Below are 57,671 nucleotides of genomic sequence, written 5' to 3'. Positions count from 1 at the left end.
TGGGTTATATTTTTCCGTCAGCAGCCGCAAATTACGCAAGATTTCTGCCAGTGACTGAATCAGAACCAGGCCATAGCCAATTGGTAGTAATGCCTTGAATGCAAAGCGGTAGGGTAGCCCGCCCGGATCGCTGGATGTCTCCTGTAACTGGTAGGAATAACTGACGAAGTCCCAGGAGCTGTAGAGAATCAGCGTACACATGGGGATGACAAAAATAAGATAACCACAGATATCGATGATTGCTTTGCGGCGCGGTTTCAGATGGGCATAAATGATATCTACCCGTACATTAGCATCTTCACGCACGACGTAAGCGGCACCCAGCAGGAATATTGCTGCAAACAGGTGCCATTCCAGTTCCTGCATGGCGATTGAGCCGCCGTGAAAAAAGTAGCGTGTGATGACATCAGTGAACACCACGCCGATCATCAGTACGCACAACCAGCCTGCCAACCAGCCTGTTGCGCCGGAAATCCTGTTAATCAGGCGCTCCAGTTTGCATAAGATTTCCACTTTGAATCCTTTCAAGGGGATGGGACAGTTCGTTGATCTTTCAGTGGTTCCAGCGATATTTTATATTCTGGTAGCTCAATGTCCGGCGATGGTCATGCGTTCAATCAGCAGCGAACCGCAGTGGCGCGAGCCGCGTACGATGATATCGTCACCCACGGCAACAATACCTGACAACATTTCCTTCAGGTTGCCAGCAATGGTGATTTCCTCAACAGGGTAGCTGATCTCACCGTTTTCCACCCAAAATCCAGCTGCGCCCTGGGAAAAATCGCCAGTGACGAGATTGACGCCATGACCGAGCAATTCGGTAACCAGCAACCCTTTGTTCATTTTTTTCAGCAGAGCATCGAACGGCAGTGATACATCATTTTTCAGGATCAGATTATGACTGCCACCGGCGTTGCCGGTGGAACGCATGCCAAGTTTACGTGCTGTGTAGCTGCCCAGAAAATACCCTTGCACGATACCGTTTTCCACTACCTTGCGCGGATGAGTCGCCACCCCTTCATCATCAAATGCACAGCTTGCCAGACCTTTTGGCAGGTGCGGCAACTCACTGATCTGAATGGTTGCAGGAAATACCTGTTTGCCGATGCTATCCAGCAGAAAGGAGGATTTTCGATAAAGGCTGCTGCCACTGATTGCCTTGACAAAATACCCCAGCAGACCGGAAGAAATGGTTGATTCAAACAGCACTGGCACTTCGCAGGTGGCAATTTTTCTGGCGCCGAGGCGTGCCAGGGTGCGCATACCGGCTTTTTTACCTATTTCCTCAATGGCTTCGAGATCGCTGGCTGCACGCGCAACGCTGTACCAGTAATCGCGCTGCATGTTGCTTTGTTCCCCGGCAATAACTGCGCAGCTGATGCTGTGGCGCGACAGCGGATAACCTGCATTGAAGCCGTGACTGTTGGCGTATACAAACCGGGAAGCACCTACCGATACACTGGCGCCTTCCGAGTTGGTGATACGTTTATCTGTTGCCAGCGCCACGGCTTCACACCGGTGTGCCAGCTCAATGGCTGCTTCAACAGACAGTGACCACGGGTGATAGAGATCAAGATCCGGGAAAGAAACTGCTAGCTGATCTTTGTCAGCGAGCCCCGCATAAATATCGTCAGCCGTGTATCGGGCAATTGACAGCGCGGCAGAGACAGTTTCATGAATGGCCTGTGGGGAAAAATCTGAACTGCTGGCATTGCCCCGCTTATGTCCGATATGAACAGTGACAGACAACCCTTTGTCGCGTGTATATTCGATAGTTTCTACTTCCCCCTGGCGCACGGTGACATTCTGGCCGGAGCCATCGGAAACATGCATCTCGCATGCGTCAGCACCTCCTTTTTTAGCAAGTGTCAGCACATCGTTTGCAATTTGCTGCAAGGTCTCGTAGGGGTAGGTGAACGGCTGCAGCAGTTCAGGATGATGATTAGAATTATTCATGTAATTGGGTTGGAGACGGTTTATCAGAGTATTGAAATCAGATCCATTTTCAGATCAGGGCTGATCCGGCCGAAAACGGAATAAAAGAAGAATGGTCGTTACAGATACTGGCTGCTTAGTGACCGAAGGTAGTTTTGAATCTATCCATGTGGTACGGGCATACTCTTCAGTGCGCCATGTTTACTAAGGTTCCCTAAAGCGGGTTATGATAACAGTTTCTTGACTGTTCCCGATACGTGTGACCGTGCCTAATCATCAGCAGGATATTTCCGACCTCGATCTTGAATCCCGGCCGAGCAAGACCCGTCTTAAACAGGAAATGCATGCTTTGCAGGCACTGGGTGAGCGGCTGGTTGAGCTTGAACCGGCCAGAATAACCGAGCTGGATCTGCCAGAAAAACTGACAGACGCACTGCTTGAGGCCCGCAAAATAACCAGTCATGGTGCGCGTCGCCGCCAGATGCAATTTATTGGCAAGCTGATGCGTGCAGTTGATCCTGTGCCTGTTCAGGAAAAACTGGATGCGTGGCAGCATTCCAGCCCGCATCATACTGCGTGGCTGCATCAGCTGGAGAGATGGCGTGATCGCCTGATCAGCGATGAGGCAGCTGTGACAGAATTCGTGCAAAGCTATCCACAAGCTGATGTCCGGCAGTTGCGTACCTTATTGCGTAACATTGAAAAGGAAAAACTGGCCAGCAAACCTCCCAGGAGTTTTCGTGCTTTGTTTCAGCTATTGCGGCAGATTATTCCGGGGATACCCGCATAGCTATTTTTTAGCTGGATTACCTGCCATGACCCAAACACCGTCTTTGTGAACACCGCAGGCGTGAAGCAATCCAGCAGAGTTTGAAAAGTTTTTTACCATTACTGAAACCGGGTGGAAAATTCGAGTTTATCTATTGTTTAGAAGGAGATTAGCAGATGTGGTTGAGAGGGATTGTATGTTCAATATTTTTGATGTTGATGGCTTTGCCCATGACATCATCGAGTACCCAGCCAGCTGGCACCAATGCAGCAGCGGCGAAGTGCAAAGGCTGTTTGTGCCCGGGTAATCCCTGTCAACTTTGTCGATTGCCACCGCATAGCGATGACCCGATTCCTGAGAATGAGCCAGCAACCTGTCGTGCTATCCGGGAAGCGGTACCACCAGCGTCATTTCAACCAGGAGAAAATGAATATTTTTCTAATCTGGATAAATCGACCATGATGTGTATTCGTAGTGGTGGTGATGTCATTCCGAATACGCGCCGTGTACCAGGCTATCCGGCACGGGTTTATTGCAAGCCAGATCTCTCTCGGCGTTGAGAATTTATCTACCACTATCGTTGCATGAGAATCATCACTTTGAACCTGAATGGTTTGCGCTCTGCTGCCAAAAAGGGCTTGTTTGACTGGCTACCGCAACAAGAAGCGGATGTAATTTGTGTGCAGGAACTCAAGGCGCAGCAGAATGATATTAACGGTGTGATGCGCACACCGGATGGCTATAGTAGTTATTTCCACTGTGCCGAGAAAAAGGGTTACAGCGGAGTCGGTATTTATACCCGTCATGTACCTGATCAAATTGTGGAAGGAGTCGGCATTCCAGAAATCGACGCAGAAGGACGATTTTTGAGAGTGGATTTCGGCAATCTGACTATTATTTCAATTTATCTTCCTTCTGGCTCCAGCGGAGATCATCGCCAGGCGGTAAAATTTTTCTTTATGGAGCATTTTTTTCCTTTGTTGCAATCATTGGCGGAAGGCGGTCGCGAAGTGCTGTTGTGCGGGGACTGGAATATCGCGCATAAGGAAATTGACCTCAAAAACTGGCGCTCCAACCAGAAAAATTCTGGATTTTTGCCGGAAGAACGCGCCTGGCTGTCCACTGTATTTAATGAATTGAAGCTGGTGGATGTATTTCGCAAAATTAACCCGGAGCCGGATCAATATACCTGGTGGTCCAATCGTGGCCAGGCATGGACTAACAACGTTGGTTGGCGGATAGATTACCAAATTGCCACACCGCAACTGGCGAGTACCGCAATTGGTGCGTCAATTTATAAAGAAGAACGTTTTTCCGATCACGCCCCGCTAATTATCGATTATAGCTTTAAACTATGAAATCAGCTGCATGCGGCTGGCTGCATGCGCTGCGTATCTATACTCACCCGAGAGTACTGGGCATGCTGATGCTCGGATTTTCTGCGGGCCTGCCGCTGCTGCTGGTATTGGGAACGTTATCGTTCTGGCTGCGTGAAGCGGGTATTGATCGGACAACCATCGGCCATTTGAGTTGGGTGGGCCTCGCCTATGGTTTTAAATGGGCCTGGGCGCCGTTGGTGGACCGAATGCCGCTGCCGTTACTTACCCGCTGGCTGGGACGCCGTCGCGCCTGGCTATTTTTGTCACAACTTTTGATTGGCGGTGCATTGATCGGCATGGCCAATACTGATCCGGCCGGAGATTTATCGCGTGTGGTGATTTTTGCACTGACCGTGGCTTTTGCTTCGGCTACCCAGGATATTGCGCTGGATGCTTACCGGATCGAGGCAGTTGCTTTGCGATTGCAAGGTGCGATGGCGGCAACCTATCAGGCGGGTTACCGTCTGGCGATGATTCTGGCTTCAGCGGGAGTGCTGTGGATTGCCGCAGCATTTGATGCTTCACCGGGCGAATACAGCGCCTCATCCTGGCAAATAGCATATTTGTTCATGGCAGGTTGCATGCTGATCGGGGTCATCACCACACTGATCATCCGTGAACCGGATGTGCCGGTTGGTCAGTCAGCCATTGAGGATGAAATACAGGTAAAGGTAGCGCTTGCCGGTTTGCACCCGGATGGATTACCAGCCCGGCTGCTTGCTTGGCTGTATGGTGCAATGATTGCGCCATTTCGTGATTTTATCGTGCGCTATAGCTACCACGCGCTGCTGATTCTGGCGTTGATTGCCGTGTACCGGATTTCAGATGTGGTGATGGGCATCATGAGTAACCCGTTTTATGTGGACATGGGCTATACCAAGGACGAAGTGGCCACGATTTCCAAAGTTTATGGTGTGCTGATGACCATTCTAGGTGCCGGGATCGGTGGTGTGCTGATTGCAAAAACCGGTGTGATTCGTACCCTGTTTTTGGGGGCGGTACTATCCGCAGCTACCAACCTGCTGTTCGTGTGGCTGGCAGGCAGAGGTCATGATGTCAGCGGACTGATATTCACCATTTCAGCAGACAATCTTTCAGCAGGCATAGCCTCCGCCGCTTTTGTCACTTATCTCTCAGGGCTGACACACACCGCCTATTCCGCCACCCAGTATGCATTGTTCAGTTCAATTATGCTGCTACTGCCAAAATTTATCGCCGGTTTCAGCGGCGAATTTGTTGATGCTTACGGCTATGCAGCATTTTTCACCGGTACCGCTTTGCTGGGCGTGCCGGTACTGGTGCTGGTATGGAAAGTGGGGCGAATTGACCTGGCTGGATCAGATACAAATAGTTTGACATGACAGCCGACTGCTATATGGGTGTGATGCGCGCAGCAAGATTGGCCATGATCCAGATGGTGCCGGTCACCATGATGATCAGCAACGAAGTAGAAAACAAGACCGATAGCAGATCTTCACGCTTGCGCTTGAGACCAAGGTGCAGGAAGAAGCGAAAGTGCACCACGGTCTGCACCACTTGCCAGCACTGCGATGATTATTAACAACGGGCCACCACCGTGCCATGCTTGGCACTGCACCGGCGCAAAAGGCACTAGCGTGAGAATAAGCATCAGGCCAAACCACTCACAAAGTGGAATTAAATACGCAGCCTGTTTCAAGGGCAGGTCGTGTGAAATAGTCAGAACTTTTTCAGTGTACCAGGGTCGCAGGTAAGCTATATCATCAACGAACGCACCATCGAGTAGAAACAAAAAAAGGATTCCTATGAAATGTCCACATTGTGTTGATACCACGCTGACCATGACAGAGCGCAGCGGTATCGAAATTGACTACTGCCCACAATGCCGTGGGGTATGGCTTGATCGAGGCGAGCTGGATAAAATTATCGAGCGCACCAGCCAAGACAACTCCCCTGCAGTCCACCCGGCATCCCGCCCGACAACACCGCCCAGCGAGCGCTACGAAAGTCAGGGGGACTACAAGAAGAAAAAACGCGAAAGCTTTTTAAGTGATTTGTTTGACTTTGACTGAATCGCTCGACGCATGTTGATGCTCAGTGTTTGAGCTTGTAGAAATCTGAAAATGACGATAAATCGGAGCTGACCAGTTCCGAAAATACATACTTCCCTTTCACACAGGACTTTCCTATGGCTGGAGCCAGCCTGCTAACCTTGCTCGACGACATTGCAGCCATTCTGGACGATGTAGCCGTTATGACCAAAGTGGCTGCGAAAAAGAGCGCAGTCATTGCCGATGATGTTACCACCATGACCAAGGTGGCGACGCAAAAGACTGCAGGTGTGCTGGGCGATGACCTGGCGCTAAATGCTCAGCAGGTGGCAGGCGTGCGTGCCGATCGCGAGTTGCCCGTGGTCTGGGCCGTGGCTAAAGGTTCCATGATCAATAAAGCCATCCTGGTGCCTGCCGCCTTGCTCATCAGCGCGTTCTTGCCCGGTTTAATCACACCGCTGCTGATGCTGGGTGGTGCTTTTTTGTGCTTTGAAGGCGTAGAGAAGCTGGCGCACAAGCTGCTGCACGGCAAGGCTGAGGTCAAGCTGGCACACGCGCAGCACGCCCAGGCCAATGCGTCAGAAGACGTGGATTTGGTCGTCCTGGAAAAAGAGAAAATCAAAGGCGCGGTGCGCACCGATTTCATTTTGTCGGCCGAGATCATCGTTATTGCCCTGGGCACGGTGGCTGCTGCGGCTTTTGTTCAACAAGTGGCCGTGCTGGTCGGTATTGCTGTGCTCATGACCGTGGGTGTGTACGGTTTGGTGGGTGGCATTGTCAAGATCGACGACCTGGGTCTATGGCTAGGCCGCAAGCCCTATCCTGCTGCCCAAGCACTGGGGCGGTTCTTGTTAGCCCTGGCACCCTGGTTGATGAAGTTTCTTGCCGTAGCGGGCACGGCCGCCATGTTCCTGGTGGGCGGCGGCATTGTGGTGCATGGCATTGCACCCCTGCATCACGCAGTAGAAGGTACAGCTCAAGCCTTGGCACAGGGCAGCCTGGACTGGCTGTGGCAGGCGCTGGCCAGCAATGGCCTTAACGCTCTCGCCGGTGTTCTGGTGGGTGCAATCGTACTGGGCGCGGTGCAACTGGTGCAGCGCTTACGCAAGTCTTGAGCCGATCTGCAGCGTTTACTTGACTGAATGCATCGCCCGTTTTAGAGATGGGTCACCTGGGTGAATACGGGTGAGGAATACCCTCACGGGCGTGGGGAGGATAGATGTAGAAGTGATGCTAACATCCGGGATGTGGCAGTTTGGCAGTACCAAAGCATCGTTGTTTAGCTTTCTTTTTACGATTGATCACACACCGGTTTAACTGTCATGGCTCATTCTTTTGATGTGATCATCATCGGTGCTGGTGCAGCCGGGTTGATGTGTGCGATCAAGGCTGGCAAGCGTGGGCGCAGGGTATGGTTGATTGATCATAGTGCCAAGATCGCTGAGAAGATTCGCATCTCCGGCGGCGGGCGCTGCAATTTCACCAATCTGTACACCCAACCTCAGTGTTACCTCTCCCAGAATCCACATTTCTGCAAATCGGCACTCAGGCGCTATACACCACAGGATTTCATTGCGCTGGTGCGCAGGCACGGCATTGCTTTTCACGAAAAGAAACTGGGGCAGTTATTTTGTGATGACTCCGCTAAGCAAATCATCGCCATGCTGTTGGCGGAAGCGCGTGAGGTGGGTGTGAAGCTGGAAACTTCGGTACAAGTGCGTGCCATCGAAGCAGTTGCAGGTGGCTATCGACTCACAACCAGCCAGGGAGAGCAGACCTGTGCTTCGTTGGTGATCGCGACAGGGGGGCTTTCGGTTCCCAAGATTGGCGCCACGCCTTTTGGCTATGAAGTTGCCAAACAATTCGGATTGCGCGTGATTCGGCCACGTGCGGCACTGGTGCCGCTGGTTTTCGATGGAGCATTGCTGGCGCGTTGTCAGGCGTTGAGCGGGCTTTCGGTTGAGGCGGATGTGCGTTTCGGGAAACAGGTTTTTGCTGAAGGATTGCTTTTCACCCATCGGGGATTGAGCGGCCCTTCCATTTTGCAAATCTCATCGTATTGGGAGGAAGGGGAGCCGATCATGATCAATCTTGCACCAAGTACGGATATGTTTGCATTTCTAAAAGCACAAAAACAAAGTCAGCCCAGGCTGCATATCAATAATGTATTGGCGGAAATCCTACCCAGGCGGCTTGCTCAAAGCATTTGTGATGAGCGGAATGACAGCGGGCCATTGGCCAACTTATCCGATACCCGGCTCTTGGCGCTGGCCAGTGCTGTCAATGATTGGCATGTCAAACCGGTTGGTACGGAAGGCTATCGGACGGCTGAAGTGACTCGGGGTGGGGTAGATACCCACGAGTTGTCTTCGCAGACAATGGAGGCAAGTAAACAATCCGGTCTGTTCTTTATCGGTGAAGTGGTGGATGTTACCGGTCACCTGGGCGGTTTCAATTTCCAGTGGGCCTGGTCCTCGGGTTACGTGGCAGGGCAGTATGTATAGATTTGTCTTGTTACCGGCTTACCGGTTACGCTGCGTGGCCGAAGCGATAAAACGCAAGAATACCGAAGAAGTTGGGAAAGAACGCGACCTTTTTGTCATGATTCATCACCCGCCTTTCCAGGATGTTCACTTGGTGTTGTTGGCATAGTTGCTCGAAATCGTGCAGGGTGCAAAGGTGGATATTCGGGGTGTCGTACCATTGGTAAGGCAGATTGGATGAAACCGGCATGTGTCCGGCAGCAACCTGCAAGCGGTTTTTCCAGTAACCAAAGTTGGGAAAAGAGACGATACCTTCCTTGCCAACGCGCAATATCTCCTGAATGATATTTTCCGTGTTTTTCATCGCTTGTAATGTCTGCGACAGGATGACATAGTCGAACGATGCATTCTCAAACCCGGATAGGCCGGATTCAAGGTCGCTGTGTATGACATTAATTCCTTTTTGCATGCACGCGAGGATGTTGTGAGCGCTGATCTCCACGCCATAGCCGCGTACATCGAGCTTGTTGCCGAGATAATGCAATAGTGTTCCATCGCCGCAACCCAGATCAAGCACGCTGGATCCTGGTTTGATCCAGGCTGCGATAGTGGCGAAATCCGGTCGCAATGTCAGAACCGATCTGCTGATTTCAGTTGTTGTCATGTCCAAATAAGAAACCGTTAACCGGTTCTGTTAGATAGAGATGTTATCCATGTAGGCGCGCACCAGCTGGTGGTAGTAGTTATCCTGCATGAGAAAAGAGTCGTGCCCGTATGTGGAAGGTATTTCCGCGTAGCTGACATTCAGTTTATTGTCGAGCAGTGCTTTGACAATCTCGCGTGAGCGTTCCGGAGAAAAGCGCCAGTCAGAGGTAAACGAGAGTACCAGGAAATCCGCTTGTGCACGCGCAAACGCTGCGCTCAGGTTGCCATCATAATCCTGTGCCGGATCGAAATAATCCAGCGCTTTCGTCATCAGCAAATAAGTGTTGGCATCGAACAGCTCAGCAAATTTATCCCCTTGGTAATGCAAGTAGGATTCGATCTGGAACTCCACGTCGTAATTGAATGCAAGCGAGCCGTTGCGCAGTTCGCGGCCGAATTTGGTAGCCATGGAATCATCCGACAGATAGGTGATATGGCCAAGCATGCGGGCCAGGCGCAGCCCTCTGCGTGGGTGGGTGCCATGAGAATAATAGTCCCCGCCATGAAAATCCGGATCGGTCAGAATCGCTTGTCGTGCCACATCATTGAAAGCAATGTTCTGTGCCGTCAATCTGGCAGAAGCAGCAATCACCGCGACATGGCGCACTCTTTCCGGGGCATCAAGCGCCAGTTGCATGGCCGACATGCCCCCCAGGCTGCCTCCAATGATGGCAGCAAAACAATCAATACCGAACTGGTCAGCAAAACGCACATAGGTTTTTGCCCAGTCACTTGTTGTGACCAGTGGGAAATCCGGTCCGTAGCGTTTTCCGGTTCTGTCATTGATACTGATAGGCCCGGTAGAACCATGGCAGCCACCTAGATTGTTAATGCCGATGACAAAGAATTTCCGGGTGTCGATCGGTTTTCCCGGACCGATCATGTTGTTCCACCATCCGGTATTATTGGGATTGTCTGCGTAAACACCAGCCACATGGTGGTTACCGGATAACGCATGGCAGACCAGAATTGCATTGGATCGCTCCGGGTTCAACTCCCCGTAGGTTTCATAGACCAGCTCATAATTGTCCAGTACAGCCCCGCTTTTCAGGCTGAGTGGAGTGTCAAAATGTATGCGTCGTGCCGAGACGATACCGATAGAATCAGAATCTTGCATGAACATCTGAAAATAATAAAACCGACTGTAGATGTGAAAAATGAATGCTCATTGTATCTAATTGTGTTACTAAAAATTCAGTATTCCTCAGGCTCATCAGGAAGATGGATGCATCAGCTATTGAGTTTTTGCAGCAGCTCATGAATTTTCTCCGGCTCATCTGCCTTGAGTATCTTTTGTATCAGGCGCGAAATATCGGGCAAATAACTATCCAGTATCTCCCGTTTCACAGTCAGCAGTTGTGTTGGATACATGGAAAACTGCCGTAACCCCATCCCGAGTAACAGGCGGGTATATTTTGCATCGCCTGCCATTTCTCCGCAGATAGAAACCGGTATACCGGTTTTTGTTGCGCTTTGGATGATCCGAGCCAGTAACCGGAGAATGGCCGGGTGCAGCGGATCAAACAGATGCGCAACGGTTTCGTCAGTCCGGTCAATTGCCAGCGTGTATTGAATGAGATCGTTGGTCCCAATGGATAAAAAATCCAGTTTGCGCATGAACAGCTCAAGGCTCAGCGCAGTTGCCGGAATTTCCACCATGCAGCCAATCCTGATAGTTTCATCAAAAGGTTTGTTTTCATCCCGTAAACTTTGCTTGGCAAATTCGATCATTTGCAGTGTCTGGTCAACTTCCCGGCTGCTGGAAAGCATCGGAATCAGAATCTGGGTATGACCCAGGCTTGAAGCGCGCAAAATGGCGCGCAATTGCACCAGAAACATGCCTGGTTCAGCCAGGCTCATCCGAATTGCACGCAGGCCAAGTGCTGGATTGGGAGCCATACGATAGGCACTTCTGAGATTCTTGTCCGCACCCAGATCAAACGTACGAATGATGACAGGTGATCCGCGCATACCCCTGATAACCGTGGAATAGGCTTCGAACTGTTCTTCTTCACCCGGCAGATCATCCCGGTTCAGAAACAGAAATTCACTGCGAAACAGACCGATTCCGGTTGCGCCATATTCTTTCGCCCGTTCGACTTCTTGTGGCAACTCGATATTGGCGAGCAAATCTACCGGAGTGCCATCCCGTGTAACTGCCGCTACAGAACGGAGACGCCAGAGCTTGCGCTTCTCCAGTTCAAGCTGGTTTTGCTTCAGACGATATTCGGCGAGGATATATTTGTCCGGGTTGATGATGACGATACCCTGGTTGCCATCCACAATCAGATTGTCATTTTCACGGATAAGCTGCTGGGCATGCTGCATGGCCACGATTGAAGGAATATTGAGGCTGCGTGCAACAATGGCGGTATGCGAGGTTGGCCCGCCCATATCTGTCAGAAAAGCAGAAAATTGATACTGCTTGTATTGCATGACATCAGCCGGACTCAAATCATGTGCTACCAGAATGCCGGCGCCATCCTGTTTCACTGGCGGAGGCGTATACCCCGGATGTCCGAGCAACACCTTCAAAACCCGTTCGGCTATCTGGGCAACATCAGTTTTGCGTTCACGCAAATAGGCATCTTCTATTTCCTCGAAGCGTGCAACCAAGGACTCCATTTGTTGTGTAATTGCCCATTCGGCGTTGCATTGCACTTGCTTCACAATGTCCAGTGCAGCCTGGGAGAACATCGGATCATCCAGAATCATCTGGTGCAATTCCAGAAATGCATTGAATTCAGCTGGTCCTGCTCCTTGTACAGCAGAATTTTTTAGTGTTTCCAGCTCCAGCCGCACGGTGGAAAATGCGTTGTGTAACCGGGCCAATTCAGCATCAATTTGATCCTTTGGCAGCTGGTAATGGGGAATGTTCAACGCTGCTGACGAGGCCAGATGGGCACGTCCGATCGCAATCCCGTCGGACACACCGACACCATGCAGGATGAAACTCATTCACCTTCCCCGAAGTAATCATTGATCAACGCTTTTAATGCTTCCATAGCCTGAATTGCATCGGGGCCGATCGTTTCCAGTTCGACCACTGTACCCTTGCTGGCGGCAAGCGTCATGACGCCCATGATGCTTTTGGCATTTACCCGGCGACCGCTGCGTGTCAACCAAACTTCACTCTCGAACTTCTCTGCCAGCTGTGTCAGTTTGGCTGATGCACGCGCGTGCAAACCCAGTTTATTGAGGATAGTTAACGTCTCAGTTGGCATTACCGGTTTCCTGCGATATTTGAAGGATACTTTCCCGCCCGCCAGTCAGAACTTTGTCAATCAATTGTAGTAGGGGAATATGCTGGTACTGTACAGCACGCAACAACATGGGCAGATTTAGCCCGGCTAGACATTCAACCTGTTCGCTTTGGATCAGCTTATAGGCAATATTGGCTGGCGTGGCGCCTAAAACATCCGTCAGGATCAGAACCCCATCACCTTGATCCATCTGCTTGAGTACAGCCTGCAACTTTATCGCTTCAGTATCCGGATCTGCAGCTGGGGACACAATATAATTAAGCAGCAGCGGGGGGCGTTCGCCCAGAATATGTATAACGCAGTCAATCAGACTAGCCCCCAACTGCTCATGAGCGATGATCAGGATTCCGATCATTTTGTGATTTATCTACCTGTTTGCTGGAAATGAATTACTGGATTTTATCATCAGAGAGTTTCTAGACAATTGCTCATGTAACTTGTATTCGTATTAAAAATGCATACGGCGGTATCTTTTTCATGAGTTCGGCGATAATTTCGAGTTGTAGCCGTCAAGTACGGCGCATCAACATCAGTTTGTGTTTGGCGTAATGAATCCTGTTGCGTGTACTGCTATTTTGCGTCTCATAGTGAAACTTGTCGAAAATTCGTTACATACAGCATATCTGGAAGCTGGATTTTTCCACTTCCCGGAGTATATGCTGGAAAAATTTAATCCTACTGCCAGTTTTCGGTGATGGAACAATTCTTTACAACTGTTCTGCTTTCAATCGAGCATTTTCATGTGCTTGGTTACTGGGTAGCTTTCTTGGCAGCGTTGCTGGTCATATTGATCGCCTGGATCATGCTGTGGTTTGTCCAGTATTACCTGCCTCGCTATGGCAACAGGCTATGGCAGGCAACGGTATTGTTTGGTCGCACGCTTAGGAGCAGATTTGCTGACAATCCATACGTGTGCCGGTGGATGCGCGAACATCCCGGTAGCATTCAGTTTTTGGCGAAACGTGCTGATTACACCCATTTTTTCGGCCTTCCGCTGACGCTTCTTGTCTTATCACTTGCCGTTACGCTGGTTTTGCTTGCAGAAGTTGCTGAAGATGTCGCCACTGCCGATTCGATCGTTGTGGTTGACCATATTGCGGCCCGGTTGATCTCCACATTTCGTGCACCAGAACTTATTCCAATTGCCATCTGGATTACAAATTGGTGTGCGCCGCCGATAATCGGCGTATTGCTGGTGGTAGCATGTTTACTGCTGTGGCTGGTAAATCGCCGATTTGCTGCCGTAGGCTTGGTAATTTCATTACTGGGAGCCTCTCTGTTCAGTGTATTGAACAAGCTGGTCTTTCAGCGGCTCCGACCGGATGGTGCAGTGCTGCTTGAACCATCCTATTCCTTCCCAAGCAGCCATGCCACCCTGTCAGTAGCATTTTATGGATTTCTGGGGTATTTGCTGATCAGATCCGCGAAGAAGTGGGACACACGAATCAAATTATGCTTTGTCATGATGGGGTTTATTTTTCTGATCGGACTCAGCCGCATCGTGCTTGGCGTACACTACCTGAGCGATGTCTGGGCGGGCTATTTGGTGGGGTTACTGTGGCTGATCGTGGGCATCAGCGTGAATGAATGGCTTGCTGCAACCGGGCGAATTGACTGGAATTTACCGGTTGGTCGATACCGGAAAATAATGGTGTTCTCCCTCATGCTTGTCGCAGCAATTGGTGTTGCCGGTTATTTATTTACCCAGGTACTAATTTTCCGCGATCTTCAGTAAAAGCATCACTCAGTTTGGTTAAGAAGGTTTAACGTTTAAAATTACAACGGGTTGTACCGAAGGAATCGGTATGGCATGTGGTTCCATCATTGCATCGAGTTGTACCGAATGAATCTTTCCGGCAACTCAGGTCAGCGGCTGTTACCGAACCGGTAACGCTGAGTGTGAGAATTATCAAAGTGAACTCTTTGATATTCATATTCATCACTTTCCTTCAGTTGGTTTGATCGATTTTAAGCACATAACGCATGAAATAAGCTGTGTCGCGAAATGATGTCGGCTTGAATGATTGGTAGGCGCTGTTTGTGACACCTATTTCCCGCCCAATTTGGCGGAAGAAGCTTGAGTGTTTTGGAACGCTTGCACCTTGGGCAGCCGCCAGTCTTTGCGACGAGCTTTTCGCCCCAGATACCCAATAGCTGCTTCGAAGTTGCCATAGCGGCCTAACGCCCGAGGTAACCGGCGCAAAGACCGCGTAGCGGAATTTGCGTCCGGTTGACCGAGTTGTTAGCAGTACAGCTATGAAAGCCTGTACGCCACCTTGTTGCCTGAAATTTCGACATGCCCCTGTTGCTCCAAGGTTCTAACCAGCCCAGACAGCTCGCTCTCCGTGAGGCTCTTTTGGAAAATAGAATTGACCGTGCTGGCGAGCGTTTTTGGTGTGCGTGGGCGCGAGTTACCTCGCTGCTTCAAGTTTGCCACAACCACAGACACGCGCTCAGGCAAGCTTGTGGAACTGGCTGCCTTGACGATTGGCATGTCGTGGATGCTCTTGGAGCGACAGGCGTAGATCTTGCTGGCTTTGAGGTACGTAATGAGCGGATCGAAGCCTGTGTCTTTCGAGATGATATGAAAGAACGGTGATTCATCCTGAGCTGCGATCTTGCCGATGAAGTAGGCAATGTGGAAGTCGAGGGCGTTGGGGCCATTGCCTGAGATTTTGATGTACTTACCATTGGAACCGAAACGCTGCAAAGCCTCGACGACATCAAAGTTGATCTTGGCCTGATTGGCACCAACAAACACGTAGACCTTGAAGTACTCCTTGTCCAGCGATGAGAGTGCGGGTGGCTGGACGTTCTCGTAGTCGATGAGTACATAGTTGGTTCGCACGTGATACTTCCCCTGTACTGCTAACGTGATATATAAGACATTGTGTCCAATAATTCTGTATGTGACGTCGTATAACTTTGAAATCAGCCTGTTATCGTGTTGTATTTCAATATAAATCTTGAAAAAGCTGGTCAATTTTCATAAACAGATACGACAACAGAATTGGTTTAAAAATTATTTAACCCAGTGCAGGTGAGAATAAGGTAAGGGTTCGATGGTGAAAATTTGGAATAGCGCTGATATTGCAGGGTTTATTCAGTACATCATTTTGCAATTAAGGTAATTTTTTATTGCGCAGATTCAAATTAAACATTGCTTTAATACGATGCCGGTAAACGAAAAAATGCTATCCAATGAATCGCATCACCGGCACTCTCGTAATTACTGCGATTCTGGATGAATCAGTACGAGTTTTTGTGCCTAACCCATTACCGCGCTTTACCGCCGAACATGTATGCCAGCAGCTGAATATCAATTTCCAGACGACTACCGCTGCCGTATTCTGAAGCATTCCAGGGTTGTGCAAAGGTATCCAGAGATTCAAAATGCATACAGTAGTATCTTTTTCAATCAATCTGCCATGAGGATAAATTGTGAAAAAACTGATAATGGGTGTGCTTTCCCTGACCTTCATGCTGTCCGGAGCTGTCTGGGCAACGCCGTTTACCAGCCTGTATGCGTTTGGCGATAGTCTCTCGGATGGCGGTAACAGCCCGACTGCGGTAACGAGTATTTACAAGCTGCTGGGAAATAATTGTGATCCCGACCATCCCTGCCCACCTTATGTGGGTGGACATTACTCCAATGGGCCGGTAGCGGTTGAATATCTGGCAAATTCAATCCTGCCTGGTGGCGCTAATTCAGGGAATTTTTTTAATTTCTCCGTCGCCGGAGCAACCAGTGGTATCGGTAACTATGGTGATAGAGGATCTGCAACCTCACCCGGTGCTTTCGGATTGCCCGGTATCAGTCTGGAAATTGGAGGTTATCTGCTTTCTTCGGGAGGAGTGGCTGATCCGGATGCGTTGTATTTTGTTTGGGGTGGAGCGAATGATTTTCTGACATTAGATTCGCCCACTACTGCGGCGCAGAATATCGCAGCTAATGTAGGCACACTCATGGCGGCTGGAGCCACTCATTTTTTTGTGCCCAACCTGCCTGATCTGGGCCTGACACCGCTGGCTGCAGGAGGAAATGTACAAGGGCTGGCCACATTATTCTCCACTATGTTTAATACGGCGCTGTCTTCTCAGTTGGCGGCGTTGGGTACGCAGTTTCCTGTTGCTGAAATTCTCCAGTTTGATACCTATTCCTTTTTCAATCAGATTGTTGGTGATCCGGCTGCGTATGGTTTTACCAATGCACAGGCAAGCTGTCTGTCTTTTCAGGGTGAATGCAGTAACCCGGATCAATACATATTCTGGGATGGTCTGCACCCTACCACGCAGGCGCATGCCCTGTTTGGCTCTGTTTTTGCCCGGGCCATCCCTCTACCGGGAACGCTTGCCTTGCTGATGCTGGGCTGGCTGGTACTTGTTTTTGCACGCAGAAATAGGATCTGAAAAAACCTGACCGGTTGATTATCGGGTTGCTTCGAGTGCTTCCCGGTAACCCTGCCAGTCAAAGTGAGGGCCGGGATCAGTTTTTCTTTGTGGCGCAATATTGGCGTGCCCAACGATGTCATTGATAGGGTAGGCTGCCTGTAGTGCCTGGGTGAGTTCGATCAGTTGGGTATATTGAATCGGCTCAAATGGCTGGTTGTCACTGCCTTCCAGCTCAATACCAATAGAGAAATCGTTGCAACGAGTGCGATCTTGCCAGCAGGAGACTCCAGCATGCCAGGCACGCAGTATGCAGGGGACAAACTGGATGATTTCGCCATCACGCCGAATAAAAAAATGGCTGGAGACTTTTAATCCCGCCAGCTCTTGATAATACGGGTGTACTTGTGGGTTGATCTGGTTGGTAAACAGTTCAATCACACCTTCACCGCCAAATTCTTCCGGCGGCAGGCTGATGGCGTGGATGACCAGCAGGCTGATGTCATTCCGATCCGGCCGTTCATCGCAATTAGGGGAGGGAATGTATCTGGCATGAACGAGATGGCCGTCCGCGTCGATTAGCATGGATAATTGAAAGTATTGATTCGGAAATTTCATTTTAATTGAGTGACTATCTTGCGACGCGGAAAATTTATTACTTTTGAAGGAATAGACGGAGCGGGAAAAAGCACGCATCTGGCCTGGCTGGAGCATTTTCTGCAGGATAAAGGCGTGGAAGTGGTGGTTACCCGTGAACCGGGCGGCACAGCGCTGGGTGAAGCATTGCGCAAGCTGCTGCTGGATCATCAACAGGTGATGCACGCTGAAACTGAAGCACTGCTGATGTTTGCTGCACGGCGGGAACATCTGGACAAAGTGATATTGCCAGCATTGGAGCGTGGTGCCTGGGTAATTTCAGATCGTTTTACCGATGCCAGCTTTGCCTACCAGGGCGGCGGCAGGGGAGTGCCAGCAGCCAGGCTGGAAATTCTGGAACAATGGGTTCAGGGTAATTTTTCATCGGACTTGACCCTGTACTTCGACGTGCCGGTGACAATCAGCCGCCAGCGGGTGCAATCTGCCAGAGTAGCCGATCGCTTTGAGCTGGAACCAGATCTGTTTTTTGAGCGGGTGCGGCAAGCCTATCTGCAACGCGCCAGCCAGTTTCCTGAACGGATCAAGGTAGTGGATGGCAGCCTGCCGCTGGCAGAAGTCAAGATGGCCATGGTGGAAGCTGTGGAGGAATTCTGGTTAAGCCACGCCCCATCCCGCTGACAGCGCCTCAGCCTGCTGCAGCACCGTCTGCACCGCCGTGTCCTGCAAGTCAGGCGGATAGCCGTACTTGCGCAGAATATGTTTTACCAGCACTCGCATCCGCGCCCGTGCGGAATCGCGGTGTGCCCAGTCGACCGTCACATTCTCACGCAAGCTCATCAGCAATAGATATTTTACTTTTTCAAGCTGGTTATGGCAGGCAGAAGTAGCGTTTGTGTTAACTCTCCACAGGGTGTTTGGGGCGCAGCAGGCCGATTCCCAGCATGGCCATGATGATTGAAACCAGAGGATTCAGCACGTTGAGCAGAGCATACGCGGCGTAGTCCAGTGTTGGTACACCCAGTGTTGCAGCGTAAAAAACACCTGCTGTTGTCCATGGGATCAGGCCGGTGGTCAGTGTGGAGCCTTCCTCAATGGAGCGCGATAATACGGCTGGATCCAGCTGCTTTTCCCGATAAGGTTGCCTGAACAGTTGGCAGTTGAGGATGATGGAAATATACGCCTCTCCCATGACCAGGTTACCGGCCAGGCCGGAGGCAATAGTGGCGGCAATCAGGGTACTGGCTCGGCTGATCGGCGCAATCAGCCGCATTAGCAGTACTTGCAGAAATCTGGCGCGATACAGGATTCCGCCCAGCGCCAGCGCCATGATGGATAACAGCAAGGTCCAGGCCATGCTGTATAAACCGCCACGTCCGAGTAATTCGTCAATGTTGGCGATACCGGTATGGCCGGGTGTGTTTAACCACAGCGCGTTGATGACATTGACAGCATCTCTTCCCTGATAGGCCACGGCGATTACCATGGCTAGCAGAATGCTGCACGTCATACTGGTTTCAGCGTTATAGCGTTTCATACTCATGCCCAACATCACTAGCAGGGGGAGCAGCGTTATCACCCCGTTCATCCGATAGGAATGTGCCAGCGCGCTGCGGATTTCAGCCAGATGTGCTTGTGGAAGATGATAATCGCCGTACTGTAGCCCCCACACGAGAAAAATAGCCAGAACAATTATGAATGTGGGCAGAGTGGTGTACAGCATTGAGCCGATATGCCGGTACAGATTCGTACCAGCACTCATTGCCGCGAGATTGGTGGTATCGGAAATCGGCGATAGCTTGTCACCAAATGTTGCGCCGGAGATGATCATGCCGGCCACCAGTGGCAGCGGAATACCCATGGCATTACCGATTCCGATCAGTACTACGCCGATGGTGCCGACGGTGCCCCAAGAGGTGCCGGTTGCAACCGACATCAAGCTGCACAATACGAAACCGGTTGCCAGAAACAGGGAGGGACTGAGCCAGTCGAGACCAAAATACAACAGACTTGCGATGGTACCGCTTTGCATAAAACTGGCGATTACCATGCCGATCAGCAGGAAAATATAAATCGCTGGCAATGCTCTGACGATGCCTTCATCCATCATGCTGCGAATGGCAGTAAACGAATAACCCAGGCTATGTGTATGCAGGCCTGCCCAGATCAATGCCAGAAAAATCAGTGCGTGCAGGCTGATTTGAAACACGAACAAACCCGATGCGATCAGTAGCAGTATTCCTGTAAAGCAAATGAGTGCCTGCCAAAAGGAAGGGAGTGGATGTATATTTGGCAGTTCCTCTACGGTGGTGTCGTTGTGTGTCATGATTGTAGTGATATAGATACACTCAGTTAAGTGTCAGTAATCGCGCTAAGCTGCGATGTTTTTATCAAGGGTAGTTTCTTGATCGAATGAAGAACTATTTTTAAGATAGGGTAACTTTAAAAATGACCGTGGCTGAAATTTTTCCGTGGCAGCAGACAATCTGGCAGCAGATCAGGCAGCCGGACAGTTTGAAACGGCATCATGCCCTGTTGCTAAAAGGACGTAAGGGGATCGGCAAGCTGGGTTTTGCACTTGCTCTGGTGCAATCCATGCTGTGTGAACAGGTGAATGCAACAGGGAAGGCATGCGGAAAATGTCAGGATTGTTACTGGTTTGAGCAGGGGCTGCATCCGAATTTTCGTTTGCTGGAGCCGGAGGCGCTGTCAGTCCAGGATGGGACGGCAGACAGGAATAGCGAAGAAAAACAGGAGGAGGCCGGTAGTACAAAAGCTGGCAAAAAGCCAAGTCAGCAGATCACGATTGCGCAGATCCGTACACTGGATGATTTTATCTATCTGAGCGCGCACCAGAATCGCTACAAGGTGGTGTTGATTCATCCGGCCGAGGCAATGAATGCAGCTGCTGCCAATGCGTTGCTGAAAAAGCTGGAAGAACCGCCGCCAGAGGTGTTGTTTATGCTGATAGCGCACGGAACGTCAGTGATTCCGGCAACTATTCTGAGCCGTTGCCGGCAGGTTGCCATGCCGACGCCAGATCACAAACTTGCAAAGGACTGGTTGATTCAACAGGGAATTGCACAACCTGATTTCCGTTTGGCCATGTCGGGTTTCTCGCCGTTACTGGCATTGCAATATGACGAGCAGCAATCTTCACATCACGCTGATTTTATTCAGAGTTTATGTGTGCCGGGAAAATTTGATCCAATCGGATTGGCAGAAAAATTGTACAAGCAGGATTTATCCAGTGTGACCAGCTGGTTGCAAAAATGGTGCTATGACTTGATGAGCTGCCACCTGAGTGGAAGAGTACGTTACCACCTGCAGCAGATGGATGTCATAAAGCGGCAGGCGGCAGTCATAGACCCGGTTGCAGTTGGATTTCTATGGCGTGATCTGGCTGCTTCACAGCAACTAGCGCGCCACCCGCTTAACCCCAGGCTGTTTCTGGAAGAGATGTTTCTGATCTGCGCTGAAATAATACGTCCGGCAGGCTCAGAAACAAGGTAGTAACTACTGAATGCAGGATTCGCTGGTTGGGTCGATGGTGCAAGCCCAGAGCGTTCTGTGAATATCTGCTGCACGATTAAACAGGTGGTCGGCCTGCTGGGATTTCTGTTGCTCCAGCGTGAGAGAAGCTTTTTCAGGAATAAAGTATTTCTGTACCCAGAAACGTATTCGGCAGAACTCTTTCTCGTTTGCGCACAGCTTATGAATAGCAGAGCTGTATATCGTTTTATCTGCTTGCCGCCCTTTTTCGATTAGTACCATATTTACAAATTTTCCTGAATTACCCATTTCAACTTTGCGTATCAGTTGCCAGCCAATACCGCTGGGCAGTGTATTTTCATCTGCCTTGGCCACAGTTTCAGATTCGGCAGCAGCCGAGGCTGTTTCTTCCGCAGGTGCAGAGGCTGCAGCATGTTCTTCTTCCTGTACTGAAAAAGCCAGGCTTGACCAGGTGATTGCGAGAGCAATCAGTAATCCTTTTCCTATATTGTTCATGTGTTCCCCTTATGAAAACAGCTTGTTATATTGAAGGGCGTCTTAAGAGACTTACGACGCCCGATCTGCTCGCGACAGTTTTTCGAGCTGATCCGAGATGTATTATCCTGCCTGCACGAAGTATTGCTCAGGCCACTTGAGAAATATAAAAGATCTGGCCATAACAACTTATTTTCGTAACGCCTGACAGATTAACATTTCCGATCTTATCCAAAGATTGGATCACTGTGCAACGATTGTGACTGGGAATCGGCAGCTTGCATGTTCACCCCATCATATTTTTAACCAGGAATTTTTATTTGGCAGAAGATTCTTTCGGAGTGGAAAGAGGAGTGTATGAAACATAAAATTACGACGAGTTTGAGCCATCTGCGCAAGCATCATGTTCGTGTGCGTAATTATCGTCCGGGTGCGCCTCCTGGTTCTTTGGAAGCTCTGCCGATTGCAGGATCAGAGGCGATGCCGATACCATTGGCGTGTATTTCACTGCTGCGTTATGGGAAAAGTGGAGTAGTCGAAGAGCAACGTGGGCTTACAGCCCGCGATTGCCAGGTACCCGCCGCCAACGCAACAGACATTACCTGGTTGCATTTACAAGGCCTTCCTGCTCCAGAGCAGCTGCAGGCATTGAGCGCGGTGTTTGGTTTGCATCCGCTTGCGCTTGAGGATGTATTCCATCGGGAAACCCGTTCCAAAATAGAAGCCTACGAGGCACAGCAGTTTGTTGTACTCAATTATTTGCACCAGGATCAAACGGATAAATTTAATACCGGTCTGGTGAGTATTTTTCTGGGAAAAAACTATTTGATCAGTATCAATGATGGTCCAGGCGATCTTTTCGAACCTGTTCGACGGCGTATTCGCAATATGGGCAAGCCGTGCGAACATGGTACCGATTATTTACTGTACGCACTGGCGGATGTCATAGTTGATAGTGGATTTTCGTTGCTTGAGGCACTTGGCGATCAGCTTGAAGCGCTGGAAGATGAAATTCTTGACAATCCAGGTCATGAGGCGCGTAACAAGATTCATTGTATCAAGCGTGAATTGGTTCAGATGCGTCGCGTCTGGTGGCCGCAACGTGAAGTTATCGCCGCACTGATGCGCGATGACGGACATTTTTTGTCTGATATCACACGGCTTTACATGCGCGACTGTTACGATCACTGCGTGATTGTAATTGACTTTGTTGAAACCTATCGTGAGATGGCCTCCAATCTGCTTGATACTTATCTGTCCGCAGTGAGCCAGCGTATGAATGATGTCATGAAGGCACTTACCATTATCGCCACAATTTTTTTACCCCTTATGTTTCTCACAGGTCTGTACGGTATGAACTTCGATACCGAAAGTCCGTGGAATCTGCCTGAGCTGCACTGGCGTTTTGGCTATTTTTATGTGCTCAGTGTAATGGCCGCTGTGGTTATTGGTATGCTGATTTACTTCCGGCGCAAGCGCTGGCTGTAAGTGGTACCAATCAGATGCTGCACTGTCCCGGATTATTTCCATGAATTTGGTGAAAGCCACTATCCTTAGACGGCGGCTTTTACTTTAAATAGGTTGATTCATGCGTGCTTAGCTTGGTGCGGATAGACGACTGAAGTTGTCTGCACTGCTATTAGCAAGTGGTAGTTTAGTTTCTATCATCGGGAAAATGGCGGGAGCAGGTTCCGTCTGTGGAAAGTCTGTCTACTTGATTTCTTCTTCGTCAGGCAGTTTTCTTGCTTCGTCTTCCAGCATGACGGGAATGCCATCCCGAACAGGGTAAGCCAACCGATCCGCCTTGCAGATTAGCTCCATCCGATCTTTTTTGTAGATAAGAGGGCCTTTGCATAAGGGACAAGCCAAAATGTCCAGAAGTTTTGGATCCATAAATTTTTCTCTCAGCTTCTTAAGTATGATTGCGCGTAACCCGAGGTCAACACGATATTCCTGTTGTAAAACCCAGATGCGCTCGTCGTGCAGATTAAAGCATTTTACTGCATCTGCTTCCGATATCAGAATGATTTCAGCTTCATCAAACAGAAAATCCTTTGCAACAAAATGATGATCTTCAGAAAAGATGTAAGGGATGACCGTCAATCTCAGAAATTTGAGGTTATCCAGAAAATTCTGTGCATCCAGGTCGCAGGTAATGGCGTGAATACGCTTGTTTGCAAGCTCCGTCGCATTGGCAGTTAATTCAGGTCGTGACAGGTTGAAAAAACGCTCTTTCAGCAGCGTGATATAAAACGTTCGGATCTCTTCCCCGATATCCGGAATTTGTCTCTGATGGCCTGCCTGCACGACGGCATTCGAATGCTTTAAACGAGCAAAGCTGTCTCGCAGCGGCCCGGCAGGCATGATCAGACCATTCCCGGAATTGATGACGCTGGTATCAACAATAACGACTTCAAAGTCACGCTGCAGACGAAGATCCTGCAGGCCGTCATTACATATCAGTACGTTACATTCCTTATGTGCTTCCAGCAGTGCTTTTGCCACTTCGATCCGATCATGGCCGATCCATACAGGGCAGGTTTCACGTAAATAATAGGCGAGTAACAGTGATTTCTTACCAGCGAGCTGTAGAGGGCTATCAATGGTCACGCTCATTGGTGGGTGATAATTATCAGTGTAGCCGTGGCCAATGATTCCGGGCCGTAATCCACTTGCTCTCAGCATATTGACTATCTGGATGATGAGCGGTGTTTTAACCGGGCTTGCGGCAGTGATGCTGTCAATAACAATCACCGGCACAGGAAGATGAACCGAGGTTAATATCGTGCGCCGATACAGATGGCGCCGGATAGACTGAAACAGGACAAATAGCAAGCTGATTGGCCACAACAGGAGATGTAGCGGAGTGATGCGTTGCCAATACAGTTCTGACCAGTTCATGATGCGATTGGGATAATTAGGCTTTGGGAATCGTTTGTCGTCAACTGTAACATCATCCGATTCAGCGGCTCAACATTAAATAAATAGTTTTACAGCGAGGCTGTGGGAGCGATCAATTCGGCATATTTTAAGAAACTGTCTTAAAATGCCGCTGATATCGAGCAATGGCCTTTTGTGGAGTGATTATGCAGCATCTTGAAGCAGTCAGAAATATTTTGGGTGATGTATTGAATCTTGGGGAAAGAAAACACGTGCTGACAGCTGATTCTGTTCTGCTCGGTAATATCCCCGAGCTGGATTCGATGGCAGTAGTCAACGTGATTACTGCACTGGAAGAGTACTTTGATTTTTCGGTGGATGACGATGAAATCAGTGCGCAGACTTTTGAAACGCTCGGCAGCCTGGCACTTTTTGTTGAGCATAAGTTGTCGCATTGAATCTGCATGAATAATCAACCGGCCGAACCTTTTTTTCTGGATGCTTCGCCAGGAAAGCGTTTCTGCCTTTACCATCCGCCCGGCAAGGGGGTGCCCTTAAGCCAGGCCTTTATTTATATCCATCCGTTTGCTGAGGAAATGAATAAATCCCGGCGCATGGCTGCTTTACAAGCCAAGGTGTTTGCAGCAATGGGGGTTGGTGTGCTGCAGATCGACTTGTATGGTTGCGGGGACAGCGAAGGAGATTTTGGGGATGCTACCTGGGAAATCTGGAAAGGTGATGTTGAATATGCTCATCAATGGTTAATGCAACAGGGGTTTACATCGATTCATTTTTGGGGGTTGCGGTTGGGGGCCTTGCTGGCGCTGGACTATGCCGAGGGGGTGGGAATGGGTTCGGTAAAATTTGTGCTTTGGCAGCCTGTGGTCAGTGGTAAATCATTTTTGACCCAGTTTTTGCGCTTGAAACTGGTGAGTAAGCTTATGTCGGATGATGCGGATAAGGCTACAAATGTTCAGGGTTTTCGTGAAAAGCTGAGAGCGGGCGAGGCACTTGAAATAGCAGGTTATACCCTCTCATCTGCGATGGCTGCTGCTATTGATGCATTGAAATTGGGGCAATTGGCTGTCAAAAACAGTGAAGTATATTGGTTTGAAATTACACCTAGTACCGGGCGCGGGCTTTCTCCAGCCAGTACTTCGATCGTGGAGATATGGAATCAGTCCGGTATCTGTCCAAAAGTGGCGCTCATGCCTGGGTTGCCATTCTGGGCGACCCAAGAGATCGGTGAATGCTCTGAGTTGCTGGCAGCGACTACCAAGGCGGTTGAATCATTTTCCAGAATCCAGCCATGAACTTTCAAGAGCGAGCGCTGCGCTTCCGTTGTGAACATGAATGGTTGTACGGGATTATGAGTGTGCCGCAACAACCGGCTGCACGTGGCGTGCTAATCGTCGTCGGCGGGCCGCAATATCGTGTCGGCAGCCATCGACAGTTTGTATTACTTGCGCGCTATTTGGCAAAGCGTGGTATTTCCGTTATGCGATTTGATTGCCGGGGGATGGGTGATAGTGACGGTGATATCAGGACGTTCGAGCATGTTGGCGAGGATTTGCGTAGTGCTACTGATTTTTTCTTCGGCGAGTGCTCCTTTCTGGAGGATGTCGTGATTTGGGGGTTGTGTGATGCAGCGTCAGCAGCGTTATTCTATGCGCATCAGGATCGGCGAGTGAGTGGATTGGTGTTGTTGAATCCATGGGTCAGAACAGAGCAGGGCATCGCCAAAGCGTATCTGAAACACTATTACCTGCAGCGTCTGTTCGAGCCGGAGTTCTGGAAAAAACTGCTTGGCGGGAAATTCAATTTGCTGGTTTCCATCCGATCTTTGTATGAATTAGGCAGGAATAGTTTGCAAGGCGGTAAAAAATCGGCTGTTTCAGAAGATAGTGCCAGTACATCATGTGATCTGACAGCTCCTTTGCCGGAGCGTATGCTGGATGGCCTGAAACGTTTCCGGGGAAAAATACTGATCATTACCAGTGGAAATGATCTGACAGCGCGTGAGTTTCTGGATCTGGCTAATTCATCGGCGGATTGGCAGGAGGCTATGAAAACAAGGCAAACGGAAGTTTTTCATATAGAAAGTGCTAATCATACTTTCTCCACTCGCGAATGGCGTGATCAAGTAGCAGAGCAAACCGCAAATCGTGTGCTGTCATGGTAAAGCGAGTATTGATGATCGCCTATCATTTCCCGCCTTTGCACGGTAGCAGCGGGATGCAGCGGACATTGCGTTTTGCCCGATATTTGCCTGATCATGGCTGGGAGCCAATTATTTTGGCTCCTTCACCGCGCGCCTACCAGCAAACTGATTCCGGTCAGCTGGCGGATATTCGGGAGCAGGTGCGTGTTTATCGTGCTTTTGCACTGGATACGGCAAGACATTTGACTCTGAAAGGGCGATACCTGCGGCTACTGGCTCAACCGGATCGCTGGGTGAGCTGGTGGCTGGGGGCGATACCTGTCGGGTTGTATCTGATCAGGAAATACAAGCCGGATGTGATCTGGTCAACCTATCCCATCGCAACGGCGCATTTGATAGGGTTAACCTTACATCGTTTGACAGGTATTCCATGGATGGCTGATTTTAGAGATCCCATGGTGCAACCGGATTATCCTCCTCATCCGTTAACCTACCGTACGTACGAATGGGTAGAAAATAAAACGATTGAGCATTGCTCCAGCGCTGTTTTTACGACACCTGGTACATTGAGAGATTATCAAACACGATTTTCGCATGTCCCGGCATCACAATTTCATTTGATAGAAAACGGGTATGATGAATCCAGTTTCGCTGCTATTACACGTTCTGTGAATCAGATTGCCAGAACTGGCCGGATTACACTGCTGCACAGTGGAATTATTTATCCATCGGAGCGGGATCCAACTTGTTTGTTTGAAGCTTTAGTCACTTTGCTGAAGCAGAATGTAATTAGTGCTGAAAGTTTGCACATTATTCTGCGTGCTTCACACCATGAAGAATATCTGCAGTCCTTGATTGATCGTTTTGAAATTGGAACCATCGTTTCACTTGCGCCTCCAATTTCCTACAATGAGGCACTAGCCGAGATGCTGGCTGTAGATGGATTGCTAATTTTGCAGGCAGCTAACTGCAACAATCAGATTCCTGCCAAATTGTATGAATACTTGCGTGCACAACGACCTATTCTGGCATTGACCGATCCGGTGGGTGATACGGCAGGAAAGCTGCGTAATGTGGGGATCGACACGATTGCACCGCTGGATTCGAAGGAAGCCATTATGGATGGATTGCGGCGATTTCTTGCGTTATTGAGAGAAAACAAGGCGCCAATTGCACCAATGGATAAAATATTGTCCAATTCTAGAGAGACAGGAGCTGGGGAATTGGCTGGGTTATTGGGTGCTATTACAAAAATTGATAAGTAAAGTAACGTTAAGTTTTTGGAGAGAGCGAGCGGAACCTATGAGGATTCTGACAATTTTTATTGTTATGGTGTTCTTTTTTACGCCACTGCTAGTAGAGGCAGCTCGGAACAAGAGTTATTGTGGTGATCTGAAGAGTAGCTTTGGCCCGTTTGATTATATGGATCGATTTAATCTCAAGAAAGAATTGGATATTGTTGAGGCTTATCACTTTACCTCCAACGTGGAAAATATGATTAGTGGACAATCAACTGTAATCGGAGGGGATTTAAACTATACCCTCCACGCTTGGCCTAATCATCATCGTGCCCTGGTTACACTCTTCAAATACTCGATCAAGGAAAAATCTACCCGTATTGCTGGACTAAAATGGCCGGTCGAGTGTTATTTCGATCGGGCGATTCGTATGAATACGAAGGATGCACAGGTTCGCTCAATCTACAGCGCATTTTTATCTCATCACAACAGAAATAAAGAAGCACTCAAACAGCTGCGGGTGGCGGCCAATCTGGAGCCAAACAATGCCACAATTCTTTATAACCTTGGGTTGCTGTATTTCAAGCAGAAAAACTACGAAAAGGCCGGTCATTATGCCGAGCAGGCTTATGCACTTGATTTTCCGTTACCCGGCCTCAGGAATAAACTGATTCGTGCAGGAAAGTGGCGAGGATCGACTGCCAAAGATTCCGGTAAATAATGATTCTGACAAATCCCTGCCTGATTTACCGAATTACCCTTGATAACCGATTGACTGACATTCCTCATGGAAAGAAACGGAAAAATACACGTTGACATGCAGGCACTCGGGCGAGCAGCGCGTGCAGCGGCCCGCTTCGTTGCGAAAGCGGATACTGCTGCCAAGAATCATGCGCTTACTGCCATGGCTCAGGCTATTCGTCGCGATGAGGCATTGCTGCTGACGGCTAATGCAGCAGATGTGGCACGGGCCAGAAACAAAGATCTGGAATCAGCCATGATTGATCGTCTGACATTGACTTCGAAGGGAATTGCCAGCATGGCTGCCGGTCTGGAACAGATTGCCAGCTTACCTGATCCGATCGGTGCAATGACAGATCTGGATTATCGTCCATCCGGTATTCAGGTGGGCAGAATGCGGGTGCCGCTGGGGGTAATCGGTATTATTTATGAGGCCCGCCCGAATGTGACGGCGGATGCTGCCGGTCTATGCCTGAAAGCTGGTAATGCGGCGATTTTGCGTGGGGGATCCGAGGCGATACAGAGTAATCAGGCCATTGCCATGTGCGTAAGAGAAGGACTTAGATCGGCGGACCTGCCTGAACAGGCTGTGCAGGTGGTGGAGACGACGGATCGTGCGGCGGTGAGCGCACTGATTACCATGAGTGAATATGTGGATGTGATTGTCCCACGCGGTGGCAAGGGGTTGATCGAACGGATTACCAATGAAGCACGTGTTCCAGTTATCAAGCATCTGGATGGCGTGTGTCATGTGTACGTTGATTTATCGGCAGATCTGGAAAAAGCGGTACGTGTTGCAGATAATGCTAAGACCCAGCGTTACGGCACATGTAACACCATGGAGACGTTGCTGGTGCATTCTGGGATTGCTGAACAGTTTTTGCCGCGTATCTGCCAAGTATTTTTGGAAAAAGAGGTGGAATTACGCGGGGATGAGACCGCCTGTGCACTCGTTTCCCGAATGAAATCGGCAGTGGAGGAAGACTGGTACGCTGAATATCTCGCGCCGATTCTGAGTGTTCGTATTGTGGCTGATATTGATGAGGCCATTACGCATATTGCCACCTATGGATCACAGCATACCGATACTATCGTGACGGAAGACTATTCGCGTGCACGACAATTTTTGCGTGAAGTGGATTCCAGCTCGGTCATGGTGAATGCCTCAACCCGTTTTGCTGACGGGTTTGAATATGGTCTGGGAGCAGAAATCGGTATTTCCACAGACAAGCTGCACGCACGTGGCCCGGTAGGGTTGGAAGGACTGACCAGCCAGAAATTTATCGTACTGGGCGATGGCCATATCAGGGAATAAGAAGATGACACAATTTACAAAAATAGTTTTGCCTGATATCGGCGATTTTAAGGATGTTCCAGTCATAGAAATTCTGGTCAAACCGGGGGATCAGGTGGAACAGGAAATGCCGCTGCTGGTACTCGAGACCGATAAAGCTTCAATAGAAGTTCCGGCACCTCAGTCGGGCATTGTGAAAGAAATGCACGTCAAAGCCGGCGATAAGATTTCACAGGGATCGCTCATTGCCACACTGGAAGTCAAGGAAGCAGAAGCTGTGTCTTCAGCATCATCCTATGATGAGGCTAAAGTTGCCGATCAACCCGTTGTTGCAGGTACAGATAAAGCACCTTCCAGGATAGTGGTGCCATCACCTGAAATTGCGCGTGGTGAATTGCATGCTGAAGTGGTTGTGCTGGGTGCCGGTCCGGGAGGGTATACGGCTGCATTTCGTGCAGCCGATTTGGGTAAGCAGGTTGTGTTGATTGAACGCTATTCCACATTGGGCGGGGTTTGTCTGAATGTAGGTTGCATTCCCTCCAAGGCACTGCTGCATGCTGCAAAAATGCTTACGGAAGCAAAAGAGGCGAATCAGTACGGTATTCATTTCGGAGAGCCGGAAATTGATATTGGCAAGCTGTGTTCCTGGAAAGAATCGGTTGTAAGCAAGCTGACCAAGGGTTTGTCGATGCTGGCTAAGCAACGCAAGGTGACCGTTATTCAGGGCGCCGGGAAGTTTGCCAATTCGCATCTAATTAAAATTGAAACATCGGATGGGATCAAAACAGTTTCATTTGAGCATTGCATTATCGCAGCCGGGTCCAGTGCTGCGCACATCCCGGTATTTCCGGATGACGAACGCATTGTTGATTCAACCGGCGCACTGACATTGACAGAGATCCCGCCGCGCATGCTTATTGTGGGAGGTGGAATCATCGGGCTGGAGATGGCTACGGTCTATCACGCGCTGGGTGCCAGAATCAGTATCGTGGAGCGAATGGCGCAACTTATACCGGGAGCAGATGCTGATCTGGTTAAACCGCTTCACAAGAGGCTGAAGGCTGAATGTGAGGCGATTTATCTTAATACCTGTGTCAGCAGAATAGAATCTGATAAAGAAGGTTTGCAGGTATTTTTTGAAGGTGCACAGGCACCGGAGCCACAAGGCTATGATCGGGTGTTGGTTGCGGTTGGGCGTCGGCCCAATGGAAAGTTGATCAATGCTGAGGCCGCTGGTGTAAACGTGGATGAGCGTGGTTTCATCGCAGTAGATAAACAGATGCGAACTAACGTGCCTCATATTTTTGCAATCGGCGATATTGCCGGGGAGCCTATGCTGGCACACAAGGCCTCGCATGAAGGCAAAATAGCAGCAGAAGTTATTGCCGGGCACAAGGCGGCGTTCGATGCGCGCACCATTCCTTCGGTGGCCTATACCGATCCTGAAGTTGCCTGGATGGGACTGACAGAGACCGAAGCCAAAAAACAAGGTATTGCTTATGAGAAAGCAGTATTTCCCTGGGCAGCTAGTGGTCGTGCCATCACCATGGCGCGCGATGAAGGTATGACCAAATTACTCTTTGACAAGACTACCCAAAGAATTCTTGGCGCAGGAATGGTGGGTTCTCATGCAGGGGAATTGATCTCGGAAACAGTGCTGGCGCTGGAAATGGGGGCAGATATGCAAGACATTGGGTTGACTATTCATCCCCATCCCACTTTATCCGAAACTGTCCTGTTTGCTGCAGAGCTGGCGGAAGGTACGATCACGGATCTCTACATGCCGAAGAAGTGAATGTAGAGCAGTAACTGGCTGGCTGTTTTTTTGTTTGGCCAGCCGGGCAGAAAATATCCAGAGAATCAGAAATGCAGGATGGCACTGGCCGAGAGCAGTATCTGGTCGTCATCTCTACCATCCCTGAAGACATGATGGCGAGTAGCCAAGTCGTAGCGAATTTCCGGGCGCAAGGTGATTCCGGGAACAGGTTTGTAGTTTAATCCTGCTGTAATACCAACGAAATCCTCATTATTGCCATCTCCCATTACGCGCGTTCCATTCCTGTCGTGAAACCATTCCACACGTAATCCTGCACCAAGCTGCTTTGAAATGTCGTACAGAAGATACTGGTTGATACCGTACCACGAGGCTGAAGGAGATTCGGCCGTTCTGGCCTCAATTGCAAAGTCGTGCTGAAATACATAACGCAATTTTTCCAGGAGACGATGTTCTATCACTACACTGTACATGGTGCGATTGTGATTCTCATGCAAGCTGCCAGTTCTTGTATCTCCGGTAATCAACGAAACTGCAAGTGTAGTTCTTCCATCGTCGGTAGCATAATTTAATCCACCCATATAATTGGGGATGTGTCGAGAAAGACTATCCCAGCCGGTAACGATCCCATTTTTGACGGTAAGATTAGAGTTAACCGGGTAGGAGAGCAACATTCCCATGTGTGTAAAAGGCTCGCCATAGCGCATGGCGTAGGCATGTGAGAAGAAAAAGTTACTGGATGACATCACAGATTCATAGCCGATAAGTGTATAAAAATGGCCAATTGACAGAGTGAGGCCATTTCCGATCGGAGCGAACAGGTTTGCGTACAGCTGGGGAAACACCAGTTGATGTTTGGGGCTGTCTCCAAAAATACTGGTATCAAAGTTGGTGGTAGCTGAAAATTTTGCATCCGTACCATACAGAAGATCGGCACGCATACCGATATCCCAGGTATCTTTACTGGGGTCAACTTCTTTTTCGATATAGGCATACACCTGGTGGAGTTTAAACTGGTTGGCACCGTCATTGAACGACACCGGATAGTTTGACTTGTTGCGTGGGGTTTGCGGGTTACCGCTAAAGCCAGTTTCCACCCATCCACCAAATTTCAGTTTAATTGACGGAGCGGGTGTAATTTCGTTGATTTTATAGCCGGTCAGTGTTTCGATTAGACTACTTTCTTCTGCATAGGTTGGAGCTGCAGCAAGCAGGCTAAATGCTGTGAAGAAAGAGATCCTGATTTTGTTACATTGAACTGCACGCATACAGTTGTTTCCTGTCTGTTATTCTGACCAAATCAGAAGAGATGTGAGTATATTTGTATTCAAATCACGAGTGAAACAGACAGAATTGTAATGCTACCATTTGTCGCCGGTATAGTTTAATTATCAAGATTGGGGTCATTGGTATTAATTATTTTGAAACGGCAATATTTGCCATCTTTGACAATACATTCCGTATGTTCGATGTCAGCCTTTAGCAAGTTAGTCAGGAAGCTGATGTCAAGCTTGCAGAATTCCTGATGTTGTTGGGCCAGTTCCTGAAAGACACAATTATTGGCGACAATTTCCGCCTGGTTTTTTGATATCTGATTGATGCGGGTATCGTAGCCAAGCTCGCTCATGATGGTAACGGCTTCCTGTAGTCTGTCATTGTGTGAAGAATGCTGTGTGATGCGATATTCAAGTCCGCTTGCCATTTCTTTTCCAAGCCCGGTCAGGCACGCATCAAGCTCGCGTTCTCCCATGTTCTTATCTATCCAGGAAAGTAGTAGCTTTGCCAGAAATGAGTAGCGTCGCTGGAAAAGCTCCAGGCCATTGGGTGTCAGTGTGTATACCTTGCCAGGTCTGCCACCGGTGCTTTCCTGTAAAGAGCTTTGAATGAAGCCACTGCCGCCCAGATGGGCAAGATGCTGATTGACGGCATTCCGGGAAATGGCGAGCAGGCAGGATAATTCCTCTACGGTTAATCCTTTTCGATGATGCAGCAAAGCTGTGAGCAAAGATTGCTGGCGTTCGCCCAGCAACGATAAAGCAGATTTCATGATTGATTAAACATCATTTTAAGTTTTGACATATTTGAATTGCAAAAGTATTCTAGCGTGTAATATAGTGAAAACCTCATTATTAAAAAAGAGGAAGGAGTAAAGATGTCAATGACTATGATTGCAATTATAATTTTTGCGATTGCTGCCGTCGGGGGTTTATTTTTGGCTTCGAAAGTGCTTTCTGGGCAGCTTGCGCCGTGGGCTGTTTCAATCGTACATGCGCTGCTGGGCGCAGCCGGTCTGGTGACGCTGATATTAGTGGTGCTGGAGGGGGCGGGTGATAACCGTCTGACTGCTGCATTAGGTCTGTTGGTTGTGGCAGCATTGGGTGGGTTTTATCTTGCCTCGATTCACATGAAAGGTAATGTGGCATCTAAAAATATTGTTTTTATTCATGCGGGAATAGCCGTGGCGGGCTTTCTCACGTTGTTGAGCGTATTGTTTTAAAGTAACCCTGAAAAAGGAAACCTTGCCATGAGACACCCCGTCCATCCAATGTTGGTTCATTTTCCGATTGCAACCTGGTTTATATCAACCTTGTGTGATATCGCTGGTTTGTTTACGATAAATGAGCTGGTCAGCCGGATGGCCGGGGTGCTGCTCATTATTGGAACGATTAGTGCATTGCTTGCTATGGTGGCAGGATTGATGGAGCTTGCAAAAATTGATCAGAAAAGCCCCGCTATGAAGATTGCTAATCAGCATATGCTGTTGATGATGGCCAGCTGGTCGTTGTACGCAGTCAGCCTGTTTCTGCGGCTGGATGGCACCCGGTTAGGACAACCGAGCCTGGCTGCTGTTGCCTTGTCAGTCGCAGGGTTGATCGTTCTTTGTATTGCCGGTTGGCTGGGAGGCAAACTTGTTTACGAATACGGGGTGGGTACTCGCTCCAATCCGTCCTGAGCTAAAATTTCTTAGCTAGCAGGTAATAGGATGTTCAGGTAATTGCGCTGTCCAGTCCGTTTTCGGCAATCTCTGCTGCACGTAGTAATGCTTTGGCTTTGTTGCATGTTTCAATCCACTCATTCTGTGGAACGGAATCGGCGACAATGCCTGCCCCTGCCTGTACATGCAACATACCATCCTTGATGATTCCGGTGCGGATGGTGATAGCCAGATCCATGTCACCGTTGAATCCGAGATAACCTACTGCCCCGGCATAGATGCCACGTTTTGAGATTTCCAGCTCATCGATGATTTCCATTGCTCTGACCTTGGGTGCCCCACTAACAGTGCCTGCCGGAAAAGTGGCGCGCAATACATCAATGGCGTTCAGATCCGGTTTGAGTTTCCCTTCGACATTGGAAACAATATGCATAACATGCGAATAATATTCTATTTGCATGTTTTCAGTGACCTTTACACTGCCTGTCTGTGCAACCCGGCCGATATCATTGCGGCCCAGATCCATCAGCATGATGTGTTCGGCCCGTTCTTTGGGATCTGCCAGTAAATCTACTGCTAGCGCCTGATCTGCCTGAATGTTTTGTCCACGCGGCCGAGTGCCAGCAATCGGGCGGACGGTAACCGTATCCTTTTCCAGTCTGACCAGAATTTCTGGTGAAGCACCCACGACATGAAAGTCGCCTAAATGATAATTGAACATGTAGGGGGATGGATTAAGGCTGCGTAAGGCGCGATACAACGCGAGTGGTGAAGCGGAATAGGGCTTGCTGGTACGTTGTGAGAGGACAACCTGCATGATGTCACCTTCGACAATGTAGCGTTTAGCCTTTTCCACAGCGGCAATGAAGTCAGCTTCGGAAAATTCATTAACAGCTATTCCGGGAGAGGTTGGTTTTTCGACTGGTACCGGCAGAGGCTCCCGCAGTTTATGTAATAATTTCTTGAGATGATCTTTTCCGGTCTGATAAGCATTTTCCAATGTTGGATTGATATAGATAATCAGATAAAGTTTGCCGGAAAGATTGTCCATAACGATCAATTCTTCCGAGAGAAGCAGCAAAATATCTGGTGTCTGTAACGTATCTGGACGGGCACGGCCAGATAGCCTGGGCTCAATATAACGAACAGTGTCGTAGGAAAAATAGCCGGCCAGCCCTCCGCCAAAACGAGGTAACTTGGCGTAAGGAGCAACTTTGAACCGATTCAGGAAAGAGTCAACAAAGCCAAGTACATCGGTTGTGTCGATTTTTTCTTCTATAGTATTGTTACTGATTATGCGAATATGGTTGGAGCAAGCTTCTAGCCTGGTTGTTGCGGGCAATCCAATAATAGAATAGCGTCCGAACCGCTCTCCTCCCAGTACCGATTCCAGCAGGTAGGAATAGGGCTGATTGGCCAGTTTGAGATAAATGGAAAGGGGGGTATCGAGATCAGCGAATGTCTCTAGCACCAAAGGTATGCGGTTATACCCTTGTGCTTTCAGATCGTTAAATTCACTTTCAGATATGCAATGATCCATGGAAGGCAGAGTGTTGCTGAAATGGTAGAGTGATGGAATGAGGTTATACCGGTTGTTACAGGTTTATCATGGTGACAAACCGGTATAACTTCGTGTGTTTCATTGCCAGTCAGGCATCACGCTGGCAGGTAATCAGACTGCTTGCTTCAACAATCGAATTAACAACCGCGTCACAATCGAGCTTGTGTACATCATGCCCTTCATTGTATCCATAAGGTACACAGAAGATGTGGCAGCCTGCTGCGCGCGCAGCAATGGCATCGTTGGATGAATCGCCGATTAACAGCGTTGCTTTGGGTGAAACACTAAAATATTTGCAGGCATGTAGCAATGGCAGCGGATCTGGTTTTCTCTTTGGAAGGCTGTCGCCGGACAATACCAATTCAAAATAATCCCACAACCCGGTTTTGTGTAACAGCGGGAGTGTGAAGATTTCAGTTTTATTGGTAATACAAATCAGGCGAAATCCATTCTGTTTGAGTTGTTCGAGTCCCTCGATAACACCTGGATAGGGGCGTGTATGCACATGCAAGTTCTCTGCATAGCAACGTTCGTATATAGGCAATGCCTGCTCAAACAGTGCAGGATCTGGCTCATCATCCGGGCTGTTGGTAAGCGTGCGTTTAACCAGCTTGGGGACTCCTTTGCCAATAAAACTTTGTATGGTGGATGATGGCAGTTCAGCCATGTGTAACTCGCGCAGCATTGCATTAGCTGCCAGTGCGAGATCCTGAGCGGTATCAAGCAGGGTGCCATCCAGATCAATGATGACAGCTTTAAGTGGAATCGGAAACGAAGTTCGGTTGGACGGTTGTATGTTAGATTGGGTCATATGTTAGGTTGGTTCCTGGTCAGGCAACTTTCGCTAATTCGGCCCGCATGGCGGCGATAACGCTATCGTAGCGGTGAGGATCGCTGTCTTTGCCTGCACTGTAAATGGCGGATCCCGCAACAAACGTATCCGCACCGGCGCGAGCAATTTCTGCAATATTACTCACCTTCACGCCACCGTCGATTTCCAGCAGAATATCGCGACCGCTTGCATTGATGCGCTCTCTTGTCAGACGCAGTTTATTCAGTGCCTCGGGAATGAAAGCCTGTCCACCAAAACCAGGATTGACTGACATAATCAGGATCAGATCAAGTTTATCCAGAACATGATCAAGGTACGAAAGAGGTGTGGCCGGATTGAAAACCAGGCCTGCTTTGCATCCTTGCTCCTTGATAAGCCCGATGGTGCGGTCAATATGTCGCGAAGCTTCTGGATGAAAGGAGATAATGTTGGCACCCGCCTTGGCAAAATCCGGAATAATGCGATCAACTGGTTCAACCATCAGATGCACATCGATAATCGCCTTGGTCAGAGGGCGGATCGCTTCGCATACCAGTGGTCCGATCGTCAGATTGGGAACGTAATGATTATCCATGACATCGAAGTGAATGATGTCTGCGCCAGAATCCAGGACTTGTGTGATTTCTTCGCCCAGTCTGGCAAAATTGGCAGAAAGAATGCTAGGGGCAATGCGATACATGATTTGGCCTCATAAGGAAATACTACATTTTAACCATAAACAGAAACCGGGAGCTAATAATGCTTTTGCATCCATACGGGTTTTTCATATTGTTGATGTCTGGAAGGTACATGGCTGGTGGTCTGGCAAGTCCCCGGCGATCTTTTGTGACTATTACTGGAATCCGGTGACATGATTCCAGTCCAGACGTATATCGATCGCAGAAAACAACTGCTGTCACACGTTCAGCAAGGTGTTGTTGTAATTGCCACTTCACCGGAAAAGTACCGTAACCGCGATACAAGTTATTCCTATCGTTACGATAGTTACTTCTACTATTTAACCGGCTTCCAGGAGCCTGAAGCGGTTTTGTTATTGGTTGCTACCGGAGATGAAAACACATCGCAACAGATTTTATTTTGTCGGGAAAAGGATAGTGAACATGAAATATGGAATGGGTTTCGTTATGGGCCGGATGCGGCACGGGAAGCATTTGGTTTTGACGCGGCTTATCCCATTGCCCGATTGGATGAGCTTGCTGGTGAGCTGCTAGCGAATCAATCTGTGGTGTTTTATGCAGTTGGCCAGGATCCTTCCTGGGACCAGCGCGTGATCGGGTGGATCAACTGCGTGCGGGAGCAGATCAGGAAAGGTATATCGGCGCTGGCAGAAATACGGGATATTCGCCATTTGCTCGATGAAATGCGCTTGATCAAGGATGATCATGAACTGGCGGTGATGCGGGAAGCAGCCAGGATTTCAGCTGATGCACACAAGCGCGCCATGCGGGCGACTCGTCCCGGTAAACATGAATATGAAATAGAAGCTGAACTGCTCTATGAGTTTCGTCGACAAGGTGCCGAATCTCCCGCTTATACATCCATTGTGGCAGGCGGTGCGAATGCGTGCGTATTGCACTATGTTCAGAATGACGCACAGCTGAAAGCAGGTGATCTGTTGTTGATTGACGCTGCCTGTGAATTGCATGGCTATGCAGCAGATATCACACGTACTTTCCCGATAAATGGCAAATTTTCCACAGCACAGAAAGATGTTTATCAGCTGGTGCTTGCTGCGCAGAAAGCTGCCATTGATGCGGTTCGGCCGGGTAACAATTGGGATACACCGCATCAGGCGGCTTTGCGGGTACTGATACAAGGATTCATTGATTTGCATTTATGTGAAGGTAGTCCAGATGCGGTTATGGAAACGGAATCCTATAAACGGTTTTACATGCACCGGACCGGTCACTGGCTGGGGCTGGATGTGCATGATGCGGGAGAATATAAGCAGGCCAGCCAGTGGCGTACACTGGTTCCGGGAATGACGCTGACTGTAGAGCCGGGTTGTTATATTCGCCCTGCTGAAGATGTCCCGGAGCATTTCTGGAATATTGGTATAAGAATCGAGGATGATGTAGCTGTTACACCGATCGGGCATGAAGTGCTTACCTGGTCAGTGCCTAAAAGTGTGGCTGAGATAGAGGAGTGGATGCAATGCGTGACGACTACAGAAAAATAATTATCAGAAGGATTATTCATCAGGGGCAAGCTGATCCGACAGATGAATCACTGAATGCATCACCGATTAATCGGTGGGCATTTTATCTGACGTTGATACCGGTGGTGATTGTGGTGGTAGTGTTGGGTGCGTTCTTCTTTTCGATTGTACTGGCGTTGTTTGCGGCTGTGGCAGCAGCAGTTAGTGCGCGATTGTGGTGGCTGCGACGTAAATTCCGGCAATCAATGGCTGCTTCGGCTGAGCAAGGTAACGGGATAATCGAGGATGCAGAAATTATTGAAATCAGGGAAGATGATAAAAAAAACCGTGGGCATCGCTGATTGATTCCGTTATGTACAAGACTACATTCAAGGTTATATCGATTATCCTGCTGTTAGTGGTTAGTACATTCAGCCGGGCTGAAACAACTATTCGATCTGGATTATGGGAAGTGATTACCCGATCGGATTTACTCGGGCTGGTTCAACATGTTCCATCTGAACAGATGCAGAAAATTGCCCTGTTGGCTAAACAGTACGGAGTGAAAATTCCACGCATCAAGGATGGCGCAGCTACTTCTCGGGTTTGTATCACACCGGAGATGGCACAACAGGATATTCCTTCCAATTTTTACGAGAATCAGTCCGGATGCACGGTTGTCAATGCCCGTCGATCTGGAAATCACTATCAAGTAGAGCTCGTTTGCGATAATCCGCGCTTTAAAGGGAATGGCCATGCTGAAGGTGTTTTTTCTACCCCAGAAAGTTTTACTGGGAGAACAGAATTCAATAGTACAGTGGAGGACATGCCGGTTTATGTATCTGCTGACACAACCGGTCGCTGGATTGGCGAGCAGTGTGAAGTTATACAGCCGCAGCCATGACAGATCAGGACGATAATCGGTAAATACATATCGGGCAACAGTTGACCGGACAAATACCATCAATCCGGTTCAATTTTCAAGGAGAAACATCATGAAAACAACACAATTATTGCGCAACTTGGGCCAAAGTATCTGGTTTGACAACATTACACGTGATTTATTAATTAATGGCACGCTCAAACGCTATATCGACGAGCTGTCAGTAACGGGATTAACCTCGAACCCGACAATTTTTAACCATGCAATCAAGCATAGCGATGCTTATGATGCTTCCATCCGTGCTGATCTGGCACAGGGAAAATCGGGCGAGGTGATTTTTTTTGATCTGGCGCTAGAGGATCTTACTCAGGCTGCTGATTTGTTCCGCCCGATTTATGACCGTACCAATGGTATTGATGGTTGGGTATCGCTGGAAGTATCTCCTCTGTTGGCATATGACACTGTCAGTACCATTGCAGCTGTAAAGGATCTGCATAGCCGGGTGGAGCGGCCGAATCTGCTGATCAAGATTCCGGGAACCAGGGAAGGCTTGCCCGCTATTGAAGAAGCGATTTTTTCTGGAATTCCGATCAATGTGACTTTATTATTCAGCCGTGAGCAGTATATGGCGGCAGCCGAAGCTTATTTGCGCGGAGTTGAGCGGCGTATCGAAGCTGGACTGAATCCTGATGTGGTTTCTGTTGCATCCCTGTTTATCAGCCGGTGGGATGCAGCAGTGGCTGACAAGGTTCCAGAAGCATTGCAGAACAAACTGGGTATTGCCATTGCTAATCGCACGTATAAAGCAGTATGCGAACAGCTTGGTTCCGCCCGCTGGTTGCGTATTTACAACGCTGGTGCACGGCCACAGCGTTTATTGTGGGCTAGTACAGGCACCAAGGACCCCAAGGCTTCTGATGTGCTTTACGTGACGACGCTTGCTGCACCTTTTACAATTAACACCATGCCTGAGAAGACTTTGAGTGCGCTGGTGGATCATGGTGATTTGAGCGGTGGCACTATGCCTGTTGATGGTGGCGACAGTGAAACCGTTCTGCAACAATTTGCTGGAGCAGGGATTGATATCGATACTCTTGCTGCCAGGCTGCAGGAAGAGGGGGCCAAAAAATTTGTAGATTCCTGGCGCGACCTAATGGAGGTAATTGCCTCGAAGTGCATGATTATGCAGAAGGAAAAAGTAGATTAGGGTGACGGGAAGCAAGAAGACAGTTGCTGCGTCAGGAACTCGGTATCGAACATCGCCTGCCCGGGGGGGGGGCTACGCACTGCGCAAACCAATGGAATAGTTGAACGTTTCAACAGACGTATTACTGACGTACTCAAAATACATCGATTCAATAGCGCCAGAAGATCTGGAGCAGACCCTCATACCGTTGTCAGTCTGTATAACCAGCAACTACCGTAATCTGTCTTCAAGAGTAAAGCTCCGATGCAGGCCATGCAAGAATGGTATAAAACTCATCCTCATCTCTTTCATAAAAAAACCATACAATTACCCAGGATGCAATATTTAGAATCAACATAGTTCATCTGAGCTCCCAGAAAAATAAAATGCCTTCTGATAGGTATAAAATGACACCCAGATACACGGCTTCAGTTCCTCTTGGTCGTTTAGTCCAACGAATGCCGGTGTAAGATATACTCGCTTATCGTGGGACTAAACAGCTACAGGCGACATAGAACAATCCAGTTAATGGTTATATTATTGATATCACGGTAGTGTCGTCCATTTCCAATCTCTGATTTCCGGCATATCTTCGCCGTAGCGGTTGATATATCTGCGGTGCTCGATTAGTTTGTCACGCATGGTTTGTCTGAGATAGGCTGCGTTATAACCCAGATGGGAAACGCGGTCGATGACGTCATCAACCAGATGGAAGCGATCCATGTCGTTAAGTACCACCATATCGAACGGTGTGGTGGTAGTACCTTCCTCCTTATAGCCGCGCACATGCAAATTATGATGGTTGGTACGACGGTAGGTTAGGCGGTGAATTAGCCAAGGGTAGCCGTGATAGGCAAAAATGATAGGTTTGTCTGTGGTGAACAAGGCGTCGAATTCCCGGTCAGATAGACCTTGCGGATGTTCCAGGTGATGCTGCAGAGTCATCAGATCAACGACGTTGATCACCCGGATACGCAGGTCGGGCAGGTATTCACGTAGAATGCTCACAGCAGCTAGAGCCTCAATAGTTGGAACATCTCCGGCGCAGGCAATGACGACATCAGGCTCGTCGTCCTGGTCGTTACTGGCCCATCCCCATATGCCGATACCGGCCGTGCAATGCTTGATCGCGGCATCCATATCTAACCACTGCAGTTGTGGCTGCTTCCCGGCAACGATGACATTAACGAAATTACGGCTGCGCAAGCATTTGTCTGCGACATACAATAGACAATTAGCATCTGGCGGCAGATAAATACGGATGGTATCGGCTTTTTTGTTGATCACATGATCAATGAAACCAGGATCTTGATGGGAAAATCCGTTATGATCCTGACGCCAGACGTGGGAAGTCAGCAAATAATTGAGTGAGGCGATGGGTCTGCGCCATGGGATTTCCTTGCTGATTTTTAGCCATTTGGCATGCTGGTTGAACATCGAATCGATGATATGAATGAATGCTTCATAGCAGGAAAACAGGCCATGCCGCCCGGTCAGTAGGTAGCCTTCCAGCCATCCTTGACAAATGTGTTCACTGAGAATTTCCATTACTCGGCCATCTGGCGCCAGGTGTTCATCCTCAGTTAAAGTTTCGGCCAACCACGTTTTAGGCGTGACCTCATACAGGTTTCCCAATCGGTTGGAAGCTGTTTCGTCCGGCCCAAATATCCGAAAGTTACAGCTTTTTAGATTCAGGCGCATGATATCTCTCAGGAAGCTGCCCATGACCCGGGTCGCTTCAGCTTCAATCTGGCCGGGTTGTGCAACCTCAACTGCGTATTCCCGGAAATCTGGCATATGCAGTTGTTCTTTCAGTAATCCACCATTAGCATGCGGGTTGGCACCCATTCTTCGATTGCCAAGCGGTGCCAATGCCTGGAGTGGTTCGATCAACCGTCCGTGAGTATCGAATAGCTCCTCTGGACGGTAGCTTTTGAGCCAAGCTTCAAGTTGCTGGAGATGTTCCGGTTTTTTTGCCAGCTCTGAAAGGGGTACTTGATGGGAGCGCCAGGAGCCTTCTATTTTCAAGCCATCGACTGTTTTGGGTCCAGTCCATCCCTTCGGGGTGCGCAGGATAATCATAGGCCAGCGGGGATACCGAGTTATGCCCTTGAGTCGGGCTTGGGCCTGGATCGATCTGATTTCAGTAAATACCTGATCTAGTGTACTGGCCATGAGCTGATGCATGGCCAGTGGATCTTCTCCTTCAACGATGTATGGGCGATAGCCGTGGCCGTAGAACAGCTGATTCAGTTCTTCACGGCTAATACGTGCCAGAATGGTAGGGTTAGCAATTTTATAGCCGTTCAGATGTAAGATTGGCAGCACTGCACCATCTTGAGCTGGGTTAAGAAATTTGTTGGAATGCCAGGCAGCTGCCAATGGCCCGGTTTCAGCTTCTCCGTCACCTACGACACAGGCTGCGATCAGATCCGGATTGTCGAATACCGCACCGAAGGCATGGGAAAGTGAATAACCGAGCTCTCCCCCTTCATTGATGGAACCAGGGATTTCTGGCGTGGCATGACTGCCAATTCCGCCTGGAAAGGAAAATTGGCGGAACAGATGCTTTATCCCTTGGATATCCTGCGAAATATCAGGGTAATATTCAGAGTAAGTGCCCTCTAAATAAGTGTTTGCGACTAATGCGGGCCCGCCGTGGCCGGGGCCGGCTATGTAGATCATATTCAGATCATCACGCAGGATGACGCGATTGAGATGGGCATAGATGAAATTGAGCCCAGGTGTCGTTCCCCAATGTCCTAGCAAACGGGGTTTGATGTGTTGCAATGTCAGCGGAGCTTGCAGCAAGGGGTTGTCGAGCAAGTAGATCTGGCCGACTGAAAGGTAGTTGGCGGCACGCCAATAAGCGTCTATTTTTTGCAGTTCATCCGGCGTGAGAGATTGTGGGGTCTGAGTCATATTGAATACCTCATTAAGATCAGGTTATCTGGAGTCGCCTTAAATTACGTCATGATGAGTCGTAATGTATGGTGAGCGATGATGCTCTCTTCATCGGTTGGTAAAACGAGGACCGGGATATGGCTTTCAGCAGTGCTGATACGAATGGCATTGGCTTGATTGGCAGACTCGTCAAGCTTGATCGACAGCCATTTGAGGTGACCACAGATCCGTGCACGGATCTGTGGTGCATGTTCGCCGATGCCAGCAGTAAAAATTAAACCATCGATACCTTCCAGTACGGCTATCATTGCACCCAGTTGGCGGCATACCTGCCAGATGAACAGGTCAACGGCATGTTTGGCGCGGGGGGCATCGCTGGCTAATAACGTACGCATATCGGCGCTGATGCCGGAAACACCTAATAAGCCAGCGTGCCGATACAATAAGTCTGTCAGCATGTCGTGATTCATTTGTTGCTCCCGCATCAGATAGAGCAATACTGCCGGATCGAGGTTGCCGCAACGCGTACCCATCGGCAAACCTTCTAATGGCGTGAATCCCATCGTAGTGGCGATACTTTTGCCCTGCCGTAAAGCGCACAGGCTGGCACCATTGCCAAGATGCGCTACTACGATACGTCCTGCTGCACGATCGCCTAGATGATCGTGCAGAATATGGGCAATATACTCGTAGGAAAGGCCATGAAAACCATAACGCTGGATTCCCTGATCTGTTAAATGGCCAGGTAGTGCATAGATCCGTTCTTCATCAGGCATGGTACGATGAAAACTGGTATCGAAACAAGCAACCTGTGGCAAATCTGGCTTGAGTCGTTTTAATGTTTCAATTCCCACCAGGCTGTCAAGCTGATGCAGAGGCGCCAGTGGAACCAGTTGGAACAGTTGGGTGATGACTTGTTCATTGATGATGACTGGCTGGTCAAATAATATACCGCCGTGAACGACGCGATGGCCTGCTACCGTTGGCCATTGTTTGTCTGTTTGTGTCTCCAGCCATTGTAAAATCACTTCTATCGCACTTTCATGATGGGGAACGTGAAGGTGCTGCTGCCAGAGTAATTCTCCTCGGGAATCCCTGACTTGAAACTGGGATGAAGTATTACTGCCGATCTCGATTTTTCCCCGGCAGATTATCGATATACTTTCATATATTGTTCGATAGAGTGCGTATTTGATACTGGATGAGCCGGCATTGAGGACAAGAATGGTTTCGTTCATGGCAATTTCCTAAAAATATTTGCCGGGACCAATTTGGCGCGGTGTATACACTAACTTGTGAATTATTGAAATCCAGAGTGATGTGGGTGAAGCACGCGAATAAATGACTGATGCATAGGGCTATATAGCGCAATCTGATCAACCTGAAGTATCGAACATTTATAATTTATATGCAGGCTATCTATTGTTTTATGGCCTGTTGACTGTAATTCAGTGTTTCCTTGGCTGGCACCAGATTACATATTGCTGTCAATTCTGTGTGATTTTATTTTTTAACCTGATACATTATTAACCTTGTCAAACAGGTTTCGTATAATCACGTAGAGTAAAATAACCACGTTGCGGAAGAATGTGTATTAGGAGTGTGTTTACTTGATCTGGAGATGATTCAATTAATTAGGGAGATGGAGTTTTCGGGCTTGGTTTTAGTACCGAAAGTATCTAAAAAATTCATCGATTTTTACGGGGAAATTCGGAAATGAAAAGAATAAATTCTGATCGTTTTGCAAAGAGTGTTTTGGTTCTGTTTCTTGTTGGAGTTATTTCCGGTTGCGGTGACCAACCTGAAGAAACCACCAAGCAAAATCAGCTAGAGATAACTTCGGAAGCTGCTCAGAGTAATGAGAGTGCAGTTGAACCGGGATCAGCTGAAGCTGGAGAAGCGACAGAAGAATCATTGGAATCTATACTGGCAAGAGCAGATGAAATTATTCAACGAACCGGATCGGCAGTCAATGCTGCGGGTGATGATGTAAAACACGAATTGGAAGAAACTGCTGGGAATTTTGCTGAAAAAGCTGATTCTGTTCTGGCAGAGGCTCCAAAAGTGAGTGAGGCAATAAAAGAAGCTGTCAACGATGGGTTGGATGTTGTCAAAGCTGCACCGGATCTTATTCGTAAAATTCAGCAGGCGTTGAAGGATGCGGGTCTAAATCCCGGGACAGCAGATGGCATGATGGGTCCTCGCACTCAAAATGCATTGGTGGACTTCCAGAAACAACATGGTTTGGCTGAAGGTAAAATAACCAAAGAAACATTACGAGAACTGGGAATTACTTTCTGATTTTCTGCTGTAAATAGCAGCTTTACCGGGAAATAATGAATCTGTTCCGGCTATAGAATCTGACTGGGTATGATGTAATGAGCGTGAGTTAGTCGGCAAAAACCATTTTTTGTAGAATAATGATGACGCTACAGTAGGGTTTTGATACGGAGGGGTCTAGTATTTTTGTTCAGAGTCCTGAAATAGAATTCTTCCGAAGAACTGTGTAGAATTTCCGACCGTTTAATTATTTATTTCTGAGAGACATCTTTCGTGGCGTTCCTTGTTCAAAAATATGGCGGTACTTCGGTAGGTAGTGTTGAGCGCATTAAGCAGGTTGCGCACCGAGTAGCTGAATTCCGGGCACAGGGACACGAACTGGTGATTGTTGTGTCTGCTATGAGTGGGGAGACAAATCGCCTTATCTCTTTGGCAAAGGAAATTCAAACCAATCCAAATCCTCGTGAACTGGATGTTGTTCTGGCAACAGGTGAGCAGGTTACGATCGGGTTGCTGGCAATGGCTTTGCGTGAACTGGGTATCAAGGCAAAAAGTTATACTGGTCCCCAGGTCAGTATCACAACTGATAGCGCTCACACCAAGGCGCGTATCCTGAAGATTGATGAAGATCGTATTCGTGCTGATTTGACTGCTGGTAATGTGATTATCGTTGCTGGATTCCAAGGTAGGGACGAAGTGGGTGATATCACTACACTTGGGCGAGGTGGTTCGGATACGACTGCAGTTGCACTTGCTGCAGCACTCAAAGCTGACGAATGTCAAATCTATACGGACGTCAATGGTATTTACACAACAGATCCGCGAGTAGTACCGGAAGCTCGGAAACTGAATACTATTACCTTTGAAGAAATGCTTGAGATGGCCAGTTTGGGCTCCAAGGTGCTGCAGATACGTTCGGTAGAATTTGCTGGAAAATACAAGGTCAAGCTCAGGGTTCTTTCCAGCTTTGAAGAGGGTGAAGGTACGCTGATTACGTTTGAGGAAGATAACAAGATGGAACAGCCTATAATCTCAGGGATTGCATTTAATCGTGACGAATCGAAGATTACGGTTGTTGGTGTGCCGGATCATCCAGGTATTGCTTATCAGATACTGGGTCCGGTTGCAGATGCCAATATCGACGTGGATATGATCATTCAAAATATAGGGCGTGACGGTACCACTGATTTTTCATTCACGGTTAACCGCAATGAATACGCCAAGGCAATGGATATCCTGAAAGAACAGGTGTTACCGCATATTGGTGCTCGTGATGTGATTGGCGGAGAAAAGATCGCCAAGATTTCAGTGATTGGTGTAGGAATGCGTTCCTATGCCGGCATAGCTAGTAAAATGTTTCGTGTTCTAGCTGAAGAAGGGATTAATATTCGAATGATCGCAACTTCAGAAATTAAGATTTCTGTCGTAGTAGATGAGAAATATATGGAGCTGGCCGTCCGAGTTTTGCATAAGGCATTTGATCTGGATCAGGCAAATAACAGCAGCACAAAAACGTGATAACATTGCCGGCTATTCCAAGTGTAAGTTATCGTAAAAACATCATTTACGGAGAGATGGCCGAGTGGTCGAAGGCGCTCCCCTGCTAAGGGAGTATAGGCTCAAAAAGCTTATCGAGGGTTCGAATCCCTCTCTCTCCGCCACTTCAGTTTCTGGCGGCACAACCGTTAGTATCATTGTCGCCACTCTCTCTTGCCATTATTCCCTGTTATTCCGGTAGGGCATCCATAGGGAACTTCTGCATTGCCAGGTATTTCCTTGCGGTATGAGTCTGGGTCGCGAAAAAGATTGATGAAATGACATCAGCATGGAAGAATCATCTTCCATGTCCCCGTCTCTATTACCTGATGAACTGAAAATGAATTTAAAATTTCCGCTGCCAGGTGTTTCTGGTATGTTTGCCGTATTCGTGTATGGTAGATATTCTTCACTGCGATCATGTCTCGACGGAAATGGTGCCGAGAAGCACAGTGGCGCAATGCCGGCTGTTTATATCGTCCGCAACCACACGCGCTTGTCATCCGCCCTGGTTGCCGCATCCCTTTTTTCAGTGACAGCACTGACTTCGCCGGTACTGGCGGCAGATCTGAGCTGGACTGGAGCCACCAGTAATGACTGGTTTACGACAGGTAACTGGTTGTCAGGAAGTGTGCCAAGTGTGCCAACAGAGAGTGACTCTGTGGGCATCTATAGCGTTTATCCAAGTGTCATTGGCACGGCTGGTGCAGTTGCCGATACGGTTTATCTCGGTGCCGACAGCAACGGAGCGAATGCTGCATTGCAAATTACAGGCAGTGGCACGCTTTCCACCAGAGATGCATATCTCGGTATTCTCAATAATTTCTCTGGTACGGTGACGGTCGACGGGCCGATTTCAGAATGGCAGGCCCGTGAGCTCCATGTTGGCCGCTCCGGCACCGGCACATTGACGGTTTCCGGTGGGGGTTCAGTAGATGCCTATATCGCCTATGTCGGCGAGAATGACGGATCCAGTGGCACATTGCGCATCGAGAGTGGTGGAAAGATGACTAGCACTTCTGGTGGTTACATCGGGGTGCATGCCAACGCTGACGGGAAGGCAACAGTAACCGGGCAAGGTGCGCAGTGGATTGCTAATGACAAACTTGTAATCGGCATGGAAGGGGAAGGTTCCCTTTTCATCTCAGACTATGCTTCTGCAAGTGTGACTGGCAGGGGCTCTATTGGAGTCGGCACAGAAATTGGATCATATGGTTCATTAGTGATTAATAGTGGCAGCACGCTTTCTGGTGTGTCTGGTTTTATCGGTGGCTCCTCCGGCTCTATGGGCAGGGCAAACGTAATCGGATCTGACTCACAGTGGACCAGCAGCAACAGCCTCGCTGTTGGCCAGAATGGACACGGTACATTAACTGTTTCAGACGATGGTTTAATCCAGGCGCCGATTATTCATGTGGCGAGTTTGGGTGGAGGCACTGGAACGGTCAATATTGGTGAGCAGTCGGGTGTTACGGCTGCAGCACCCGGAATACTGGACACGCCCAATATCGCTTTTGGCGGTGGCACAGGCACGCTGGTCTTCAATCACACGTCGAACAATTACCTTTTTGCGCCGGTAATATCAGGCGAAGGTTTCATCAAGGCCGAAAATGGGCGGACAGTACTCACCGGCAATTCCACTGGTTTTACCGGTAGTACGGCCATTCTTTCTGGCGCAACACTGCAACTTGGTAATGGCGGCACGACTGGTTTGATCGCCGGCAATATGGTCAACAATGGCACGCTGGCATTCAACCGTTCTGATACAGTAACTTTAGCCGGCGCGATCTCCGGTAGCGGTGCGGTGCAACAGATTGGTGCCGGTACGACTATCCTGGCCGGCAGCAACAGCTACACCGGCGATACGAAGATTCTCAGCGGCACGCTACAGTTCGGGAACGGCGCGGCAGGTGGCAGCAATACGCTGGGCGGCAGGCTGGATGTGACTGGCGGTACGCTTGCGATTCAAACACCGGCAACGCTGAGTATTGCTCAGGGTGCGACCTTCGCTGGCAATAATACTGCACTGTCGATTGTTGCCACGCCCGGTGCTCCTTCTCTTCAGGCAAACAGTGTCGTACTCCGCAATGGCGTTACCTTCAACCTTGGTGGCATTAACAGCCCAAGCCAGCTCGACAAGGTCCTGATCGATACGGCTGCCGGTATTACCGGTAATTTTGGGGTGGTTACGGTAGGCGGCTTCAGCGGACCGGTAGATTATCTCGCGCTATCTACCCGCAAATCGGCTGACAATCTGCAATATCTCGCTACCTATGACTTGAGCTGGATGACCGGCAATAATCTGGCCCATGGTACCTTTACCCTGACTAACCCTGATGACAGTTTTGTGGTCGGCGTGGCACTTACCGATCAGATTGCTAATGTTGTAACCGGCTGGAACGGTTCATCGCTGGCCAAGGCGGGGAGCGGTACGCTGATTCTGACTGGTGCCAACACCTACACCGGTGGCACTACGATCACCAGCGGTACGTTGCAACTTGGCAATGGCGACACGACTGGCTCAATCACCGGTAATGTGGTCAACGATGGCGTGCTGGCATTCAACCGTTCTGATACGGTCACTTTTGCCAGTGCGATCTCTGGCAGCGGCGCGGTGCAGCAGATTGGTGCCGGTACGACTATCCTGACCGGCAGCAACAGCTACACCGGTGGCACGGAGTTCCATGGGGGCACGCTGCAAATCTCATCTGATGCCAATCTCGGCGCACCCTCAGGTGGGCTCAGCTTTACCGGCGGCACGCTCGCAACAACCGCAAGCTTTGACTCCATCCGTTCGGTGAGCCTGACGCAGCCAGGTCGCATCAACGTTGCATCCGGCACGGAACTTGGTCTGCGGGGAGGGGTATCAGGCGGCGGTGATCTGGTCAAGCAGGGGGATGGCACGCTACGGCTTGATCATGGTGCCAATACTTATGGCAATACCCGCGTTGAGGCAGGTGCGCTCATCGGCAATGCCGGCTCGATCTCAGGCAATATCAGCAATGCCGGCACAGTAGTGTTCGATCAGGCGGGCAATGCAGGCTTTACAGGGGATATTGCTGCGCTGAACGGCACCACCGGCACTATGGTCAAGCGCGGTATCGGCTCTTTGACGCTGGCTGGCACATCATCACTCGGTTGGGTGGTCCAGGCCGGCAATCTGATTTCTTCGGCCGAACGCTTCGGTGGCAATATCATGGTCGATTCCGGTGCATCCTTCACATTCGATCAGATCGCCGCTGCCACTTATGCCGGCGTGATCTCAGGTAACGGCAATCTGATCAAGGCTGGTACAGGCGGCCTCAACCTGACCGGCAATTCCTCAGCTTTTACGGGAACAACTTCGGTTGGGGCCGGAACACTGGCTGTTAATGGAGAGCTTGGCGGAACTGTTGATATTCTGTCTGCCGGTCGCCTGCAAGGTACGGGTACAGTGGGAAATGCTGTAATTACAGGGATGGTGGCGCCAGGCAATTCGATAGGCACGCTGCACGTCGCTGGTGACATTGGCTTCAATCCGGGTTCGATTTACGAGGTCGAGATCAACGCGGCCGGACAATCAGACCGGATTGATGCCGCCGGTATGGCAACCCTCAATGGGGGATGGGTGCAGGTGCTGGCCGGGGCGGGCAGTTATTCGCCCCAGATGCGCCATACGATCCTTACTGCCCGGGGTGGCCGAACCGGCACTTTCGATGGCGTGGCCCCGAATCTCGCTTTTCTCGATCTTCTGCTCGACTACGATGCCAGCAACGTTTATCTGATGGCGAAGCGCAATGATGCCGCATTTGCGAGCATTGGACAGACGCCAAACCAGACTGCTACCGGTGGTGGTGTCGAAAGCCTCGGTCCGGGCAACCTGATTTACGATACCGTGCTCAACCTTTCTGCAAACCAGGCTCGTTTCACCTTTGATCAGCTTTCCGGTGAGTTCCATACATCGACCAGGACTGCGCTGATCGAGGATAGCCGCTTCATTCGCGATGCCGTCAACGATCGCATTCGCGGCGCTTTCGATAACACTGGTGGATCAGGCGGCACAGTCGTTGCCTACGCTGGTGATCATTTCCAGCTGGCAGATGTCAATACGGAGCGTTTTACAGTCTGGGGACGAGGTTTCGGTTCCTGGGGATATACCGGCAGCAATGGCAATGCCGCACGTTTCAACCGCTCGACCGGCGGCTTCTTCATCGGCGCGGATACATCAGTTCTTGGCAACTGGCGCGTTGGTACGGTGGCCGGCTACAGCCAGACCAGCTTCAACGTGAAGGATCGCCGCTCTTCGGGATCGGTCGGCAACTACCATATCGGCCTCTATGGGGGTACGCAGCGAGGCAACATTGCTTTCCGTACCGGTGCTGCCTACATCTGGCATGACATCACGGCGAGCCGCGACGTTGTGTTTCCCGGATTCAGCAGCAGTCCGGAGAAAAATTACCGGGCTGCAACAGCGCAGATCTTTGGGGAGCTCGGCTATGGGATCGATGTAAGAAACGCGCGACTGGAGCCGTTTGCCAATCTTGCGCATATCCATCTGCATACGGAAAAATTTGTCGAGAAAGGCGGGGTTGCAGCACTGACCAATGCTTCGTCGAATACCGATACAACCTTTACCACACTTGGCCTGCGCGGCTCGACGGATCTGAATCTGCGTGGCACGAAGATCACAATCCGGAGTATGGCAGGCTGGCGTCATGCCTTTGGCGAAACCGCTCCACTTTCAACCATGCGTTTTTCTGGTGGTGATGCCTTTGCCGTCGGGGGGGTGCCGGTCACACGCAATGCGGCTGCAGTTGAAGCCGGATTCGACCATTCCCTGTCGCGCAATGCATCACTTTCCCTCTCCTACGCCGGCCAGTTCGGCTCCAAGCTTTCCGATCAGTCCGTCAGGGCAACCTTCAGCATGAAATTCTGAGATGGTTATCTGGCAGGTTTTGCTGCGGCACCATCAGTAAAAGAAATTTCCAGAATGTCATTGCTATGTCATCATTGTCCTGCATAATTTGTGCTGTTAACCATATCCCCTCAGTGAGATGAAAGATGTCTGCAACGGTTCTGGTGATAGAAGATGAACCAGCAATTCAGGAGTTGATTGCCTATAATCTGCGCAATGCGGACTATATTGTTGTATGTGTAAATAGTGCTGAGCACGCGGTAGTAAAGATTAATGAGATATTACCGGACCTGATATTACTGGACTGGATGCTCCTGGGTAAAAGTGGCATCGAATTTGCGCGATCACTGCGCCGAGATCCGCGTACCAGGTCGATTCCTGTCATTATGCTGACTGCCCGGGTAGAGGAAGGTGACAAGGTGTCTGGGCTGGAAGCAGGAGCGGATGATTACATTACCAAACCATTTTCACCACGCGAGCTGATCGCCCGGATAAAGGCAGTTTTGCGTAGGAGTCTGCCCGAAGCTTCTGATGAAATTCTCAATGCTGAGGGAGTGAGGCTGAACCCGATGACGCATCGGGTAACAGTCATTAATCAGGAAGATGGATTTCGAGAAAAGGAATTACTGGTCAGTCCCACTGAATTTCGATTGCTGCATTTTCTGATGGCTCATGCTGAGCGTGTGCATACTCGCGCCCAGTTATTAGATCGGGTATGGGGTGATCATGTTTTTGTCGAAGATCGGACGGTTGACGTTCACATACGCCGGTTGCGCAAGGTGCTGGAGGTTGCTGGAAAAGCTGATTTGATCCAGACAGTAAGAGGGGCCGGGTATCGTTTTTCCACGCGAAATGAAGATGCTTTCTGAAATTGGGATGCGCTGGCCAATGAGATATCGGTAAGTTATACTGCCTTGACAAGCGCCATAGGTGGATGAGCCATATTAATGGCAATTGCAGGGCGCTTTTTGTCTTTTCAAGCACGAATACTTGATGCTGCTGTTTCTTCATAACAAGGTGTGGCTGTAACCAGTTGCTCCTGCCAATCAGTTATTCCCATTGACAGTGCTGTTCCGGAAGAGTTGTTTTTTTTCAGGCAGTGAGGCTGTTTTCCGCAGTGATTCACGTGAACGACCAAATTAGAGGAATGTAAAAATGAGTGTGAAACCAAAAATAATGATTTCTTCGCTTGATGCGGAGAGATTAGAAATGTTGCTGGATTCTCTTCCGCAGAGTGTATTTCCAGGAAGAGATGATCTGGAAGCCGAGCTTGCGCGCGCTGACGTGGTGGACCCAGAGGAAATTCCGCCCACTGTGGTCACAATGAACTCAACTGTCAGATTTAGGGTTGAGTCTTCGGCCGAGGAGTTTTGTCTGACGCTGGTCTATCCAAAGGATGTCGATACTAGTGGCGAGAAGATCTCGATCCTTGCACCAGTAGGAAGTGCCCTGCTGGGACTTTCACAGGGAGATGAAATTGAATGGCCAAAACCAGGCGGAGGGGTATTGCGTGTGCGTATTGTAGAAGTAACCTATCAGCCTGAGCGTTCCGGTGAATATTATCGGTAAGTGAACATGCTGTTTTCTGGAATTCTTTTGTTCTTTGTATAAAACCAGTTATGAATAACCAGCCAGTGATTCTGGCAATCGATCAGGGAACAACCAGCACTCGTGCCATTCTATTTTCGGCAACATTGGAAATTCTCGCGGTGCAACAGAAAGAGCTGAAGCTACATTATCCACACAAGGGGTGGGTCGAACAGAATCCAGAAGCTATCTGGCAGGATACGCTCGAAGTTTGTCATGCGGTACTGGAACACAATGTCAGTATGGTAGGGTCGGTTGCTGCTATCGGCATTACTAATCAGCGTGAAACAACTATTTTGTGGGATCGTAAAACCGGTAAACCTGTTTATCCTGCCATTGTCTGGCAGGATCGTCGCACCGATATTGGTTGTGAGCAATTAAAAGCTCAAGGGTATGAGCCAATGGTAACAGCCCGGACTGGCTTGTTGTTTGATCCTTATTTTTCTGCAACTAAAATTGCCTGGATACTGGATAACATTGAAGGAGTTCGTTCTCGGGCAATGCGTGGTGAGCTGGCATTTGGAACGGTAGATTGTTATTTGCTCTGGCACCTGACCGGTGGGAAGGTGCATGCTACGGATGTGACGAATGCTGCGCGGACACTGTTATTCAATATCGTCGAGCAGAAATGGGATGCAGATTTGCTGACATTGTTCGATATCCCGGAAGCGATTCTGCCGGAAGTTCGCGATAATGCAGCCAGGTTTGGGATGACTGATCGGGTCTTGTTTGGGCGGGGAATTCCCATCGGTGGCATGGCAGGAGACCAGCATGCTGCACTAATCGGGCAAAGGTGCTTCCGGCCAGGAATGGTCAAGTCTACTTACGGTACAGGTTGTTTTGCTCTCATGAATATCGGCTTGGATTTCAAGCCTTCGCAGCATCGTTTACTGACCACGCCAGCGTATCGTCTGAACGGCAAGATGGTTTATGCTATCGAGGGATCTATTTTTATTGCCGGTGCAGCAATTCAATGGTTGCGAGATGAGCTGGAGTTTTTTCAGGAGGCTGCGGCGAGCGAGGCGCTGGCGCTCAGTGTGCCAGATAGCAATGAGGTGTATTTTGTGCCTGCCTTTACTGGTCTTGGTGCGCCATATTGGCGGCCGGGTGTGCGAGGTATGATCAGCGGATTATCGCGAGACACAACGCGGGCGCATATTGTCCGCGCCGCGCTGGAAGCGCAAGGCTACCAGACCCGGGATCTGATGGAGGCGATAGAAGAGGATGGCGGTCATCATGCCGAGACTATCCGTGTGGATGGAGGACTGGTCGCAAACAAATTCATGTGTCAGTTTCTTGCTGATATGTTGAACAAGCCAGTGGAAGTACCAAGAATAACAGAAGCAACAGCACTGGGCGCGGCGATTCTGGCCGGTCTGACGGTGGGTTTATTTGTCGATCTGGAAGCAACTGGAGATTACTGGCAGCGGGATAAAATCTATACTCCCACGATAGCAGAAACTGAGAGAGAACGCTTGTATGCGGGCTGGAAAACTGCAGTTCAATCGCTTCTGCACGCCTCCAGAAATTAGCTTGTTGAGCTTGTTAAAATGAATTCCAGTGAATAATCGTGATTGCGCTGGGTAGAGAGAAAGTCTGTAGTAAGTTGTAAAATATTTGTCTGATGTGATGGGCTGAAACAGATTGGAGTACTTTTGGTTATGCTGATGAATCTTCCCAATTCTTTGACGTGGCTACGCATAATGGCTATTCCTCTGTTTGTTGGTATTTTTTACCTGCCATCAGAATGGTTATCTCCAGCCGCGCAAAATCTGGTTGCAGCTATTGTATTTGGGGGGGCCGCGTTGACTGACTGGCTGGATGGCTACTTGGCTCGGGCACTTAATCAAACTTCCGCATTTGGTGCTTTTCTTGATCCGGTGGCTGACAAGTTGATGGTAGCTGCTGCGCTGATTGTTTTGGTACATCTGGATCGGCTTGATGCGTCGATTGCCTTGATTATCATCGGCCGTGAAATTACGATTTCCGCTTTGCGTGAATGGATGGCACAAATTGGTAAATCTAAAAGTGTGGCGGTTTCCTTTCTGGGCAAGATCAAGACAGCAGCGCAAATGGTGGCGATTCCTTTATTGCTTTACCATGATAGGGTTCATGATTCATTCGATTCACAAATGATTGGTACCTGGTTGATTTATATTGCTGCCATTCTGACATTGTGGTCCATGATCTACTATTTGAGAGCTGCTATTCCACACGCTATTCATCGTCATTGAAGAAATCTTCGAGTAATCAGTAATAAGGTATATCCCGCCATGTAAACGGGGTTGGTTGATTAAGATTTCGGAAAAAATAAAACAAAAGAGAATCTGCCTGCTCTTAGAGCCTGTTTATGATCTTCTGAGTATCAGTGCTATGAAGGCCAGATGAATGAACTGCAAGCTGGTATTGAGTTTGCGCTCGCAGTTTTTCCATAACCTTCAGTTCTTCTCCAACCAGGCAAAGCTGCGCTCGACGATCCAGCGTTTGGGGATAACCTTGAACGTGCGCAATTCACTGCGCTTGGCAATCTGCACTGTCACGTGCTCGCCCAGGATGTCCTTGACGCCCTGGGCAAAAGGCTGGCCGACGTAGCCGCTATCACACAGCAAACTTTGGATTTGCTTCAAGTTCGGTTTGCAGCGCTTGAGAGCCTGCAATGCTCCTTTGCGATCAGTCACTTCTGCCGTGGTTACCGCAACCGCATGCGGCAAACCCTGGGTATCTACCGCGATATGACGTTTGATGCCCGATATCTTCTTGCTGGCGTCATAGCCCTTCTGGCTCGCTGTGTCCGTGTTCTTCACGCTTTGTGCGTCCACGATCAGGAACGTGCTGCAAGCATTGCGCCCCAACTTCTCTCGGGCCGCGCCAACCTGATTTTTTTAACGCCCGCTCCAACAGGCTGACGCCATCCTGGTCGGGCGCGCTCCATTTACGCCAATAGGCATATACGCTCTGCCACCTGGGAAACTTGTCGGGCAGGTATCTCCATTGACAGCCAGTGCGCAGTAATGGCTCTATCTCGGCAAACTTCTCTCGGCTGATGTCACTGGCGTATCTTGGTCTCTTCATCCATCTATTATCAGGGGTGAGAAACAGATTGTAAACAGGCTCTTACTCAGCATCTATAAGCTTTTGGTAGGAGCGTACCTGCCTGTTTTTACAAGAAAAATAAATCCAGTGAGTTGGAAATCCTTTTGCATATAAACATATATCCATAATCATTTCATGGTTTATTTTATTTTGAGGGATGATCTGGTTTTTGTGGAGTGGTTTTTGCTGTGAGGATTATTGTAATCAATTGATTTTGTGTT

54 protein-coding genes, 1 tRNA gene and 3 pseudogenes (1 of these 58 running past the window's edge) are annotated in these 57,671 nt (G+C 49.2%); 34 read left to right on the top strand and 24 right to left on the bottom strand.

Annotation, left to right across the window (positions count from 1 at the left end; all coding sequences use genetic code 11):
• Together BM331_RS09615 and pmbA are read right to left on the bottom strand one after the other, a co-directional pair.
• Positions 1-528: the 5' portion of a TRAP transporter small permease subunit gene (locus BM331_RS09615; RefSeq protein WP_218154580.1), read on the bottom strand. 42 nt of this gene lie to the left of the window's left edge; the window shows 528 of its 570 coding nt (coding positions 1-528); it begins with the start codon at positions 526-528; its stop codon lies beyond the left edge, outside the window.
• 60 nt (positions 529-588) lie between these two features.
• Positions 589-1,956, bottom strand: coding sequence for a metalloprotease PmbA (pmbA, locus tag BM331_RS09610; protein ID WP_074929130.1), 1,368 nt, complete (start codon positions 1,954-1,956; stop codon positions 589-591).
• A 238-nt stretch (positions 1,957-2,194) separates the two neighbouring features.
• On the opposite strand from pmbA, the gene yjgA reads away from it, so the two are divergent.
• The 4 genes from yjgA (at position 2,195) to BM331_RS09590 (ending at position 5,444) form a co-directional block, all read left to right on the top strand.
• Positions 2,195-2,725 carry a ribosome biogenesis factor YjgA gene (gene yjgA / locus BM331_RS09605; RefSeq protein ID WP_083414745.1) on the top strand — a complete coding sequence of 177 codons (531 nt, stop codon included), beginning with the start codon at positions 2,195-2,197 and terminating at the stop codon, positions 2,723-2,725.
• A 209-nt stretch (positions 2,726-2,934) separates the two neighbouring features.
• Positions 2,935-3,264, top strand: a complete 330-nt coding sequence (locus tag BM331_RS09600; protein WP_256214887.1) for a hypothetical protein — start codon at positions 2,935-2,937, stop codon at positions 3,262-3,264.
• 24 nt (positions 3,265-3,288) lie between these two features.
• Positions 3,289-4,062: an exodeoxyribonuclease III gene (locus tag BM331_RS09595; RefSeq protein WP_074929128.1), complete on the top strand. Its 774-nt coding sequence runs from the start codon at positions 3,289-3,291 to the stop codon at positions 4,060-4,062.
• Entirely contained in the window at positions 4,059-5,444 is a 1,386-nt protein-coding gene (locus BM331_RS09590; RefSeq protein WP_074929127.1) for an AmpG family muropeptide MFS transporter, read from the top strand. The genes BM331_RS09595 and BM331_RS09590 overlap by 4 nt, the downstream gene beginning before the upstream one ends.
• A 10-nt stretch (positions 5,445-5,454) precedes the next feature.
• On the opposite strand, the gene BM331_RS12060 is transcribed toward BM331_RS09590, so the two are convergent.
• Positions 5,455-5,607, bottom strand: coding sequence for a cytochrome C oxidase subunit IV family protein (locus tag BM331_RS12060; RefSeq protein ID WP_218154579.1), 153 nt, complete (start codon positions 5,605-5,607; stop codon positions 5,455-5,457).
• A gap of 260 nt (positions 5,608-5,867) precedes the next feature.
• On the opposite strand from BM331_RS12060, the gene BM331_RS09580 reads away from it, so the two are divergent.
• The 3 genes from BM331_RS09580 to BM331_RS09570 all read left to right on the top strand — a co-directional run bounded on the left by BM331_RS09580 (position 5,868) and on the right by BM331_RS09570 (position 8,617).
• On the top strand, positions 5,868-6,134 hold the full coding sequence (locus tag BM331_RS09580) for a TFIIB-type zinc ribbon-containing protein (protein WP_074929126.1): 267 nt from the start codon (positions 5,868-5,870) through the stop codon (positions 6,132-6,134).
• Between the two features lie 116 nt (positions 6,135-6,250).
• Complete coding sequence (locus tag BM331_RS09575) at positions 6,251-7,228, top strand: DUF808 domain-containing protein (RefSeq protein ID WP_074929125.1); 978 nt, start codon at positions 6,251-6,253, stop codon at positions 7,226-7,228.
• Positions 7,229-7,435: 207 nt separating this feature from the next.
• The gene (locus BM331_RS09570; RefSeq protein WP_074929124.1) at positions 7,436-8,617 is read left to right on the top strand and encodes a BaiN/RdsA family NAD(P)/FAD-dependent oxidoreductase; all 1,182 of its coding nucleotides are present in this window, start codon (positions 7,436-7,438) and stop codon (positions 8,615-8,617) included.
• Positions 8,618-8,642: 25 nt separating this feature from the next.
• Here BM331_RS09570 and metW read toward each other — a convergent pair whose 3' ends face one another.
• The 5 genes from metW to BM331_RS09545 form a co-directional block, all read right to left on the bottom strand.
• Entirely contained in the window at positions 8,643-9,260 is a 618-nt protein-coding gene (gene metW / locus BM331_RS09565) for a methionine biosynthesis protein MetW (protein ID WP_074929123.1), read from the bottom strand.
• 30 nt (positions 9,261-9,290) lie between these two features.
• Complete coding sequence (gene metX, locus BM331_RS09560) at positions 9,291-10,424, bottom strand: homoserine O-succinyltransferase MetX (protein WP_143100953.1); 1,134 nt, start codon at positions 10,422-10,424, stop codon at positions 9,291-9,293.
• Positions 10,425-10,531: 107 nt separating this feature from the next.
• Entirely contained in the window at positions 10,532-12,259 is a 1,728-nt protein-coding gene (gene ptsP / locus BM331_RS09555) for a phosphoenolpyruvate--protein phosphotransferase (RefSeq protein WP_074929121.1), read from the bottom strand.
• Complete coding sequence (locus BM331_RS09550; RefSeq protein WP_074929120.1) at positions 12,256-12,525, bottom strand: HPr family phosphocarrier protein; 270 nt, start codon at positions 12,523-12,525, stop codon at positions 12,256-12,258. Before BM331_RS09550 ends, ptsP begins: the two co-directional genes overlap by 4 nt.
• Entirely contained in the window at positions 12,515-12,919 is a 405-nt protein-coding gene (locus BM331_RS09545) for a PTS sugar transporter subunit IIA (protein ID WP_074929119.1), read from the bottom strand. Before BM331_RS09545 ends, BM331_RS09550 begins: the two co-directional genes overlap by 11 nt.
• A 339-nt stretch (positions 12,920-13,258) precedes the next feature.
• Here BM331_RS09545 and BM331_RS09540 point away from each other — a divergent pair, with 339 nt between their 5' ends.
• Positions 13,259-14,299: a phosphatase PAP2 family protein gene (locus tag BM331_RS09540; RefSeq protein ID WP_074929118.1), complete on the top strand. Its 1,041-nt coding sequence runs from the start codon at positions 13,259-13,261 to the stop codon at positions 14,297-14,299.
• 519 nt (positions 14,300-14,818) lie between these two features.
• Here the strand turns inward: BM331_RS09540 and BM331_RS09535 are convergent.
• On the bottom strand, positions 14,819-15,412 hold the full coding sequence (locus BM331_RS09535) for a PIN domain-containing protein (RefSeq protein ID WP_074929139.1): 594 nt from the start codon (positions 15,410-15,412) through the stop codon (positions 14,819-14,821).
• A gap of 428 nt (positions 15,413-15,840) precedes the next feature.
• Positions 15,841-15,963, bottom strand: coding sequence for a hypothetical protein (locus BM331_RS12255; protein ID WP_256214886.1), 123 nt, complete (start codon positions 15,961-15,963; stop codon positions 15,841-15,843).
• 42 nt (positions 15,964-16,005) lie between these two features.
• Between BM331_RS12255 and BM331_RS09530 the strand changes: the two genes are divergently transcribed.
• The gene (locus tag BM331_RS09530) at positions 16,006-16,974 is read left to right on the top strand and encodes an SGNH/GDSL hydrolase family protein (RefSeq protein ID WP_083414743.1); all 969 of its coding nucleotides are present in this window, start codon (positions 16,006-16,008) and stop codon (positions 16,972-16,974) included.
• Positions 16,975-16,992: 18 nt separating this feature from the next.
• On the opposite strand, the gene ampD is transcribed toward BM331_RS09530, so the two are convergent.
• Positions 16,993-17,538 (bottom strand): 1,6-anhydro-N-acetylmuramyl-L-alanine amidase AmpD, encoded by a 546-nt coding sequence (gene ampD / locus BM331_RS09525; protein ID WP_083414746.1) that lies wholly within the window; start codon positions 17,536-17,538, stop codon positions 16,993-16,995.
• Positions 17,539-17,589: 51 nt separating this feature from the next.
• Between ampD and tmk the strand changes: the two genes are divergently transcribed.
• On the top strand, positions 17,590-18,228 hold the full coding sequence (gene tmk, locus BM331_RS09520; protein WP_074929116.1) for a dTMP kinase: 639 nt from the start codon (positions 17,590-17,592) through the stop codon (positions 18,226-18,228).
• On the opposite strand, the gene BM331_RS09515 is transcribed toward tmk, so the two are convergent.
• Together BM331_RS09515 and nhaC are read right to left on the bottom strand one after the other, a co-directional pair.
• A complete protein-coding gene (locus BM331_RS09515; RefSeq protein WP_256214889.1) occupies positions 18,205-18,459 on the bottom strand; it encodes a type I restriction enzyme endonuclease domain-containing protein in 255 nt (84 codons plus the stop codon). The genes tmk and BM331_RS09515 overlap by 24 nt on opposite strands.
• Positions 18,446-19,873, bottom strand: a complete 1,428-nt coding sequence (gene nhaC, locus BM331_RS09510; protein ID WP_074929115.1) for a Na+/H+ antiporter NhaC — start codon at positions 19,871-19,873, stop codon at positions 18,446-18,448. Before nhaC ends, BM331_RS09515 begins: the two co-directional genes overlap by 14 nt.
• Positions 19,874-19,995: 122 nt before the next feature.
• Here nhaC and holB point away from each other — a divergent pair, with 122 nt between their 5' ends.
• Positions 19,996-21,060, top strand: a complete 1,065-nt coding sequence (gene holB, locus BM331_RS09505; protein WP_074929114.1) for a DNA polymerase III subunit delta' — start codon at positions 19,996-19,998, stop codon at positions 21,058-21,060.
• A gap of 3 nt (positions 21,061-21,063) precedes the next feature.
• On the opposite strand, the gene BM331_RS09500 is transcribed toward holB, so the two are convergent.
• The gene (locus tag BM331_RS09500; protein WP_074929113.1) at positions 21,064-21,555 is read right to left on the bottom strand and encodes a hypothetical protein; all 492 of its coding nucleotides are present in this window, start codon (positions 21,553-21,555) and stop codon (positions 21,064-21,066) included.
• Between the two features lie 336 nt (positions 21,556-21,891).
• Here BM331_RS09500 and corA point away from each other — a divergent pair, with 336 nt between their 5' ends.
• The gene (gene corA / locus BM331_RS09495; protein ID WP_074929112.1) at positions 21,892-23,022 is read left to right on the top strand and encodes a magnesium/cobalt transporter CorA; all 1,131 of its coding nucleotides are present in this window, start codon (positions 21,892-21,894) and stop codon (positions 23,020-23,022) included.
• A gap of 222 nt (positions 23,023-23,244) precedes the next feature.
• On the opposite strand, the gene BM331_RS12250 is transcribed toward corA, so the two are convergent.
• Both BM331_RS12250 and lpxK read right to left on the bottom strand, forming a co-directional pair.
• On the bottom strand, positions 23,245-23,427 hold the full coding sequence (locus BM331_RS12250) for a Trm112 family protein (protein WP_256214888.1): 183 nt from the start codon (positions 23,425-23,427) through the stop codon (positions 23,245-23,247).
• 24 nt (positions 23,428-23,451) lie between these two features.
• Positions 23,452-24,435 (bottom strand): annotated as a pseudogene (gene lpxK, locus BM331_RS09490) (tetraacyldisaccharide 4'-kinase); the annotation flags it as partial.
• A gap of 185 nt (positions 24,436-24,620) precedes the next feature.
• Between lpxK and BM331_RS09485 the strand changes: the two are divergent.
• From BM331_RS09485 to lpdA, 7 genes are all read left to right on the top strand, one after another.
• Positions 24,621-24,872 carry an acyl carrier protein gene (locus BM331_RS09485; RefSeq protein ID WP_074929110.1) on the top strand — a complete coding sequence of 84 codons (252 nt, stop codon included), beginning with the start codon at positions 24,621-24,623 and terminating at the stop codon, positions 24,870-24,872.
• A gap of 6 nt (positions 24,873-24,878) precedes the next feature.
• Entirely contained in the window at positions 24,879-25,727 is an 849-nt protein-coding gene (locus BM331_RS09480; RefSeq protein WP_074929109.1) for a hydrolase 2, exosortase A system-associated, read from the top strand.
• Positions 25,724-26,596 (top strand): hydrolase 1, exosortase A system-associated, encoded by an 873-nt coding sequence (locus tag BM331_RS09475; protein ID WP_074929108.1) that lies wholly within the window; start codon positions 25,724-25,726, stop codon positions 26,594-26,596. The genes BM331_RS09480 and BM331_RS09475 overlap by 4 nt, the downstream gene beginning before the upstream one ends.
• Positions 26,590-27,840, top strand: a complete 1,251-nt coding sequence (locus BM331_RS09470; protein ID WP_256214885.1) for a glycosyltransferase — start codon at positions 26,590-26,592, stop codon at positions 27,838-27,840. The genes BM331_RS09475 and BM331_RS09470 overlap by 7 nt, the downstream gene beginning before the upstream one ends.
• A 37-nt stretch (positions 27,841-27,877) precedes the next feature.
• On the top strand, positions 27,878-28,534 hold the full coding sequence (locus BM331_RS09465; RefSeq protein WP_074929107.1) for a tetratricopeptide repeat protein: 657 nt from the start codon (positions 27,878-27,880) through the stop codon (positions 28,532-28,534).
• Positions 28,535-28,600: 66 nt separating this feature from the next.
• Entirely contained in the window at positions 28,601-29,869 is a 1,269-nt protein-coding gene (locus tag BM331_RS09460) for a glutamate-5-semialdehyde dehydrogenase (RefSeq protein ID WP_074929106.1), read from the top strand.
• Between the two features lie 4 nt (positions 29,870-29,873).
• Complete coding sequence (gene lpdA / locus BM331_RS09455) at positions 29,874-31,643, top strand: dihydrolipoyl dehydrogenase (protein WP_074929105.1); 1,770 nt, start codon at positions 29,874-29,876, stop codon at positions 31,641-31,643.
• Positions 31,644-31,708: 65 nt separating this feature from the next.
• Here the strand turns inward: lpdA and BM331_RS09450 are convergent, their stop codons facing one another.
• Positions 31,709-32,890 carry a porin gene (locus BM331_RS09450; protein WP_074929104.1) on the bottom strand — a complete coding sequence of 394 codons (1,182 nt, stop codon included), beginning with the start codon at positions 32,888-32,890 and terminating at the stop codon, positions 31,709-31,711.
• Between the two features lie 116 nt (positions 32,891-33,006).
• Positions 33,007-33,669 carry a helix-turn-helix transcriptional regulator gene (locus BM331_RS09445; RefSeq protein ID WP_074929103.1) on the bottom strand — a complete coding sequence of 221 codons (663 nt, stop codon included), beginning with the start codon at positions 33,667-33,669 and terminating at the stop codon, positions 33,007-33,009.
• Positions 33,670-33,786: 117 nt separating this feature from the next.
• Here BM331_RS09445 and BM331_RS09440 point away from each other — a divergent pair, with 117 nt between their 5' ends.
• Together BM331_RS09440 and BM331_RS09435 are read left to right on the top strand one after the other, a co-directional pair.
• On the top strand, positions 33,787-34,119 hold the full coding sequence (locus tag BM331_RS09440) for a hypothetical protein (protein WP_256214884.1): 333 nt from the start codon (positions 33,787-33,789) through the stop codon (positions 34,117-34,119).
• A gap of 27 nt (positions 34,120-34,146) precedes the next feature.
• Positions 34,147-34,575: a DUF2231 domain-containing protein gene (locus BM331_RS09435; RefSeq protein WP_074929102.1), complete on the top strand. Its 429-nt coding sequence runs from the start codon at positions 34,147-34,149 to the stop codon at positions 34,573-34,575.
• A 34-nt stretch (positions 34,576-34,609) separates the two neighbouring features.
• Here the strand turns inward: BM331_RS09435 and trpE are convergent, their stop codons facing one another.
• From trpE to rpe, 3 genes are all read right to left on the bottom strand, one after another.
• Positions 34,610-36,097, bottom strand: coding sequence for an anthranilate synthase component I (gene trpE / locus BM331_RS09430; RefSeq protein ID WP_074929101.1), 1,488 nt, complete (start codon positions 36,095-36,097; stop codon positions 34,610-34,612).
• Between the two features lie 109 nt (positions 36,098-36,206).
• Positions 36,207-36,929, bottom strand: a complete 723-nt coding sequence (locus tag BM331_RS09425) for a phosphoglycolate phosphatase (RefSeq protein ID WP_074929100.1) — start codon at positions 36,927-36,929, stop codon at positions 36,207-36,209.
• 19 nt (positions 36,930-36,948) lie between these two features.
• Positions 36,949-37,629, bottom strand: coding sequence for a ribulose-phosphate 3-epimerase (rpe, locus tag BM331_RS09420; protein WP_074929099.1), 681 nt, complete (start codon positions 37,627-37,629; stop codon positions 36,949-36,951).
• 171 nt (positions 37,630-37,800) lie between these two features.
• On the opposite strand from rpe, the gene BM331_RS09415 reads away from it, so the two are divergent.
• The 5 genes and pseudogenes from BM331_RS09415 to BM331_RS12245 form a co-directional block, all read left to right on the top strand.
• A complete protein-coding gene (locus tag BM331_RS09415) occupies positions 37,801-39,129 on the top strand; it encodes an aminopeptidase P N-terminal domain-containing protein (RefSeq protein ID WP_074929098.1) in 1,329 nt (442 codons plus the stop codon).
• Positions 39,105-39,449 (top strand): hypothetical protein, encoded by a 345-nt coding sequence (locus BM331_RS09410; RefSeq protein ID WP_074929097.1) that lies wholly within the window; start codon positions 39,105-39,107, stop codon positions 39,447-39,449. The genes BM331_RS09415 and BM331_RS09410 overlap by 25 nt, the downstream gene beginning before the upstream one ends.
• A gap of 11 nt (positions 39,450-39,460) precedes the next feature.
• Positions 39,461-39,991, top strand: coding sequence for a DUF3617 domain-containing protein (locus BM331_RS09405; RefSeq protein ID WP_083414741.1), 531 nt, complete (start codon positions 39,461-39,463; stop codon positions 39,989-39,991).
• Between the two features lie 91 nt (positions 39,992-40,082).
• The gene (gene tal / locus BM331_RS09400; RefSeq protein ID WP_074929095.1) at positions 40,083-41,177 is read left to right on the top strand and encodes a transaldolase; all 1,095 of its coding nucleotides are present in this window, start codon (positions 40,083-40,085) and stop codon (positions 41,175-41,177) included.
• Positions 41,178-41,252: 75 nt separating this feature from the next.
• Positions 41,253-41,505 (top strand): annotated as a pseudogene (locus tag BM331_RS12245) (integrase core domain-containing protein); the annotation flags it as partial.
• Positions 41,506-41,702: 197 nt separating this feature from the next.
• On the opposite strand, the gene BM331_RS09395 reads toward BM331_RS12245, so the two are convergent.
• Positions 41,703-44,078 carry a phosphoketolase family protein gene (locus BM331_RS09395; RefSeq protein WP_074929094.1) on the bottom strand — a complete coding sequence of 792 codons (2,376 nt, stop codon included), beginning with the start codon at positions 44,076-44,078 and terminating at the stop codon, positions 41,703-41,705.
• 44 nt (positions 44,079-44,122) lie between these two features.
• On the bottom strand, positions 44,123-45,298 hold the full coding sequence (locus BM331_RS09390; protein ID WP_074929093.1) for an acetate/propionate family kinase: 1,176 nt from the start codon (positions 45,296-45,298) through the stop codon (positions 44,123-44,125).
• A gap of 478 nt (positions 45,299-45,776) precedes the next feature.
• On the opposite strand from BM331_RS09390, the gene BM331_RS09385 reads away from it, so the two are divergent.
• From BM331_RS09385 to pgsA, 8 genes are all read left to right on the top strand, one after another.
• Positions 45,777-46,361, top strand: a complete 585-nt coding sequence (locus BM331_RS09385; protein WP_074929092.1) for a peptidoglycan-binding domain-containing protein — start codon at positions 45,777-45,779, stop codon at positions 46,359-46,361.
• A 252-nt stretch (positions 46,362-46,613) separates the two neighbouring features.
• Positions 46,614-47,858 (top strand): aspartate kinase, encoded by a 1,245-nt coding sequence (locus tag BM331_RS09380; RefSeq protein ID WP_074929091.1) that lies wholly within the window; start codon positions 46,614-46,616, stop codon positions 47,856-47,858.
• A 50-nt stretch (positions 47,859-47,908) separates the two neighbouring features.
• Positions 47,909-48,001 (top strand) — tRNA-Ser (locus BM331_RS09375).
• Positions 48,002-48,216: 215 nt separating this feature from the next.
• The gene (locus BM331_RS09370; protein ID WP_177217859.1) at positions 48,217-52,791 is read left to right on the top strand and encodes an autotransporter domain-containing protein; all 4,575 of its coding nucleotides are present in this window, start codon (positions 48,217-48,219) and stop codon (positions 52,789-52,791) included.
• A 125-nt stretch (positions 52,792-52,916) separates the two neighbouring features.
• A complete protein-coding gene (gene phoB, locus BM331_RS09365) occupies positions 52,917-53,639 on the top strand; it encodes a phosphate regulon transcriptional regulator PhoB (protein WP_074929089.1) in 723 nt (240 codons plus the stop codon).
• Positions 53,640-53,925: 286 nt separating this feature from the next.
• The gene (gene rnk / locus BM331_RS09360) at positions 53,926-54,339 is read left to right on the top strand and encodes a nucleoside diphosphate kinase regulator (RefSeq protein WP_011635101.1); all 414 of its coding nucleotides are present in this window, start codon (positions 53,926-53,928) and stop codon (positions 54,337-54,339) included.
• Between the two features lie 50 nt (positions 54,340-54,389).
• Positions 54,390-55,889, top strand: coding sequence for a glycerol kinase GlpK (gene glpK, locus BM331_RS09355; RefSeq protein WP_074929088.1), 1,500 nt, complete (start codon positions 54,390-54,392; stop codon positions 55,887-55,889).
• A 129-nt stretch (positions 55,890-56,018) separates the two neighbouring features.
• Positions 56,019-56,591 carry a CDP-diacylglycerol--glycerol-3-phosphate 3-phosphatidyltransferase gene (gene pgsA / locus BM331_RS09350; RefSeq protein ID WP_074929087.1) on the top strand — a complete coding sequence of 191 codons (573 nt, stop codon included), beginning with the start codon at positions 56,019-56,021 and terminating at the stop codon, positions 56,589-56,591.
• 114 nt (positions 56,592-56,705) lie between these two features.
• Here the strand turns inward: pgsA and BM331_RS11465 are convergent.
• A pseudogene (locus BM331_RS11465) lies at positions 56,706-57,429 on the bottom strand (IS5 family transposase).
• Positions 57,430-57,671: the final 242 nt, after the last annotated feature.

Origin of the sequence: Nitrosomonas eutropha, assembly GCF_900116685.1 — a bacterium.
Classification (GTDB): Bacteria; Pseudomonadota; Gammaproteobacteria; order Burkholderiales; family Nitrosomonadaceae; genus Nitrosomonas; species Nitrosomonas eutropha_A.
This window is presented reverse-complemented; position numbering and strand designations above follow the sequence as displayed.

Coding starts and splice junctions, on each gene's coding strand:
- pmbA (WP_074929130.1), bottom strand. CDS start 1,956: ATGAATAATTCTAATCATCATCCTGAACTGCTGCAGCCGTTCACCTAC.
- BM331_RS09600 (WP_256214887.1), top strand. CDS start 2,935: ATGACATCATCGAGTACCCAGCCAGCTGGCACCAATGCAGCAGCGGCG.
- BM331_RS09595 (WP_074929128.1), top strand. CDS start 3,289: ATGAGAATCATCACTTTGAACCTGAATGGTTTGCGCTCTGCTGCCAAA.
- BM331_RS09590 (WP_074929127.1), top strand. CDS start 4,059: ATGAAATCAGCTGCATGCGGCTGGCTGCATGCGCTGCGTATCTATACT.
- BM331_RS09580 (WP_074929126.1), top strand. CDS start 5,868: ATGAAATGTCCACATTGTGTTGATACCACGCTGACCATGACAGAGCGC.
- BM331_RS09575 (WP_074929125.1), top strand. CDS start 6,251: ATGGCTGGAGCCAGCCTGCTAACCTTGCTCGACGACATTGCAGCCATT.
- BM331_RS09570 (WP_074929124.1), top strand. CDS start 7,436: ATGGCTCATTCTTTTGATGTGATCATCATCGGTGCTGGTGCAGCCGGG.
- metW (WP_074929123.1), bottom strand. CDS start 9,260: ATGACAACAACTGAAATCAGCAGATCGGTTCTGACATTGCGACCGGAT.
- metX (WP_143100953.1), bottom strand. CDS start 10,424: ATGTTCATGCAAGATTCTGATTCTATCGGTATCGTCTCGGCACGACGC.
- ptsP (WP_074929121.1), bottom strand. CDS start 12,259: ATGAGTTTCATCCTGCATGGTGTCGGTGTGTCCGACGGGATTGCGATC.
- BM331_RS09550 (WP_074929120.1), bottom strand. CDS start 12,525: ATGCCAACTGAGACGTTAACTATCCTCAATAAACTGGGTTTGCACGCG.
- BM331_RS09545 (WP_074929119.1), bottom strand. CDS start 12,919: ATGATCGGAATCCTGATCATCGCTCATGAGCAGTTGGGGGCTAGTCTG.
- BM331_RS09540 (WP_074929118.1), top strand. CDS start 13,259: ATGGAACAATTCTTTACAACTGTTCTGCTTTCAATCGAGCATTTTCAT.
- BM331_RS12255 (WP_256214886.1), bottom strand. CDS start 15,963: ATGCATTTTGAATCTCTGGATACCTTTGCACAACCCTGGAATGCTTCA.
- ampD (WP_083414746.1), bottom strand. CDS start 17,538: ATGCTAATCGACGCGGACGGCCATCTCGTTCATGCCAGATACATTCCC.
- nhaC (WP_074929115.1), bottom strand. CDS start 19,873: ATGACACACAACGACACCACCGTAGAGGAACTGCCAAATATACATCCA.
- holB (WP_074929114.1), top strand. CDS start 19,996: ATGACCGTGGCTGAAATTTTTCCGTGGCAGCAGACAATCTGGCAGCAG.
- BM331_RS09500 (WP_074929113.1), bottom strand. CDS start 21,555: ATGAACAATATAGGAAAAGGATTACTGATTGCTCTCGCAATCACCTGG.
- corA (WP_074929112.1), top strand. CDS start 21,892: ATGAAACATAAAATTACGACGAGTTTGAGCCATCTGCGCAAGCATCAT.
- BM331_RS12250 (WP_256214888.1), bottom strand. CDS start 23,427: ATGGATCCAAAACTTCTGGACATTTTGGCTTGTCCCTTATGCAAAGGC.
- BM331_RS09485 (WP_074929110.1), top strand. CDS start 24,621: ATGCAGCATCTTGAAGCAGTCAGAAATATTTTGGGTGATGTATTGAAT.
- BM331_RS09480 (WP_074929109.1), top strand. CDS start 24,879: ATGAATAATCAACCGGCCGAACCTTTTTTTCTGGATGCTTCGCCAGGA.
- BM331_RS09475 (WP_074929108.1), top strand. CDS start 25,724: ATGAACTTTCAAGAGCGAGCGCTGCGCTTCCGTTGTGAACATGAATGG.
- BM331_RS09470 (WP_256214885.1), top strand. CDS start 26,590: ATGGTAAAGCGAGTATTGATGATCGCCTATCATTTCCCGCCTTTGCAC.
- BM331_RS09465 (WP_074929107.1), top strand. CDS start 27,878: ATGAGGATTCTGACAATTTTTATTGTTATGGTGTTCTTTTTTACGCCA.
- BM331_RS09460 (WP_074929106.1), top strand. CDS start 28,601: ATGGAAAGAAACGGAAAAATACACGTTGACATGCAGGCACTCGGGCGA.
- lpdA (WP_074929105.1), top strand. CDS start 29,874: ATGACACAATTTACAAAAATAGTTTTGCCTGATATCGGCGATTTTAAG.
- BM331_RS09450 (WP_074929104.1), bottom strand. CDS start 32,890: ATGCGTGCAGTTCAATGTAACAAAATCAGGATCTCTTTCTTCACAGCA.
- BM331_RS09445 (WP_074929103.1), bottom strand. CDS start 33,669: ATGAAATCTGCTTTATCGTTGCTGGGCGAACGCCAGCAATCTTTGCTC.
- BM331_RS09440 (WP_256214884.1), top strand. CDS start 33,787: ATGATTGCAATTATAATTTTTGCGATTGCTGCCGTCGGGGGTTTATTT.
- BM331_RS09435 (WP_074929102.1), top strand. CDS start 34,147: ATGAGACACCCCGTCCATCCAATGTTGGTTCATTTTCCGATTGCAACC.
- trpE (WP_074929101.1), bottom strand. CDS start 36,097: ATGGATCATTGCATATCTGAAAGTGAATTTAACGATCTGAAAGCACAA.
- BM331_RS09425 (WP_074929100.1), bottom strand. CDS start 36,929: ATGACCCAATCTAACATACAACCGTCCAACCGAACTTCGTTTCCGATT.
- rpe (WP_074929099.1), bottom strand. CDS start 37,629: ATGTATCGCATTGCCCCTAGCATTCTTTCTGCCAATTTTGCCAGACTG.
- BM331_RS09415 (WP_074929098.1), top strand. CDS start 37,801: ATGATTCCAGTCCAGACGTATATCGATCGCAGAAAACAACTGCTGTCA.
- BM331_RS09410 (WP_074929097.1), top strand. CDS start 39,105: ATGCGTGACGACTACAGAAAAATAATTATCAGAAGGATTATTCATCAG.
- BM331_RS09405 (WP_083414741.1), top strand. CDS start 39,461: ATGTACAAGACTACATTCAAGGTTATATCGATTATCCTGCTGTTAGTG.
- tal (WP_074929095.1), top strand. CDS start 40,083: ATGAAAACAACACAATTATTGCGCAACTTGGGCCAAAGTATCTGGTTT.
- BM331_RS09395 (WP_074929094.1), bottom strand. CDS start 44,078: ATGACTCAGACCCCACAATCTCTCACGCCGGATGAACTGCAAAAAATA.
- BM331_RS09390 (WP_074929093.1), bottom strand. CDS start 45,298: ATGAACGAAACCATTCTTGTCCTCAATGCCGGCTCATCCAGTATCAAA.
- BM331_RS09385 (WP_074929092.1), top strand. CDS start 45,777: ATGAAAAGAATAAATTCTGATCGTTTTGCAAAGAGTGTTTTGGTTCTG.
- BM331_RS09370 (WP_177217859.1), top strand. CDS start 48,217: ATGAATTTAAAATTTCCGCTGCCAGGTGTTTCTGGTATGTTTGCCGTA.
- phoB (WP_074929089.1), top strand. CDS start 52,917: ATGTCTGCAACGGTTCTGGTGATAGAAGATGAACCAGCAATTCAGGAG.
- rnk (WP_011635101.1), top strand. CDS start 53,926: ATGAGTGTGAAACCAAAAATAATGATTTCTTCGCTTGATGCGGAGAGA.
- glpK (WP_074929088.1), top strand. CDS start 54,390: ATGAATAACCAGCCAGTGATTCTGGCAATCGATCAGGGAACAACCAGC.
- pgsA (WP_074929087.1), top strand. CDS start 56,019: ATGCTGATGAATCTTCCCAATTCTTTGACGTGGCTACGCATAATGGCT.